This is a genomic window from Rheinheimera pacifica, assembly GCF_024809855.1.
Lineage (GTDB): Bacteria > Pseudomonadota > Gammaproteobacteria > Enterobacterales > Alteromonadaceae > Alishewanella > Alishewanella pacifica_A.
The window spans coordinates 115,344-173,014 of record NZ_JANUEM010000004.1 but is presented as its reverse complement, the minus strand read 5'-3'; the positions used below and the strand labels follow the sequence as shown (position 1 = coordinate 173,014).

At 48.6% G+C, this 57,671-nt stretch carries 47 protein-coding genes, 3 tRNA genes and 1 pseudogene (2 of these 51 cut by a window edge); 37 read left to right on the top strand and 14 right to left on the bottom strand.

Annotation, left to right across the window (positions count from 1 at the left end; all coding sequences use genetic code 11):
* The 4 genes from M2404_RS07975 to M2404_RS07960 all read right to left on the bottom strand — a co-directional run.
* Positions 1-89, bottom strand: the 5' portion of a protein-coding gene (locus tag M2404_RS07975) for an EAL domain-containing protein (protein ID WP_259239194.1). It extends 1,837 nt beyond the left edge of the window; 89 of the gene's 1,926 nt are visible here — the first part of the coding sequence; its start codon is at positions 87-89; its stop codon lies off the left edge, out of view.
* A 143-nt stretch (positions 90-232) separates the two neighbouring features.
* Positions 233-309, bottom strand: a tRNA-Asn gene (locus tag M2404_RS07970).
* Between the two features lie 22 nt (positions 310-331).
* Positions 332-408, bottom strand: a tRNA-Asn gene (locus M2404_RS07965).
* A 29-nt stretch (positions 409-437) separates the two neighbouring features.
* Positions 438-514, bottom strand: a tRNA-Asn gene (locus tag M2404_RS07960).
* 536 nt (positions 515-1,050) lie between these two features.
* On the opposite strand from M2404_RS07960, the gene M2404_RS07955 reads away from it, so the two are divergent.
* The 8 genes from M2404_RS07955 (at position 1,051) to M2404_RS07920 (ending at position 13,992) form a co-directional block, all read left to right on the top strand.
* On the top strand, positions 1,051-2,412 hold the full coding sequence (locus M2404_RS07955) for an MATE family efflux transporter (RefSeq protein WP_259239193.1): 1,362 nt from the start codon (positions 1,051-1,053) through the stop codon (positions 2,410-2,412).
* The gene (gene uvrB, locus M2404_RS07950; protein ID WP_259239192.1) at positions 2,409-4,406 is read left to right on the top strand and encodes an excinuclease ABC subunit UvrB; all 1,998 of its coding nucleotides are present in this window, start codon (positions 2,409-2,411) and stop codon (positions 4,404-4,406) included. The genes M2404_RS07955 and uvrB overlap by 4 nt, the downstream gene beginning before the upstream one ends.
* A 156-nt stretch (positions 4,407-4,562) precedes the next feature.
* Positions 4,563-5,348: a putative porin gene (locus M2404_RS07945; RefSeq protein ID WP_259239191.1), complete on the top strand. Its 786-nt coding sequence runs from the start codon at positions 4,563-4,565 to the stop codon at positions 5,346-5,348.
* A 169-nt stretch (positions 5,349-5,517) separates the two neighbouring features.
* Positions 5,518-6,609: an efflux RND transporter periplasmic adaptor subunit gene (locus tag M2404_RS07940; protein WP_259239190.1), complete on the top strand. Its 1,092-nt coding sequence runs from the start codon at positions 5,518-5,520 to the stop codon at positions 6,607-6,609.
* A 2-nt stretch (positions 6,610-6,611) separates the two neighbouring features.
* On the top strand, positions 6,612-9,668 hold the full coding sequence (locus M2404_RS07935) for an efflux RND transporter permease subunit (protein ID WP_259239189.1): 3,057 nt from the start codon (positions 6,612-6,614) through the stop codon (positions 9,666-9,668).
* A gap of 1 nt (position 9,669) precedes the next feature.
* Positions 9,670-11,460, top strand: a complete 1,791-nt coding sequence (locus M2404_RS07930) for a M14 family metallopeptidase (protein ID WP_259239188.1) — start codon at positions 9,670-9,672, stop codon at positions 11,458-11,460.
* A gap of 30 nt (positions 11,461-11,490) precedes the next feature.
* Positions 11,491-13,413, top strand: coding sequence for a methyl-accepting chemotaxis protein (locus M2404_RS07925; RefSeq protein ID WP_259239187.1), 1,923 nt, complete (start codon positions 11,491-11,493; stop codon positions 13,411-13,413).
* Positions 13,414-13,557: 144 nt separating this feature from the next.
* Positions 13,558-13,992 carry a CopD family protein gene (locus tag M2404_RS07920; protein ID WP_259239186.1) on the top strand — a complete coding sequence of 145 codons (435 nt, stop codon included), beginning with the start codon at positions 13,558-13,560 and terminating at the stop codon, positions 13,990-13,992.
* A 17-nt stretch (positions 13,993-14,009) separates the two neighbouring features.
* On the opposite strand, the gene M2404_RS07915 is transcribed toward M2404_RS07920, so the two are convergent.
* On the bottom strand, positions 14,010-14,489 hold the full coding sequence (locus M2404_RS07915; RefSeq protein WP_259239185.1) for a DUF2231 domain-containing protein: 480 nt from the start codon (positions 14,487-14,489) through the stop codon (positions 14,010-14,012).
* A gap of 12 nt (positions 14,490-14,501) precedes the next feature.
* On the opposite strand from M2404_RS07915, the gene coxB reads away from it, so the two are divergent.
* The 4 genes from coxB to M2404_RS07895 are packed head-to-tail and all read left to right on the top strand — an operon-like array spanning position 14,502 to position 18,910.
* Positions 14,502-15,218, top strand: a complete 717-nt coding sequence (coxB, locus tag M2404_RS07910; protein WP_259239184.1) for a cytochrome c oxidase subunit II — start codon at positions 14,502-14,504, stop codon at positions 15,216-15,218.
* Positions 15,211-17,733: a cytochrome c oxidase subunit I gene (ctaD, locus tag M2404_RS07905; RefSeq protein ID WP_259239183.1), complete on the top strand. Its 2,523-nt coding sequence runs from the start codon at positions 15,211-15,213 to the stop codon at positions 17,731-17,733. The genes coxB and ctaD overlap by 8 nt, the downstream gene beginning before the upstream one ends.
* On the top strand, positions 17,730-18,092 hold the full coding sequence (locus M2404_RS07900) for a hypothetical protein (protein WP_259239182.1): 363 nt from the start codon (positions 17,730-17,732) through the stop codon (positions 18,090-18,092). Before ctaD ends, M2404_RS07900 begins: the two co-directional genes overlap by 4 nt.
* Entirely contained in the window at positions 18,083-18,910 is an 828-nt protein-coding gene (locus tag M2404_RS07895) for a cytochrome c oxidase assembly protein (RefSeq protein ID WP_259239181.1), read from the top strand. The genes M2404_RS07900 and M2404_RS07895 overlap by 10 nt, the downstream gene beginning before the upstream one ends.
* Positions 18,911-18,912: 2 nt before the next feature.
* Here M2404_RS07895 and M2404_RS07890 read toward each other — a convergent pair whose 3' ends face one another.
* From M2404_RS07890 to M2404_RS07865, 6 genes are all read right to left on the bottom strand, one after another.
* Complete coding sequence (locus M2404_RS07890; RefSeq protein ID WP_259239180.1) at positions 18,913-19,794, bottom strand: transglutaminase family protein; 882 nt, start codon at positions 19,792-19,794, stop codon at positions 18,913-18,915.
* Complete coding sequence (locus M2404_RS07885; RefSeq protein WP_259239320.1) at positions 19,794-22,253, bottom strand: circularly permuted type 2 ATP-grasp protein; 2,460 nt, start codon at positions 22,251-22,253, stop codon at positions 19,794-19,796. Before M2404_RS07885 ends, M2404_RS07890 begins: the two co-directional genes overlap by 1 nt.
* A 35-nt stretch (positions 22,254-22,288) precedes the next feature.
* Positions 22,289-23,257 carry an alpha-E domain-containing protein gene (locus M2404_RS07880; RefSeq protein ID WP_259239179.1) on the bottom strand — a complete coding sequence of 323 codons (969 nt, stop codon included), beginning with the start codon at positions 23,255-23,257 and terminating at the stop codon, positions 22,289-22,291.
* Between the two features lie 3 nt (positions 23,258-23,260).
* On the bottom strand, positions 23,261-24,718 hold the full coding sequence (locus M2404_RS07875; RefSeq protein ID WP_259239178.1) for a circularly permuted type 2 ATP-grasp protein: 1,458 nt from the start codon (positions 24,716-24,718) through the stop codon (positions 23,261-23,263).
* Positions 24,719-24,896: 178 nt separating this feature from the next.
* Positions 24,897-25,793 carry a sugar phosphate isomerase/epimerase family protein gene (locus tag M2404_RS07870; RefSeq protein ID WP_259239177.1) on the bottom strand — a complete coding sequence of 299 codons (897 nt, stop codon included), beginning with the start codon at positions 25,791-25,793 and terminating at the stop codon, positions 24,897-24,899.
* Between the two features lie 24 nt (positions 25,794-25,817).
* Entirely contained in the window at positions 25,818-26,831 is a 1,014-nt protein-coding gene (locus M2404_RS07865; protein ID WP_259239176.1) for a LacI family DNA-binding transcriptional regulator, read from the bottom strand.
* Between the two features lie 375 nt (positions 26,832-27,206).
* Here M2404_RS07865 and M2404_RS07860 point away from each other — a divergent pair, with 375 nt between their 5' ends.
* The 4 genes from M2404_RS07860 (at position 27,207) to M2404_RS07845 (ending at position 31,263) form a co-directional block, all read left to right on the top strand.
* On the top strand, positions 27,207-28,106 hold the full coding sequence (locus M2404_RS07860) for a hydroxypyruvate isomerase family protein (protein ID WP_259239175.1): 900 nt from the start codon (positions 27,207-27,209) through the stop codon (positions 28,104-28,106).
* 100 nt (positions 28,107-28,206) lie between these two features.
* The gene (locus M2404_RS07855) at positions 28,207-29,898 is read left to right on the top strand and encodes a GMC oxidoreductase (protein WP_259239174.1); all 1,692 of its coding nucleotides are present in this window, start codon (positions 28,207-28,209) and stop codon (positions 29,896-29,898) included.
* A gap of 1 nt (position 29,899) precedes the next feature.
* Positions 29,900-30,451: a gluconate 2-dehydrogenase subunit 3 family protein gene (locus M2404_RS07850; protein WP_259239173.1), complete on the top strand. Its 552-nt coding sequence runs from the start codon at positions 29,900-29,902 to the stop codon at positions 30,449-30,451.
* 53 nt (positions 30,452-30,504) lie between these two features.
* Positions 30,505-31,263: a 3-keto-disaccharide hydrolase gene (locus tag M2404_RS07845; RefSeq protein WP_259239172.1), complete on the top strand. Its 759-nt coding sequence runs from the start codon at positions 30,505-30,507 to the stop codon at positions 31,261-31,263.
* Positions 31,264-31,357: 94 nt separating this feature from the next.
* Here M2404_RS07845 and fusA read toward each other — a convergent pair whose 3' ends face one another.
* A complete protein-coding gene (gene fusA, locus M2404_RS07840; protein WP_405047778.1) occupies positions 31,358-33,463 on the bottom strand; it encodes an elongation factor G in 2,106 nt (701 codons plus the stop codon).
* 286 nt (positions 33,464-33,749) lie between these two features.
* Between fusA and M2404_RS07835 the strand changes: the two genes are divergently transcribed.
* The 13 genes and pseudogenes from M2404_RS07835 to M2404_RS07770 all read left to right on the top strand — a co-directional run bounded on the left by M2404_RS07835 (position 33,750) and on the right by M2404_RS07770 (position 47,902).
* The gene (locus M2404_RS07835; protein ID WP_259239170.1) at positions 33,750-34,208 is read left to right on the top strand and encodes a GNAT family N-acetyltransferase; all 459 of its coding nucleotides are present in this window, start codon (positions 33,750-33,752) and stop codon (positions 34,206-34,208) included.
* A gap of 88 nt (positions 34,209-34,296) precedes the next feature.
* Entirely contained in the window at positions 34,297-34,509 is a 213-nt protein-coding gene (locus M2404_RS07830) for a type II toxin-antitoxin system VapB family antitoxin (protein WP_215397426.1), read from the top strand.
* Positions 34,502-34,843: a nuclear transport factor 2 family protein gene (locus M2404_RS07825; RefSeq protein ID WP_259239169.1), complete on the top strand. Its 342-nt coding sequence runs from the start codon at positions 34,502-34,504 to the stop codon at positions 34,841-34,843. Before M2404_RS07830 ends, M2404_RS07825 begins: the two co-directional genes overlap by 8 nt.
* Positions 34,844-35,237: 394 nt before the next feature.
* Positions 35,238-36,068 (top strand): hypothetical protein, encoded by an 831-nt coding sequence (locus M2404_RS07820; RefSeq protein ID WP_259239168.1) that lies wholly within the window; start codon positions 35,238-35,240, stop codon positions 36,066-36,068.
* A 39-nt stretch (positions 36,069-36,107) separates the two neighbouring features.
* Positions 36,108-37,493 carry a hypothetical protein gene (locus tag M2404_RS07815; protein WP_259239167.1) on the top strand — a complete coding sequence of 462 codons (1,386 nt, stop codon included), beginning with the start codon at positions 36,108-36,110 and terminating at the stop codon, positions 37,491-37,493.
* 91 nt (positions 37,494-37,584) lie between these two features.
* Positions 37,585-39,149, top strand: a pseudogene (locus M2404_RS07810) (transposase).
* 142 nt (positions 39,150-39,291) lie between these two features.
* A complete protein-coding gene (locus tag M2404_RS07800; RefSeq protein WP_259239164.1) occupies positions 39,292-39,780 on the top strand; it encodes a hypothetical protein in 489 nt (162 codons plus the stop codon).
* A 185-nt stretch (positions 39,781-39,965) separates the two neighbouring features.
* Complete coding sequence (locus M2404_RS07795) at positions 39,966-40,370, top strand: VOC family protein (RefSeq protein WP_259239163.1); 405 nt, start codon at positions 39,966-39,968, stop codon at positions 40,368-40,370.
* Positions 40,371-40,592: 222 nt separating this feature from the next.
* Complete coding sequence (cls, locus tag M2404_RS07790) at positions 40,593-42,098, top strand: cardiolipin synthase (protein ID WP_259239162.1); 1,506 nt, start codon at positions 40,593-40,595, stop codon at positions 42,096-42,098.
* Between the two features lie 197 nt (positions 42,099-42,295).
* Entirely contained in the window at positions 42,296-43,177 is an 882-nt protein-coding gene (locus M2404_RS07785; protein WP_405047777.1) for an aldo/keto reductase, read from the top strand.
* A 15-nt stretch (positions 43,178-43,192) separates the two neighbouring features.
* On the top strand, positions 43,193-43,912 hold the full coding sequence (locus M2404_RS07780) for an MFS transporter permease (RefSeq protein ID WP_259239160.1): 720 nt from the start codon (positions 43,193-43,195) through the stop codon (positions 43,910-43,912).
* A 43-nt stretch (positions 43,913-43,955) separates the two neighbouring features.
* Entirely contained in the window at positions 43,956-44,789 is an 834-nt protein-coding gene (murI, locus tag M2404_RS07775) for a glutamate racemase (RefSeq protein WP_259239159.1), read from the top strand.
* A gap of 185 nt (positions 44,790-44,974) precedes the next feature.
* On the top strand, positions 44,975-47,902 hold the full coding sequence (locus tag M2404_RS07770; RefSeq protein WP_259239158.1) for a TonB-dependent receptor: 2,928 nt from the start codon (positions 44,975-44,977) through the stop codon (positions 47,900-47,902).
* 77 nt (positions 47,903-47,979) lie between these two features.
* Here M2404_RS07770 and rimO read toward each other — a convergent pair whose 3' ends face one another.
* Both rimO and M2404_RS07760 read right to left on the bottom strand, forming a co-directional pair.
* Positions 47,980-49,383 carry a 30S ribosomal protein S12 methylthiotransferase RimO gene (gene rimO / locus M2404_RS07765; protein WP_259239157.1) on the bottom strand — a complete coding sequence of 468 codons (1,404 nt, stop codon included), beginning with the start codon at positions 49,381-49,383 and terminating at the stop codon, positions 47,980-47,982.
* 123 nt (positions 49,384-49,506) lie between these two features.
* Positions 49,507-49,893 (bottom strand): helix-turn-helix domain-containing protein, encoded by a 387-nt coding sequence (locus M2404_RS07760; RefSeq protein WP_259239156.1) that lies wholly within the window; start codon positions 49,891-49,893, stop codon positions 49,507-49,509.
* Positions 49,894-50,146: 253 nt separating this feature from the next.
* Here M2404_RS07760 and M2404_RS07755 point away from each other — a divergent pair, with 253 nt between their 5' ends.
* The 8 genes from M2404_RS07755 to M2404_RS07720 all read left to right on the top strand — a co-directional run.
* A complete protein-coding gene (locus tag M2404_RS07755) occupies positions 50,147-51,301 on the top strand; it encodes an ATP-binding response regulator (RefSeq protein WP_259239155.1) in 1,155 nt (384 codons plus the stop codon).
* Positions 51,298-51,951, top strand: coding sequence for a response regulator transcription factor (locus tag M2404_RS07750; RefSeq protein WP_259239154.1), 654 nt, complete (start codon positions 51,298-51,300; stop codon positions 51,949-51,951). Before M2404_RS07755 ends, M2404_RS07750 begins: the two co-directional genes overlap by 4 nt.
* A gap of 143 nt (positions 51,952-52,094) precedes the next feature.
* Positions 52,095-52,469, top strand: a complete 375-nt coding sequence (locus M2404_RS07745; RefSeq protein WP_259239319.1) for a response regulator — start codon at positions 52,095-52,097, stop codon at positions 52,467-52,469.
* A gap of 154 nt (positions 52,470-52,623) precedes the next feature.
* Positions 52,624-53,685, top strand: coding sequence for a methyl-accepting chemotaxis protein (locus M2404_RS07740; protein WP_259239153.1), 1,062 nt, complete (start codon positions 52,624-52,626; stop codon positions 53,683-53,685).
* A gap of 15 nt (positions 53,686-53,700) precedes the next feature.
* Positions 53,701-54,069 carry a response regulator gene (locus tag M2404_RS07735; protein WP_259239152.1) on the top strand — a complete coding sequence of 123 codons (369 nt, stop codon included), beginning with the start codon at positions 53,701-53,703 and terminating at the stop codon, positions 54,067-54,069.
* Between the two features lie 13 nt (positions 54,070-54,082).
* Entirely contained in the window at positions 54,083-54,418 is a 336-nt protein-coding gene (locus tag M2404_RS07730; RefSeq protein WP_259239151.1) for an STAS domain-containing protein, read from the top strand.
* On the top strand, positions 54,415-56,625 hold the full coding sequence (locus tag M2404_RS07725; protein ID WP_259239150.1) for a chemotaxis protein CheA: 2,211 nt from the start codon (positions 54,415-54,417) through the stop codon (positions 56,623-56,625). Before M2404_RS07730 ends, M2404_RS07725 begins: the two co-directional genes overlap by 4 nt.
* Positions 56,626-56,675: 50 nt before the next feature.
* Positions 56,676-57,671: the 5' portion of a methyl-accepting chemotaxis protein gene (locus M2404_RS07720; protein ID WP_259239149.1), read on the top strand. It continues 672 nt past the right edge of the window; 996 of the gene's 1,668 nt are visible here — the first part of the coding sequence; its start codon is at positions 56,676-56,678; its stop codon lies off the right edge, out of view.

Genomic DNA, 57,671 nt, shown 5'->3' with positions numbered 1-57,671 from the left:
GTATGCAGCACCAGAGCGGTTAGCGCAATAGCGGCTAATAAAAACGCAGACAGCAACTGGCTGATAAGCAAAGTACGGAATATTCTCATAAGCAATGACCACCAGATAAACTGTTTCCTTGTCCTAACGCTTAATATAGGTATAGGCAGGGGCAATAGAAAGCCAATTAAATCAAAAAAATAGTGGGAAATAAACAAATAGCGACAGACGCAGGGAAAACAGCAACTAGGTTTGGCTCCCCAGACTGGACTCGAACCAGTGACCTACGGATTAACAGTCCGCCGCTCTAACCAACTGAGCTACTAGGGAATAGAAGAATACACACTGAAATTGGCTCCCCAGACTGGACTCGAACCAGTGACCTACGGATTAACAGTCCGCCGCTCTAACCAACTGAGCTACTAGGGAAGGGTATAACCTGGTATGTTGTGTGCTGTTGGCTCCCCAGACTGGACTCGAACCAGTGACCTACGGATTAACAGTCCGCCGCTCTAACCAACTGAGCTACTAGGGAACAGCATTCAACGGGGCGCAATACTAATGCCAGCTATACCCTCTGTCAACACTTTGCCACAGGGATTTTCGCCAACTTGTATCACTTGCATAATGTTTAAACAAAGCGCTGCTTTTAACTGCAGTAATAGCGTAATACTTTAGCCATTAAACGCAGAAGACTGTTTACTGCCACACCAGTGTTGTCGGGTGCTGGCTGCACTTACCCACAGAAGCTGTGGATAAGTCTGTGAGTTGTATGCGGGTTTCGGTAGCTAAGGCTTGAATCTGTTGAGATGCAAGCAGGTCAAGTAAGTTGCGATGAATTTTTTAGTTCAATAAAAACAATGATATAGGTATTGTCGCAGTAAATTAAAGATCTGCAGCTAAATAAATAACTGGCACGAAATAAGCACGGCGGAATTGTGAACTATTTTGCTGTTTAGCAGATAATTTCAGCAAAATAAGCCTGCGCAAGCAGCAAAATCAGGGAAATTAACATGGCTGTAGCGGCTGCTTTTCTCTACAATAGCAGCATGCCGGTTAAAAGCAGTAATTATGACTACCTCTTCCCGTGTTAAACCTTCATTAATTCATGATGATATTAAAGCCACGCTGGTATCAATGACATTGCCCATGTTGGTGGGGATGATCACCTTAATGACGTTCAGCCTGGTCGATACCTTTTTTATCAGTATGCTTGGCACTGAACAACTGGCAGCGATCAGTTTTACTTTTCCTATCTCGTTTGCCCTTATCAGCCTGGTAATTGGCCTTAGTATCGGTACTTCTGCGGTAATTGCCAAAGCGCTGGGCGCCGGGCGTTTAACCGAAGCCCGCACCGATGGACAGGTAGCGTTGTGGTTGTCCGCTATTTTGGTAGCGTTGCTGGCAATACCGGGATATCTGTTTACCGATACCTTATTTGGGTTGCTTGGCGCCAGCGATACAATTTTAGTGTATATCCGCCAGTATATGGATGTCTGGTTTGCCGGTGCTGTGCTGCTGGCGTTACCTATGGTAGGTAATGCGGTGTTACGTGCCGCCGGTGATACCAAAACGCCCAGCATTATTATGGCATGCTCCGGGCTGGTAAATGCAGTGCTGGATCCTGTGCTGATTTTTGGCCTGGGGCCAGTACCGGCGCTGGGTATGCAGGGCGCAGCAATAGCAACTTTGGTTTCCTGGGTGTTTGGCTCGGTGCTGATTATTCATTTATTGGTTAAACGCGATCTAATCAGTACCAGTTGGATCAGTGCCACAGTGTTAAATCAGGCATGCCGTAAAATTTTGCGTATCGGCTTACCGGCTGCCGGTGCCAATATGTTAACGCCACTGGCGATGGCCGTGTTAACAGCAATATTAGCCAATTATGGCGCCTCGGCCGTGGCAGCTTTTGGTGTTGGCGCCCGGATTGAAAGCATAGCCTGTTTAGTGGTATTGGCGCTGTCGATGACATTACCGCCTTTTGTCAGCCAGAATTATGGCGCGGGTTTGTTGGGGCGGGTGCAGCAGGCTTACCGCTTATGCGGCCGCTTTGTGCTGTTATGGCAGTTTGGGATTTATCTGCTGCTGGCGGTGTTGGCCGTGCCGCTTGCCAGGCTATTTAGCAGTGAGCCGGAAGTGGTAAGTATTATCTGCCAGTTTATCTGGATAGTGCCGCTGGCATACGGCCTGCAGGGTATTACCATTTTAACCAATTCGTCTTTTAATGCTCTGCATCAGCCGGGCAGTGCGCTGTTGTTAAGTTTGATACGGTTATTTGTGTTTTATGTGCCACTGGCCTGGCTTGGCGGTAAACTCTATGGCGTTACCGGCTTGTTTATTGGCTGTGTAGTCGCAAATATATGTACTGCCGCACTGGCCTGGTGTTGGTTTAACCGGGCAATACAGCGTTCACAGCAGGAGATCACCACATGACACGTGCCTTTGAGCTGGTATCACAATACCAACCCGCCGGCGATCAGCCAGAAGCGATTAATAAACTGGTTGAGGGTTTGGAAGCCGGTCTGGCTCACCAGACATTACTCGGCGTTACCGGCTCAGGTAAAACCTTTACCATGGCTAATGTTATTGCACGGGTAGATCGGCCAACACTGATTATGGCGCACAATAAAACGCTGGCGGCGCAGCTTTACGGTGAGATGAAAGAGTTCTTCCCGCATAATGCGGTAGAGTACTTTGTGTCATATTACGACTACTACCAGCCCGAAGCCTACGTGCCTTCTACCGATACGTTTATTGAAAAAGATGCTTCGATCAATGAACACATCGAGCAAATGCGCTTATCGGCAACCAAAGCGCTGATGGAGCGGCGCGATGTGGTGATTATTGCTTCCGTTTCTGCTATTTACGGCCTTGGCGATCCGGAATCCTATATGAAAATGCTGCTGCATTTAAAAGTAGGCGACATTGTTGATCAGCGCTTTATTTTACGCCGCCTGGCCGAGTTGCAGTACAGCCGTAATGACATTGAGTTTCAGCGTGCTACGTACCGGGTAAGGGGCGATGTGATTGATATTTTTCCGGCCGAATCGGACGATATCGCCGTAAGAGTAGAGCTGTTTGACGAAGAAATAGAGCGCATCAGTATTTTTGACCCGTTAACCGGCTCGGTAGAAAAAGTGGTTACCCGCTATACCGTTTACCCGAAAACGCACTACGTTACGCCGCGGGAAAAAATACTGGCAGCGGTAGATGAAATTAAAGTTGAGCTAAAGCAGCGGCGCGATGAGCTGCTGACCAATAACAAGCTGGTAGAAGAGCAGCGTTTAAGCCAGCGCACCCTGTTTGATATTGAAATGATGGTAGAGCTGGGTTACTGCTCGGGCATTGAAAACTACTCGCGCTATTTATCCGGCCGCGCCAACGGCGAGCCACCGCCAACGCTGCTGGACTATTTCCCGGCCGACGGCCTGATGTTTATTGATGAGTCGCACGTTACGGTGTCGCAAATTGGCGCTATGTATAAAGGTGACCGTTCACGCAAAGAAAACCTGGTTAACTATGGCTTTCGTTTACCGTCGGCGCTGGATAACCGGCCGCTGAAATTTGATGAATTTGAAGCCATAGCGCCACAGCGTATTTATGTATCAGCAACGCCAGCTGCGTATGAGCTGGAGCAATCTGCCGGTGAAGTGGTCGAGCAGGTAGTAAGGCCTACCGGCCTGGTCGATCCGTTGATTGAGATCCGCCCGGTAGCAACACAGGTGGATGATTTACTGTCGGAAGCTTTTATCCGCGCTGAGCGTAAAGAGCGGGTGCTGGTTACTACGCTCACGAAAAAAATGGCCGAGGATTTAACCGATTACCTGAACGAGCATGGCGTTAAAGTACGTTACCTGCACTCGGATATTGATACCGTAGAGCGCATGGAGATTATCCGCGATTTACGCCTGGGCGTATTCGATGTACTGGTGGGTATTAACCTGCTGCGTGAAGGGCTGGATATTCCGGAAGTGTCGCTGGTGGCAATACTGGATGCCGATAAAGAAGGCTTTTTGCGTTCAGATCGCTCGCTTATTCAAACTATAGGCCGGGCGGCACGTAACCTTGACGGCCGGGCCATTCTGTACGCTGATCGTATTACCGGCTCAATGCAGCGGGCGATAAGTGAAACCGAGCGGCGTCGTACCAAACAGCAGCAATTTAACCTCGAGCATGGTATTTTACCTACTGCTATTAAAAAGAAAATTGCTGATGTTATGGACTTAGGCCAGGATGCCAGCCCGGCGCTGCCGATGGTGGCAGAAAAAGTGCGTCTGGTTAAAGGTAAAACCCCTTATCAGGTAGAGGCAGAAATTAAGCAACTGGAGCAAAAAATGTTGCAGCATGCCCGTGATCTTGAATTTGAGCAGGCTGCCCAGCTACGCGATAAAGTGCATATGCTAAAGCAAGCATTGCTGGAAATCTAATCACGCTGCTGTTGATTTGTACAATTGCAATATTCTGTTGCAAAACAGCAGCTTCAAAGCTACTTAGGTTCATTGATTGTTCAGCCATCACTGATAGTATGCGCGCGGGTTAATGCTTTGTACCTAACCCCGTGCATTTAATCAGGAAGGACAATTATGAAACGTACATTATTAGCTTCTTTTATCGCCGCTTTTTCTGTTTCTGCGATGGCAAACACCTACCAGCACCAGTCTGATGCCCGTTTTGGCTGGGGAGATGTCGATAACGGCGAAGTACAAAACTGGTCAGTACGGCATCAATTTTATTTAACGCCGGTAAGCTACGGTACAGTACCTTATGCTGAAGCGGCGTTTATCAACCGTAATGCCAGTGTGCATGCGGGCTACAGCTACAGCAATGTAGATTACCCGGATGAGCCTGACTACAGCATCAGCGGCTGGCAAGTGGGTGGTGTGTATCAGGATATGGCGCATAACTTTTATGCAGCGCTTAATGTGAACGAATTTAACAGCTCTGATGATCGCATAATTGAAGCCAGCCTGGGTTATTTTGTCAGCGGCGACTGGCTGGTAAAACTGGATACACGCCAAACCCGGCCGGACGGTGAGGGTAGCTATACCGAATACGGCGTGAGCACGAAAAAATTACTGGCATTGGAAAACGGCAATTTTATTAATATCGAAGCCCGTTATATGGATCTGAAAAAACAGGATGGAGCAGAATATGGTGTGGCTGCCGATTACTATTTTGGCCGCAATATTTCGTTAGGTCTGGCTTATAACTGGTTGTCAGATGACGTAGTCAATGCCGATAAAGACAGTGTTACGGTGCGCGGCAGTTGGTATTTACAGCCGAATCTGGCTTTGCATGCGGCAGTAACGTTTGATGATTTCCTGACCGATGACGATGTATACATGCTCGGTGCCAGCTACCGTTTCTGATTAATATCAGCCAGGCTGATGCTAACCCGCCCCAGGGGCGGGTTTTTTCATGGTACAAGCGCAAAATATGCTGTGAGCCGGCTGATTTTAATGTTAAATACAACGTTCCGGCCAGACTTGGCTACGCTTTAACAGCACCTTTATTTATTACTGTTTCAGGATGATACCTATGCTGCACTTACGGCCGCTTGTTTTTCTGTCAATATCCGCTGTATTTTTGCTTGGCGCTTGTTCAAAAGCTGAACCTGAATCCAGCCCGCCACAGGCAAGGCCAGTAAAGTTGCATCAGGTAACGGCTGATGCCAGCGGCGCTGTAAGGCAGTTTCCGGCGGTGGTTGCACCAACAGAACGTGCCAGTTTAACCTTTCGTGTTAGTGGTAAACTGGTACAACTGGCAGCCAGGCCGGGCCAGGCTGTTGAAAAAGGCCAGTTGCTGGCCAGGCTGGACGATACCGATTTTAAACTAAAACTGGATCAGGCCCGTGCCCGTTTTGAGCTGTCGCAAACCCAGTTTACCCGCTCTGAGCAGCTAATAAGCCAAAAGCTGGTGTCTCAGGCGGTATTTGATGAAGCCAAAGCCCAGTTACAGGTAGCGCAGGCCGATTTATCCACGGCAGAAACTGCCCTCAGCTACACCCGGCTGGAGGCACCTTTTGCCGGTAATATTTCCCGCCTACTGGTTGAAAACCACGAGAATGTTGCGGCGCAGCAGGCCATTATGGAACTGCAGGTACGTGATCAGGTAGATGTGGTGATCCAGGTGCCGGAAGATGTGATATCCAACGTGCGTAAAGATTTTGACTACCAGCCCGAAGTGGTATTCGACTCGCACCCGTTGTACCGCTACCGTGCCCGTATCCGTGAGTGGGATACCCAGGCCGATCCTGCCACCAATAGTTTTAAAGTGGTGTTTAGTATGCCCACGCCAACCGATTTTAATGTGCTGTCGGGTATGACTGCCAATGTTATTGCCGAAGTTAGTAAAATCAGCAATGTGTATATTGATGCCTTGTTTATTCCGGCTACCGCTATTTTTATGCCCGGCAGTGAGCCGCTGGCTTCACAGCAAAGCTATGTCTGGGTTTATAACAACGACAGTGGCACGGTGAGCAAACGTGCGGTTACCGTTAGCAGCTTAACCAGTGCCGGTGCGGCGATAACATCTGGTCTGGCAGCAGGCGAGCAGGTGGTTATTGCCGGGGTACAGCAGTTAACTGAAGGCCAGCAGGTCAGGCCCTGGGTGCGTGAGCGGGGGCTGTAAGTATGGATCTGGCGCGCTATTTTATTCAGTACCGCACATCATCCTGGCTGTTTGCCGCTATTTTATTGTTTGGTGGCATAGTGTCATATCTGGGGTTAGGGCGGCTGGAAGATCCACAATTTACGTTAAAACAGGCGTTAATTATTACCCAGTATCCCGGTGCTTCACCACTGCAGGTTGAAGAAGAGGTAACTTACCCGCTGGAGAATGCCATTCAGCAATTACCTTATGTCAATCATGTTACGTCAGTTTCTACTGCGGGCTTGTCGCAGCTGATGGTAGAAATGAAAGACACCTACCGCGCTAGAGAATTAAAACAAATCTGGGATGAGTTACGCCACAAAGTTAATGATTTGCAGCCACAATTACCGCCCGGTGTGCAAACACCACAGGTAAAAGATGACTTTGGTGATGTATATGGCATTTTATATGCTGTTACCGGTGAGGGGTACGGCGATGATGAATTGCGCGACTACGTGGACTTTTTACGCCGGGAGTTGGTGCTGGTACCCAGCGTAGGCAAAGTCGCGGTAGGTGGTGTACAGCAGGAGCAGGTTATTGTTGAAATTTCCCGCCCGCGTTTAACAGCGTTAGGGATAGCGCCGCAAACCTTATCGGCCTTGCTGCAAAGCCAGAATATGGTGGCCAATGCCGGTTCAATTAAAGTCGGGCCGGACCGGCTGCGTATTTATCCTACCGGTGAATTTCAGTCGGTGGCTGAGCTGGAAAACCTGATTATCAGCAGCCCGGATTCAAAGGAGCTGATTTATTTAGGTGACGTTGCCCGGGTGTACCGTGAAAATGCCGAAGTACCCAGCCAGTTGATCCGCTTTGCCGGCCAGAATGCACTAACACTGGGGGTATCGTTCTCGGGTGGGGTTAACGTAGTGGATGCCGGAGAACAAATTCAGCAACGCCTGGCCGAGCTTGAGTACAACAGGCCGGTAGGCATAGAGTTGCATACCATTTATAACCAGCCAGACGAAGTGGCCGGTTCGGTTAGCAGTTTTATTATTAATCTGGCAGAAGCGGTAGCCATTGTTATTGTGGTATTGCTGATTTTTATGGGGCTGCGCAGCGGCATTTTAATTGGCCTGATTTTGCTGCTTACGGTACTTGGCACCTTTATTTTTATGCGCCAGATGAATATTGAACTGCAACGTGTTTCGCTGGGCGCGCTGGTTATTGCGTTGGGTATGCTGGTTGATAACGCTATTGTTATTACCGAAGGCATTTTAATTGGTATGCAGCGGCGCTTAAAACTGGCTGATGCCGCCAGTTTAATTGTTAAGCAAACACAATGGCCGCTGCTGGGCGCCACCGTTATAGCTATTGCCGCCTTTGCGCCTATCGGATTGTCCAGCGATGCCACCGGCGAATTTGCCGGTAGTTTATTTTGGGTGTTACTGGTGTCGTTGTTATTAAGCTGGGTAACAGCAATTACGCTGACACCATTTTTTGCCAGTATGCTGTTTAAAGACAAACTGCAACAAAGCAGTGAACCTGAAGCGCTATATCAGGGGTTTATTTTTACGCTATACCGTAAGGTATTACATATAGCTTTGCGTTACCGGCTGGCAACCTATGGGTTAACCGTCAGCTTACTGGTGGTTGCTGTTATTGGTTTTGGTAAGGTAAAACAGGTGTTTTTTCCGCCGTCAAATACACCTATTTTTCTGGTAGATTTATGGCAACCCGAAGGCACAGATATTCGCCATTCGGCAGAAGACGCCGTGGCGCTGATGAATTATATCCGCAGCCTTGAAGGTGTCAGCCATGTTACCAGTACCAGTGGCCGCGGGGCCGATCGCTTTATGTTAACCTATCAGCCGGAAAAAAGCTTCGCTGCCTATAGCCAGCTTATTGTCAGAGCTGAAGAACGTGATCAGTTACCGGCCCTGATGCAACAAACCCGCAGTTATCTCACCGAGCAGTTACCCCGGTTGCAGTACAAGTTACTGCGGCTTGAAGTGGGGCCGTCAACACCGGCGAAAATAGAAGCCCGTTTTAGCGGTGCCGACCCGGACGTGCTGCGCCAGTTGGCAGAGCAGGCACAAAGTATTTTGCTGGCCGATGGCCGCGCAGTCAGTGTACGTGACAACTGGCGTGAGCGTACCAAGGTGATCCGGCCGCGCTTTAATGAAGCCATGGCACGCCGTGCCGGGATCAGTAAGCAGGATATTGATGATGTGTTGCTAAGCAGCATGTCGGGCCGCACGGTAGGTATATATCGTGACGGTACCCATTTGCTGCCGATAGTGGCCCGTTCGCCGTTGGCTGAACGGGATAACCTCGATGCCTTGTATGACTTACAGGTATACAGCAATAAACTGCAGCGTTATGTGCCGATAACCCAGGTTGTTACCGGTTTTGATCTGGTGTGGGAAGAAGCGCAGATCCAGCGGCGTGACCGTAAACGCACGATCACGGTAATGGCCGATCATGACAACTTATCTGATGATACTGCGGCAGCATTGCTGGGGCGGGTAAAAGCCAGCATTGAAGCGATTGAGCTGCCAACCGGTTACTTTCTTAACTGGGGTGGTGAGTATGAAGCCCAGCAAAAAGCGCAAAAGGCACTGTTCAGCTCACTGCCGCTGGGTTATCTGATGATGTTTGTCATTACCGTGCTGCTGTTTAACTCACTGCGCAGTGCTCTGGTGATATGGGCTTGTGTGCCACTGGCGATTATCGGTGTCAGTTTCGGTTTGTTATTACTGGGAGCGCCTTTTGGCTTTATTGCCCTGCTGGGCTTTTTAAGCTTATCGGGCATGCTGATTAAAAACTGTATTGTGCTGGTAGAGCAAATAAAGCTGGAACTGGAAGAGGGCAAGGCAGCGTTTAATGCGGTATTTGACAGTGCTGTTAGCCGGGTACGGCCGGTATCTATGGCGGCGATTACCACCATTTTAGGCATGTTACCGCTATTGGGTGATGATTTTTTTGCCAGCCTGGCTGTAGTCATTATGTTTGGTCTGGGTTTTGCAACGATACTGACATTGCTGTTTTTGCCAGTGCTGTACTGCAGCGTATTTAAAATAAAAACGATACAGGAATAATATGAACAGGTTTTTAGCTGTAGTGCTTGCCGGTAGCGTAGTGCTGCCATTTCAGTTACCGGCAGCAGACTGGTTGCCGCCCCTGCAGGCCTGGAGTGGCAAAAGCGAGGCGTTAGTAAAAACCCGCAATGCCCCCTGGGTTACCCCCGCCGAACTGACAGAGCTGACTGACAGCCCTGATTACAACGCTACTCTGGCTTATTTGCGTAAACTGGTAGACAGCTCAGAGTTACTTGAGCTGGAACAATTTGGCCTGAGTGCACAGGGCCGCCCCTTGTATCTGGTTAAAGCCAGTAAAGCATTACATAAAATTGCACAAAACCCGGAGCGGCCTTTGCTGTTGGTACAAGCCGGTATTCACAGCGGTGAGATTGATGGTAAAGATGCCGGCTTAATGCTACTGCGCGATATTACTCAGGGCGATAAAGCCCATTTACTGGCCGGTGCTGACTTATTATTTATTCCGGTATTGTCAGCAGACGGCCATGAACGGCGCTCGTTATATAACCGGATGAACCAGCGTGGCCCGTTACAGCAAGGCTGGCGCGCTACCGCACAAAACCTGAATTTAAACCGTGATTATGCCAAAGCTGATGCGCCCGAAATGCAGGCACTGCTGGGAGTTATAAACCGCTACCAGCCAGATTTGTATATTGATATTCATGTTACAGACGGCGAAGACTACCAGTACGACATTACCTATGGTTTTAACGAGCCTTTTGCTGCTTTAAGCCCTAATGGTGCCAGCTGGTTAGCCCGGGTATACCGCCCGGCAGTAAACGATGCGCTGGAGCAAGCCGGGCATATTCCAGGCCCGCTGGTGTTTGGCATTGACAGTAAAGACTTCAGCAAAGGGATCAGCGGCTGGACCGCCAGCCCGCGTTATTCTAACGGTTATGGCGATGCACGCCATTTACCGACAGTACTGGTAGAAAACCACAGCTTAAAACCTTACCGCCAGCGGGTGTTGGGCACCTATGTGCTGCTGGAACATAGCCTGCAATTGTTAAATGAGCAGGGTAAGGCGCTTATTCTGGCCCGCCAGGCTGACATACAGGCCAGGCCACGACGCATGGCGCTTAGCTATACGGCCAGTGAGCAGCCAGACTACATTGACTTTAAAGGTATCAGCTATCAGTTAAAGCAATCCGCTATCAGCGGTGATAGCTATGTTGCCTGGACAGGACAACCAACACTGTATGAAAAACTGCCGGTGTACTGGGATAAGGTTGCAGAAAACGAAATTATCATACCCAAAGCCTACTGGCTGCCACCTGAGCAGCATGCAGTGATAGAACGGCTGAAACTGCACGGTATTGCCGTAACGGTGCTGGATAAAGCACAAAAAGTTACCCTGCAGCAGCTTAGTGTTACGGCACACCAATTTGCAGCAAAGCCGTTTGAGGGCCGCTTTATGTTGCAGGACGCCAGTTTCAGCCGCAGCAACATCAGCCGTACGCTAGGGGCGGGCTGGGTAAAAGTAGATACCGATCAGCCGTTAGGCCGCCTGGCTGTTGCCTTGCTGGAGCCGGCCGCACCGGATTCATTCTTTAGCTGGGGCTTTTTCCCCGGTATCTTCGAGCGCACTGAATATTTTGAACCTTATGCCATAGAGCCATTGATTGAGCGCATGCTGGCACAGCAACCTGAACTGCAGCAACAGTTCGAGCAGGCTCTGGCTAAAAATGAAGAGCTTAAAAATAACCCGCGCGAGCGCTACAACTGGTTTTACCGGCAAATGCCGTTTTACGACAATCAGTACCTGAAATATCCGGTGCTGATACAACCCTGATAACAGCTTACATCACGTAAAGAGATAAATATGACATTACAAAAAACCTTTATAGTCTGGCTGACTGGCTTGGTTGTTGTTATCGCCGCTATTGTTATAGCACTTATCTCTGGCCGTGAAGCCGGTAAGCTAACAGAGCAACTTGAGCGCGAACGTCAGCAACTTGGCCGCGAGATTGTTGCGTTGCTAACGCTGACCGACAACCTGATGCAGGCACAGGTAAAAAGTAGCATGCGCTTGTTAAATCAACGTATTGCCGAAAGTGGGCCGGTAGATGTTGGTGCGCCGGTTGATGTCGCGGGGCGCAGCGTAAACGATTTGGTATTTAATGGCACAGGCCAGGCTAACCGTTTTGAACTGGTCGATGCCGTTACCGCTATTATGGGTGGCACGGCCACTTTATTCAGCCGCGACAATAACGACTTTGTGCGCATTTCCACTAATGTAATCACCAACAATAACAGGGCTATAGGCACTGTACTGGATCCTAACGGCCTGGCTATTGCTGCTATCCGCCGTGGCACGGCGTTTTATGGTGTGGTGGATATTTTAAGCAACCCTTTTGTAACCGGCTATGAGCCATTAAAAGATGGCAACAATAACGTGATTGGTATCAGCTACGTGGGCTACCGCGCTGATTTAGAAGCGTTAAACCGCATGGTGATGCAAAGCCGGTTATTAACGCAGGGCTTTGTAGCTATTGAAGATCGCAGCGGCAAAGTACGGGTGAACTCTGACAATATTGCCACGGATGCGGTACAGCAAATTCTGGCCGGGCAAAACGATGGTTGGCAGCAACAAACGCTGGAATTTAGCCCGTGGGGTTACAAAGTACACCTGGTATATTCCGAAACCGAAAGAAATAGCCTGGTATGGCAAACCTTGCGTTCACTAATTGCTTTAGTGGTGATATTTGGCATTTTGCTGATTGCGCTGGTGTTTTTTCTGACCCGCCGTGTGGTTATTCAACCGCTGAATAAAGTAAATGCGTCTTTGGCCAATATTGTTGAAGGTGAAGGCGACCTAACCGCCCGGCTTAACTTTGATCGTAAAGATGAAATAGGTACTATGGCCAGCGGCTTTGATGCGCTGCTGGACCGGGTGCGGCGCACTATTGTTGATGTGCAGCAGGTATCGGGCGGGCTTAAGCATTCTGCAGTGACCATGGAGCAGGCTGCTAAACAGGCACTGCATAAAATTACCCAGCAAACCCATGACACCACCGCTATTGCCAATGCCATAGAAGAAATGACTACCACCTCACACGCTGTTGCGACAGGGGCGTTGGATGCAGAAACCGCGACGCAGGAAGTAGCTGCACTGGCAGAGCAGGTTATGGAGGTTATTGAAAACACGGTAGCTAACTCACAGCAGCAAATGCGAGCAGTGGCAGAGTCTGAACAGGCGATAAACTCACTGACCAAAGCCAGCCAGGACATTGCCAAAGTGCTGGAAGTGATTAACAGTATTGCTGAGCAAACTAACCTGCTGGCACTTAATGCAGCTATTGAAGCGGCCAGAGCCGGAGAACAGGGCCGTGGTTTTAGCGTGGTAGCTGACGAAGTCAGGTCGCTGGCCGGCAGAACTCAGGCCTCTACCGGTGAAATAAAACAGATGATCTCCGGCTTGGAAAGCGGTGTAGCCTCTGTTGAAGAAATTAACAGCCGCTATAAGCTGACTGTAGCTGATAACGTTAAATTTGCCGAAGGTGCGCGTAATGCACTGCATGCTGTGCAATCGGCGGTAGATCAGATAAAAAGCCAGAATGCCGGTATCGCCAGCGCTGCTGAGCAGCAAAGCACAGTAGCAGAAAATATTAACCAGAAAACCCGGCAAATTAGGCAGTTGGCACAAGACAGTGCGCAGCAGTCTGAAATAGCGCAGCAAACCAGCACGGCATTAATGCAGCAATGCGAAACGCTGGTGGCTATTTTGTCTGAGTACCGGGTATAAATTTTATCTGGGCAGACAAAGTCTGCTAATAAGCGGCAGATTTGAAATAATCTGCTAGGGTTAACTTTGTTGCTTTAAAAACTACTTAGTTAACAATTCGCTTATGATTTTTTTTATTAAACCTGATGCCGGTGGTACCTGCTGATGGTTTGGTTGTTGTTTATACATATTTGCGCCCTGGTGATCTGGGCTGCTGCATTATTGATCTTACCGTTGCTGATCCACCATTCACAAACGCAATTGGCTGAAGCTGCCGGTACTGGCGATACGATAGACCGTTTATGGTTTACCCGTCTGGCCAGCCCGGTAGCGCTGCTGGCTATCGTGTCAGGAACGGCTATTTTTGCCGTTAGCCGTAATATTGACAGCTGGTTGTTAGTAAAGCTTACGCTGGTTAGCACTCTGGTGGTTTGCCATGTGCTGGCGGGCTTACTTATTTTATACCGTAAGCGGGAGCATGCGACGGCCATAGGTGTAAAATGCACCATCCTGTTTAGCGCTATTTTGCTGTTGTTGCTGGGTATTATTATTATAGTGCTGGTTAAACCCAGCCAGGAGAGCCTGTTATGGTTTCTCTGACATATCAAGGCGCAGGATCAGGGCTTAGCGTCTTGTTGCAACATGTCGTCGATGTTGACACCAACGGCGTATTCATACACCAGTCTGCCACCAAGATAGCCGGTTACAGTGATCAGCAAGCCACTGAGTACCGACAAATACAGCCCCTGAGGCAGAATAACACTGGCCGGGTCCGGCAGACGCAACAGCCAGTTCAGCGTAGCCAGCGACAGCAGCATTACTGCCAGGATGGCATGACACCAGGCCGTGATCAGCCGTCTGATCTGGCTTACCAGCAGCAAATCCATCAAACCTGCCAAACCTGCTATCCAGCCTCCGATTGCACCAACCCCGGCCAGCCACAGGCCAGCCCGGGCCCAGAACATATCGCTGCTGTACACAAAGGCCAGATCGGTGGCAATCAACCCAATCAGGGCGGCCACCGGGAAGTGAATAAGACCAGGGTGCAAAGGATGGCCAAAAATCATAATTTGGCTGGTGATGGGCTGCATCGACATAATACATCTCGGTTGAAGTTAAAAATTGATAAACAAAAACGGCATCAACCCAGTCTAGCAGCTGTTGGTGCAACTGGCCTGTTATTAAGCCTGACTGGTTGCTCAGGCCCCTTTTCCAGCCTGGACCCTAAAGGCCCGGCGGCTGCCGAAGTGGCGCTGTTATGGTGGGGCATGTTCGGTTTTGCCACGCTGATATTGCTGCTGGTAGCGCTACTGTGGTTTTACGCGATAAAACGCCGGGGTGATAACAGCCCGTCTGTGCGGCCAAATGCCTGGCTGTGCTGGGGCGGGCTGGCGTTGCCGCTGCTAAGCATTATGGCACTGTTGCTTATTGGCATTCCGGTTGGCCAGCGTATGTTACCGCTGGCTGACGACAACGCGCTAAAAATCGAAGTAACCGGCCATCAGTGGTACTGGCAGGTTTATTATCCCGGGCATGCCATTGAACTGACTGATGAGCTGCATATTCCGGTTAATACCCCGGTGTACCTGCAACTAACCAGCGCCGATGTGATCCACTCCTTTTGGGTGCCAAGGCTGGGAGTAAAGCTGGATATGCTGCCGGGGCGTACTAATGTACTGCGGCTTGAAGCGTCGGAAGCGGGTACTTACCGCGGCCAGTGCACTGAATATTGTGGGCTGGGCCATGCGCATATGCAGTTTAGTGTTATAGCACATGAGCAAGCGGCATTTGCCACCTGGCTAAAGGAGCACAGCACTGATGACTGACGCGAACAAAGCTACACCAATGGCGGCTGACATTAAGAAACTGGCGCAGATCTGGGCTAATTTGCCCGGCTGGGGCAGCCTAGCGGCAGTAAATCACAGCACCATTGGCCTGCGTTTTATGGTTACCGGCATGGTGTTTTTTCTGATCGGCGGTGTACTGGCAATGTTGCTCCGCACGCAGTTAGCCTTACCGGAACAAAGTATCCTTAGTGCTGATACTTACGGCCAGCTGTTTAGCATGCATGGCAGCGTAATGATGTTCTTATTTGCTATACCGGTACTGGAAGGGTTAGCTATATATCTGATCCCGAAAATGACCGGCAGCAGGGATTTATTGTTCCCGCGTATCAGTGCGCTGGGTTACTACTGCTACTTGTTTGGCGGCATTATTATTATGTTTAGCCTGCTATTGGGTATTGCGCCGGCGTCTGGCTGGTTTATGTATACGCCGCTTAGCAGCAGCGAATTTTCACCGGGGCCGGGCTCAGATTTCTGGTTGTTGGGTATTACTTTTGTCGAAATTTCTGCCATGGCGGCCGGTATTGAACTGACAGTGTCTATTTTGTGCAGCCGGGCCAAAGGCATGACACTAAGCCGGATGCCGCTGTTTTGCTGGTATATTCTGGTGATGGCGCTGATGATTGTGTTTGGTTTTCCGCCACTTATTCTTGCCAGTATTCTGCTGGAGCTGGAACGAGCTGCCGGTATGCCGTTTTTTACCGTGGCTGCGGGCGGCGATCCGCTGTTGTGGCAGCACTTGTTCTGGCTGTTCGGCCACCCTGAGGTGTATATCATTTTCCTGCCAGCGGCCGGTATTGTCTCAACTTTGATCCCGGTGTTCAGTGGCAGGCCAATTGTCGGTTATCGCTGGGTGGTAATCGGCATCATTCTCACCGGCTTTATCAGTTTTGGCCTTTGGGTACACCATATGTTTACGGTAGGTATTCCGCAGCTGGCGCAGGCCTTTTTTTCTGTTGCCAGTATGCTGGTAGCGGTGCCTACCGCTATTCAGGTATTTGCCTGGCTGGCAACGCTGTGGTACGGCAAGGTGGTGTTCCGGCTGCCGATGCTGTGGATCTGTGGCTTTCTGTTGATTTTTGTTTGTGGTGGTCTGACCGGTGTAATGCTGGCGCTGGTACCCTTTAACTGGCAGGTACACGACACCCATTTTGTGGTGGCACATATGCACTATGTACTGGTGGGAGGTATGTTTTTCCCGCTGATTGCCGGTTTGTATTACTGGTTACCTTTAGTGTCTGGCCGGATGCCGTCTGAGAAGATTGGCCGCTGGGGCTTTTGGCTGACATTCGGCGGTTTTAACCTGACATTTTTGCTGATGCATCTGACCGGCTTGCTGGGTATGCCGCGGCGGGTTTATACCTATGAAGCCGGGTTGGGCTGGGACTGGCTTAATCTGCTGTCGTCTGTTGGCAGCTTTATTATGGCAATTGGTGTGGCCATGGTGTTGCTGGATTTACTGCTGCATTTTTGGTTTGGCAAGCGCGCCAGCGCTAACCCCTGGCAGGCCGATACGCTGGAATGGGCACTGGATATGCCACCGGCGCAGTATAACTTTGCGTCGTTGCCGATCGTTACCAGCCGCCAGCCATTGTGGCACGACCCGGCGTTACCACAACGTATTGCTGCCGGGGAAGGCGGTATGATCGGCACCACCAGCGGCCGTCGCGAAAACTGGGGCACGTCGGCGGTAAGTGCCCGTGTACAGCAAACACTGCATTTGCCCGGTAACTCGTGGTGGCCGTTGTACAGTGCGCTGGCGCTGGCGTTTGTTTGTATCAGCTTGCTATGCCGCTGGTATCCGCTGGCATTGCTTGCCGCTATCGTTGCGCTGGTATTGCTGCTGTGCTGGAGCTGGCACAACGGTGCTAACCTGCAACCCGTCGCATCGCCTAGCGATGCTGAGCTGGCTTTGCCATTAGAGTATCAGAGCACCGACGGCCCCGGCCGCTGGGGTATGGTAGTAACCTTACTGGCAAATGGCGCGCTGTTTATGGCATTACTGTTTGGCTGGTTTTACCTGTGGACAGCAGCGCCGCAGTGGTCAGCACCCGCAGAAGGGCCACTGCCGGTAACACTGTTGCTGCTGTGCGGCGCTCTGGCAACTATTGCACTATGGCAATTTAACCGGTTGAGCACGAAATTGGCAGATGGCCAGGACAGCCAGTTGCAGCGGCAGTTATGGTGGTGTGTTTTAACCGGCAGCGCGCATTTTATACTGTTGCTGAGCTTATTTATCATGGCGCCCCTGGCCTATACCAGTAGCGCGCATGATGCGGTGATCATGGTTATTCTATTGTATCTACTTGGCCATGCCGGCCTGGCGGTGCTACTCACCTTGCTGCAGGCGCTCAGGGTAGGGCGGGGTTATGTCAGCAAGCACAGGCCGTACGAGCCGCAGGTAGTTAAGCCGCTGTGGTTTTATTACCTTGGTGTTTACTGGCTGAGTATTGTCTCGTTTTTTATTTTACCGCTTGGCTGGGGGCAGGTGTTATGAGCTGGCGGCGCTGGTGTAAACCTGGCCACCCGGCCCAACTGGTACTGGGGTTTAGTATCTGGAGTATCTGGTTTATTGCTATGTACGCCGGGTTATCTGTGGTGTGTCAGTTTGCCGCACCTGCGCCACAAGATGGTGCTGCCAACTGGCTGAATTATATGCTTTGGGGGTTAACATCAGCTGTTATAACACTGTTATTGCTAATGGCCTGGCGCGGCTGGCGTTATTGCCGCAGTGTGCCGCACGGCAACCGTACACTACGCTTTGTCGGTTATGTCAGCACGGTGTTGTATGTAATGGCAGCGCTGGCAACGCTGCTTGGCGGTTTACCTGTGCTGGTATTAGCGCCATGTATATGAAATTGCGCTTATATTGCCGCCGTTGGGTGTGGCTGTTAGCAGGCTGCAGCCTGAGCTTGCCGGTACAGGCGCACAGTATACTGCAGCATGACGGTGAATCATTTTGGGCTGCGCTGATTGCAATACTGTTACTAGCGGTATTCTGGCTGTTGTATCTGCTTGGTAGTGTAAAACGCCAGCCATCATTGTGGCAGGGTATGCTGTTTCATTCTGGCTGTATTTTGTGTGCTGTTGCTGTAACGGGCCCGCTGGACGACTGGGCAGAAATCAGCGCCAGCGCCCATATGGTGCAGCATATGCTGTTTATGGTGGTAATTGCACCACTGTGGGCGCTAAGCCAGCCGTTGGCCCAGTTTGCAGCTATTACCGGCCGTTGGGGCCGGATAGCCTGGCAGCCTTTGCTAAAGCTAAGCCATTATCCGCTTGGTCTGGCTTATTTACATGCTGCCGTTGTCTGGTTTTGGCATACACCGCACTTTTATGTGCTGGCGCTGGAGCATCCGTGGTGGCATCTGGTTGAGCATATTTGCTTTATGTTTACTGCTGCGATGTTGTGGTGGGCGGTGTTGCAATGCAGCGAGCGTAACCGTTTCTGGGCGTTGCTGGCGCTGTTGTTTACGCTGATGCATACCGGCTTTCTTGGTGCAATCCTGACCTTTGCTGACAGCTTATTGTATTACCCGACACATGAACTCAGTGATCAGCAACTGGCCGGGTTGCTAATGTGGGTGCCCGGTGCATTGCCTTATATACTGGCTGCGGCCTGGCTGGGTTACCGCTGGTTGCGCAGTGTGGCGGCCAATAATGATGCTGGCTGAGCTTATTCAGCCAGCGGTACTACATCTACCGCTACGCTAAGCTGATGCCCGCCATTGCCGTGCAGTATACCTTTTAGCGGTACTACATCGGCGTAATCGCGGCCCCAGGCCAGTGTCAGGTGTTGCTCGTCGGCCAGAATATTATTGGTTGGATCAAAGTCTATCCAGCCCAGCGTGGGCTCAAATACGGCAAACCAGGCATGTGAGGCATCGGCACCGACTAAGCGCGGTTGCCCCTCCGGCGGCCGGGTTTGCAGATAGCCACTAACGTAACGTGCCGGTATACCCACACTGCGCAGGCAACTGATTGCCAGTTGGGCAAAATCCTGACAGACGCCTCTTTTATGCGCTAACACTTCAGATAAGGGCGTCACTACCGTGCTGAATTCCGGATCGTACTTAAACTCGGTAAATATCAGTTGGTTCAGGGCCTGTGCCAGTTGCAGTATATTCTGGCCCGGTTGCATTAATGGCATGATTACCGACTTAGCAGCGGGCAGCAGTGGGATCATCCGGCTGGCATGCTGACACAACAAAGCGTCCAGGGTTATTGCATCGGTATGCTGGCGCAAGTGGGCAAAAAGCCCGCTGCTGTCGGTGGCATCGCGTATTTTTAAAACATTGTGCCGCGGCATAACCTGCAGTGTGCTGCGGGAGGTTACGCTGAGTTGTTTGTGTGGTGGCTGTACATGAATAAAGTGTTGGGTATTGCCAAAGCTGTCGCTGCGTTGCTGTATCAATGACGGTGCCGGGTTTACGCTTACACTGCTGTATTCTACCTGTTGGTACGGCAACTGACGGGGGGTTAACCAGGCCAGGTTGTAGCTGTTAGCCACTGGCTGGGCGTAACGGTATTCGGTTTGGTGGATCAGCTGATATTTCATTAAAAACTCTGCCACTGGCTGCTTAAATCAGCATGATTAAAGTAAGACAAGGTTACACTGTCTGACAGCTGGCGCAGCGTTTGTTGCAGTTGGTGCAACTGTAAACTCAGGCCGGGCAGGGCATGCTGCTGTGCGTCAAACAGCTGTTGCAGGTCAATTTGTTGTAGTAGTGTCACCAGTTCCATCGCCAGGCGCTGCTCACGACTCAGCTTGTTGTCATTATGCAGCGCCGGTAGCTTTTCAGTCTGGCGCAGTAAACGGGCACACTGATAGCTGACTGAACGCGGCGTGCTGTCGTCCAGTAGCAGCAAGTCCATAATGGCTAACGGGTGTAGCTCTGTATGGTAACGCCGCCGGTAGGTCATTAATGTATCGGCCAGGCGCAGCAGGGCTTCCATCAACTCATCGGTTGGTGGTGTGTTGGCAAACACCGCCTGCAGCAGGCTACAGCTTTGCTGGGCCCGTTCTAAATGTTGCCCGAGATCCATAAAGCGCAGTGTTTGGGTACGGCTCATGGTTTCGTTGTTCAGGCCGTAGATAGCGGTTTGTAGCAGGACTATTTCGTCCAGCGTACGCAGCAAGGTTGCCGGTTGTTGCCACTGCGGCTGTGTCGGCCACCGGTAGATAGCATTTTGCAGTTTATCCAGTACATACCAGGTATCTTCACCAAAGTATTCGCGAACCGACTGGGCGTTGTACAGCAGGTTTTTCATTATTCCCACTACGCCGGTGGGGTTGTCTGCGCTGAACAGTTGATCCAGTGCCGGTTGCAGGCCCGGTAAAGCGTATCCGGCGCTGTCGTCCGAGCTGCTGTTGGCGTGTAAACAAAAACTCAGCAGGCAGCGCGCATCCTGCCGGGTGTTATCGCCGGTATTATTGTTATTTAGTAGTGTCAGTGCGGCACGCAGGGCACGGCAAATCAGGTTAAGTCGCTCATTATAACGGCCCAGCCAGAACAAATGGTCGGCCACCCGGCTGGGTAATAAACCGGATTGACGCGACAACGTAACCTGGTGTTTGGCACTTTTTAGCAAGCTGACTGCCTGAGCTTTATTGGCCAGCACCCACACGTCTTTGGCGGTAAAGCCTGCGCTGAAACCGGCTCTGTCAGCATGTTGCAGCTTATGGCTGTCTGTACTTACCCGGCCAAGCGCGCCTGGCATCACTGTAACTTCAGCCTGGCCGACGTCGCGATCAGTCAGCAGGCTGAAAACACGCAGTGCGCCTGAGCGTGGCTGTAATTCGCCGTTTTTATCGCAACAGGGCAACTGGCTTAACGGCAGCAACTGGCGGGCAATATAGGCGGCGGGTTGCCGGGCTACCTGTTGCCATAAGGCTGTCTGCTCAGTTGCTGTCAGCCCGGCCAACTGCCATTGTTGTGCGCTTAGCAGGTGCTGCAGGCAATAGTTGTGGCTGTCGCTTTGTATCTGGGCCAACTGGCTGGCGTTACCGCACCACAGTGCCGGTACGGTTGGTAGCAATAAGGGTTGCTGCAGCAAAAATTCACAGCACTGCGCTAAAAACGGCAGTAACGCGCCGGAGTCGAGCAGGGCACTGCCGGGTGGGTTAACACATAATAACTGCTTTTGCCGGATACTCTGCAATAAGCCGGCGCTGCCACTGCTGCCGGGCTCTAACTCCAGCGGATCACAGCTGTTGTCCGGTAAGTAGCGCAGCAGGCTTTGCAGTGGCTGCAGGCCACTGAGGGTTTTTAGCCATAGCCTGCTGTCTTTAAACATCAGATCTGCACCCTGTACCAGCGCAATATCAAGATAGTTGGCTAAAAAGGCATGCTCAAAATAAGCTGCGTCACGCTGGTTGTGGGTGAGTAAGCCAGCCAGTTTATGCTCGCTGCCATTGCCGTGGCCATGTTGCAGCAACTGTTGCATCTGACGGAAAAAACCTGCCAGCTGGCTTTTTTTAACCTCTGAGTTGAGCTCAGTGGTGGTGTTGTTAAATGCCAGCCGGTGTTCCAGCACATAACCTAAACCGGCCGGTAGCTGGGTATTGTCGCTGTAGGCACAGAACTGGCCGTTGCTGTTACGGCCTATATCGGTGGCCAGCATTGGCAGCCAGGTGGCTGTATCAAGTAAACCGGAGCAGGGCAGCAGGTAGTCTTTATTTAAAAAAATCACATCAGGCGGAATGATCTGTTGCTGTAACAACTGCTGCGGGCCGTATAAATCGTGCAGAATGGCATTTAACAACTGATGGCGCTGGGCAATACCAGCTTCAAGTTGCTGCCACTGGGTTTCACTAATCAGCCAGGGCATTAAATCCAGCTGGCGCTGTTGCTGGTGCCAGGGATCGAAGGTTGCACCGTTTTCCCGCAACTGGTGCTGTAATTCGTTATACAGCTGTTGCAGGCGTTGTGCCGGTTGGCGCTGCCACCAAAACAGTAACTGGCGCCATTGCGGCAAGTCATGCCAGTGTTGTTGCTCGTGGATTGGCTGTGGCATAACGCTCACTTATATACTGCTCCTGTGCGGGTTAATCAGGCCGAAAGCTGGGCTCTGCCAGGATTTTCTGCCGGGGTAGCAATGACTTTATGCAGGTTAATAATACCGGCCTGAATATGATCAATCAGCTGATGCAACTGCTCTGTCGATAACTCGGTTAGTGGCTCTGTTTTAAGCAGGGCCTGCAGCTGATGCACCTGTTGCAAAATGCTGATGCTGTGCGGCAAGCCTTTGGCCGATGCAGCAACACGGTTTAAACAATAGGCGATAGAACGTGGAAAATCGGTGTAGGTCAGCAGATAATCAATGGCATCGACATCACCGCTTTGGTGCGCCAGATAATAATGGTACGACTCTATACCGCCAAGGGCATTCAGAATAGAGGTCCAGCGAAACTTAGGCCGTTTAATTTGCGTAGGTTGCAGCTGTTGTAGCACCATTACATCCATAATACGGGTTGTCATATCGGCGCGCTCTAAATGGCGGCCAATATTAAACAGGTCAAAGGCGTCGCTGCGCAGCATTACGCCATCCAGTACTCCTACCACCATCTGGCAGCGGCGGCTGACTTCAGTCATCAGGTTATAACGCTGCTGCCGCCCGCCTGGTTGCTGGCAGTGCTGCTGCAGAAATATATCGAGTTTATTCAGTTCTTCCCACATATCGCGCGGAATAAGCTGGCGGATAGTACGTGCATTGTACTTAAGCTGGCTGCAGGTGTGTCGTATTGATACCGTGCTGGCACTGTTGCTGATCAAGTGCGCCATAACAGCATATTCTATGCTGGCTTGCTCGGGTGTGGCGCCTGGTGGCAACTGATAGTTTGCCAGTGCGGTTTTGCTATCCAGCCCCATGACATCCAGTAAGACCGGCCAGCTGAACTGGGTGTCTTTATGGCTGTCAATCAACAGATGGCTGGTGGCGTTAACCAGCCGGGCGGTGTCGTCCAGCCGCTCCAGATAGCGGCCAAGCCAGAACATATTATCTACAGATTTCAGTAGCATGGTTTATACCTCATCATTGATAATCCAGGTGTCTTTACTGCCGCCACCCTGTGACGAATTTACCACCAGCGAGCCGCGTTTCAAGGCTACCCGGCTTAAACCGCCGGTAGTGCAGTACAGCTCTTTACCCTGCAGAATAAACGGCCGTAAATCCAGATGGCGTGGCTCCAGCGCACCATCGCACAGCGTAGGCGCGGTAGACAGGTTAAGCGTGGGCTGGGCAATAAAGTTACGCGGGTTGGCTTTAATGGCTTCGGCCATGTGCTGTTGCTCTGCCAGAGTAGAGCGCGGGCCAATTAAAATACCGTAACCACCTGATTCATTAGCCGGTTTTACTACCAGCTTGTCCAGGTTTGCCAGCACATAGCTTTTTTGCTTCGGGTCCAGACATAAAAAGGTTTCAACATTATCAATCAGCGGTGCTTCGCCCAGATAATACTGAATAATCTGTGGTACATAGGCGTAAATTACTTTGTCATCTGCCACACCAGAGCCGGGGGCGTTGGCAATAGATACATTACCTTTGGCCCAGGCTTTAATCAGGCCGGCAATGCCCAGCACTGAGTCGGGCCGAAATGCCAGAGGGTCAATAAAAACATCATCGACGCGGCGGTAAATTACATCAACCCGCTGTTTGCCGTGCAGTTTCTTTAAATAGACAATGTCATCTTCTACAAATAAATCGGTGTTCTCTACCAGCTCAATGCCGGTTTGCTGTGCCAGAAAGCTGTGTTCAAAATAGGCTGAGTTATAGATGCCCGGCGTTAGCAGCACTATGCAGGGGACATCGCTGTGGCGCGGCGACAGAGAGGCCAGCATACGCCACAGCTGGTGTGGGTAATCGTCTACCGGATAAATGGTTGATTCAGCAAACAGCTCCGGAAACACCCGTTTCATTACGGTACGGTTTTCCAGCATGTAAGACACACCGGACGGCACCCGCAGGTTATCTTCCAGCACCAGAAAGCGGCCATGGTCATCACGAACTAAATCGGTGCCGCAAATATTAGCCCACACGCCAAAACGGGGCGAAATGCCCTGACATGGTGCAAGGTAATTACGCGATTGCAGTACTAAATCGGCCGGTATTACACCGTCTTTCAGGATGCTTTGTTTGTTGTATAAGTCGTCAATAAACAGGTTTAGTGCGGTTAAACGCTGTTTTAACCCCGTGCTGGTGTTCTGCCATTCGGTGCTGGGTATGGTGCGCGGCATAACATCCAGCGGCCAGGCCCGGTCAATATTATCGCCGTCGCTGTATAGCGTAAAGCATACGCCCATATCGCTAATGGTTTGATTTAACTGATCTTGTCGTTGGCACAGTTCAGTGGCACCATGTTTATCAATAAAGCGGGCAATGGCGGCAGCCACCGGCCTGATGCTGCCATCGCTGCTAACCAGCTCATCAAAACAGTTTTCGGTTAACGGGTAACCACCGCGGGTAAAGCTTTTTACACTCATCAGCCACTCCTTGCACCGCACAGCAGACAGAATGCTGCTTATAACAGATACAGAGCAAAGGTTATGCCACTGCATGATCCGGTTAAAAAGTGCAGAAAAAAGCCCCGCTGGTTTGTACCGGCGGGGCTTGTGGCTTTTTAAATTGTACTACCTTGGGTTAACGGCTCAAAACAAAGGTTCAGGCCAGTAACGAACTTAAACTGCTAAAACCCTGGCGTATGGTTTCAATTTTGTTGTCTGTATGATCGCGTTCAACATAGGCATGCTTTAAACCGGCCTGGCTGGCTTTGGCAAAAATAGGTTTAAAATCAATAACGCCTTTGCCTACGTCAGCGAAGTCGCCGTTGCTGTCCATATCTTTAACATGCCACAGCGGAAAACGGCCCGGGTGCTTAGCAATATAATCCAGCGGGTTTAGCCCGGCTTTAATCACCCAGTATAAATCCAGCTCCATTTGCACCAGCTTGCTGTCGGTTTCATTCAGCAGCACATCGTAAGGCATAGCACCGGATAACTGAATAAATTCAAACTCATGATTATGATAAGCCAGTTGCAGCCCGGCGGCTTTTATACGCTCGCCTGCCTGGTTCAGAAACTCTGCCAGGGCTTTGTATTGATCTAATGTTTGCCGCTGTTCTTCATGCAGATAAGGCAATACCAGATACTGGTGGCCCATTACCAAGGCTTGCTCTATCACGCCATCCAGGTTTTGTTGCAGTGCTTCTAACGGCTGATGACATGACGGTGCGCTCAGGCCCTCACTGTCAATAATATTTTTTAGCTGCTTTGCCGTCTGGTCAAAATAACCGGCAAATTCAACCTCGGTATAACCGACACCGGCCACCAGCTTTAACGTATCGGCAACACTTTGTGCCATCAGATCGCGTAGCGTATACAGCTGCAAACCTGGTACAACTTTAGTGGCTGGGGTTGTGGCTGCTAACGGCAACGACGTTAAACCTGTCATACCTAAACCGGCAACACCTAAACCCAGGGCGCCGAGTTGCAAAAATTGTCGTCTTTGCTTATCCGGCAGTTCCGGTTGTTGCCTAACGGTCGAATTGTCGTATGACATCAGATACTCCTGCTCTGGTTAACGTCAGCCTGAACCTGCCGGAGCAGGGCCTGTGCTGTCGCGCTGAATAAGATCAAAAGGTAAAATAACTTTAGGCGCTTTACCCAAACGGCCGTCAAGTAAATCAATTAACAGGCTTACAGCCGTGCTGCCAAACTCTTCTGCAGGCTGGGCTATCGTCGTTAGCGGAGGGTCGCTGAAAGCTGCAAAAGAAATATCATCAAAACCTGCTACCGAAACATCGCCGGGCACACTCAGCCCTGCCTGTTTGATGCCCTGTATTGCGCCTATCGCCATTTCATCGTTTTCACAAAATATCGCGGTAGGGGGCTTGGCTAAAGCCAATAATTCGCTAGCGGCTTTATGGCCTGATTGCAAAGTAAAATCGCCCGGATATAACAGGCTTTCATCAAACTCGACGCCGGCGGCGTCTAATGCATCACGGTATCCGGCTACCCGGTCGCGGGTAAGCGGGCTGCGCGCCGGGCCTTTAATCATCGCAATACGTTTGTGGCCCAGTTGCAGTAAATGTTCCGTCATCGCGCAGGCGGCTGAGCGGTTATCTAACAGCACGGTAGGGCAGGCTATACGGTCCAGCACTTCACAGGCATTTACCATAGGCAGTACGCTGCCGGTTTTCATTTCCAGCTGGGCAAAAGGGTTGTGCGCCCGTAACTGAATTAAACCATCGGCCTGTGAGGTATGTACCATACGGGCATAGCTTTGCTCCATGGCTTCATCTGCCAGAGTGTTGCATAACAATAATGAATAACCTTTGTCATGTGCAGCTTGCTGCATGCCGCTGATCACCCGGGCAAAAAATACGTTGGCAACAGTGGGCACCAGCACCACCAGATTACGGGTTTTACCAGAGCGAAAGCGTACTGCCATCAGGTTAGGTTTGTAACCCAGCTGCTTTACGGCAGACAGCACTTTAGTGCGGGTTTTTAATGACACTAAATCAGGTTGCTGCAAAGCACGGGACACTGTGGCCACCGACACTCCAGCCAATTGTGCTACATCACGAATATTGGACATGGATAATTTTTCATCTTATTAATGTATCCCGGATCTTATCTGGATATTCAACGGTGTGCACCTACCCCTTTAGGGGCGCTTGTCAGCTTATATTAATGTAACCGATATCATTTATAAGGTAATTTGTTACAAAAGTGAAGCTGATACCGGTAAAAAAATGGCCAACTGTTTTAGTGCTTTTGCTCTTTTTTGGTAGGGGCTTTTGCGGTGTTGCGCAATTAAAGTGCAGTTTTTGCGGTGAATAACAGATTTTATATTGACGCAGTAAAATGTAATCCGTTACATTTTGCTGGTGCTTTAGTTTTGCACTAAGGTCAGTTTCTGATCAGCGCCTTTAAAAATCAGCCAAGCCGCGTTAAGCAGAGGATCAGCGCCATGAAACAGCAATTAGCCCGCCGCGAACTGTTAAAACAACTGGCCACCGGTGCACTCGGCGCTTCGGTATTGGCTTCAGGTGTGTTGTTAAGCAGTGCGGTGCAGGCTGCGCCGGTTAGCGGCACACTTAAAGGCAATATCCGCCATTCGGTCAGCCGCTGGACATACGGTGATTTATCAATAGAAGAGCTGTGTCTGCTGGTTAAATCGTTAGGCTTTACTGCAATAGATTTAGTCGGGCCGCAAGATTGGCCGGTATTAAAAAAGCATGGCGTTGACAGCTCTATGTGTAACGGGGCAGAGCTGAATCTGGAAGATGGCTGGTCAGATCCAAAATTTCATCCTCAGCTAACAGAGCGTTACTTAAAGCATATAGATTTAGTGGCAGAGGCAGGTTACAAAAACTTGATCTGTTTTAGCGGCAATGCCCGCGGCATGGACAGAGAAACCGCATTACAACATGCGGTGCAGGGGTTAAAACAAATACTGCCACAGGCAGAAAAACGCGGCGTGGTGCTGCAAATGGAGCTGTTTAACAGCAAGGTGGATCATCCGGATTATCTGGCAGACAGCTCAGCCTGGGCTATTGAACTGTGTAAACGGCTAAACTCAGATAATTTTAAGCTGTTGTACGACATCTATCATATGCAAATCATGGAAGGTGACATTATCCGTACCATTAACAATAACCATCAGTATTTTGGCCACTATCACACTGCGGGCGTACCGGGGCGCCATGAAATTGATGATACGCAGGAACTGAACTATGCCGCCATAGCTAAAGCAATCCGTGACACCGGCTTTACCGGCTACCTGGCGCAGGAATTTATACCCACAGCAAAAACCAAAGCCGGCAGAGTACAGTCGCTGGCCCAGGCTATTGCTATTTGTGATGTTTAAACCGGGACAAAACGGCCAGACCGTTTTACTAATTATAATGAAAATAGTACTTTGTCTCTGACGTAAATCAGGGGATGAGGTTTCAACAGGGGGCAACAGCATGACAGTTGCGCAAAATTATTACGACGCCATAGTGGTTGGCTCCGGTATCAGCGGCGGCTGGGCCGCCAAAGAGCTGACCGAAAAAGGCCTGAAAGTATTATTATTGGAACGCGGCCGCGATATTGAGCATATTAAAGGTTACACCAACGCCCATAAAGAAGCGTGGGACTTTCCGCACCGCGACAGACCAACAGAGAAAATGAAAGCCCTGCACCCGGTGCTGAAGCGGGATTATCCGTTAAATGAAAGCACCTACGGCATGTGGGCCAGCGATCAGGATTCGCCCTATGTCGAAATAAAACGTTTTGACTGGTTTCGTGGCTACCATATGGGCGGGCGCTCGTTGTTGTGGGGGCGCCAGAGCTACCGTTTAAACGAAGTGGATTTTGAAGCTAATTTACGCGAAGGCATATCGGTAGACTGGCCAATCCGCTATGCCGACATCGCCCCCTGGTACGACTACGTTGAACGTTTTGCCGGTATCTCCGGTAACCGCGATGGCCTGGATGTATTGCCAGACGGCCAGTATCTGCCGGCTTTTCCGCTTAATATAGTAGAGCAATCGGTAGCAGAACGGCTGAAAAAAGCTTTTGATGGCAACCGGCATTTGATCTGTGGCCGTACCGCTAATATTTCACAGCCCAAACCGGAACAAAACCGGGTTAATTGCCAGTACCGCAATAAATGCTGGCTGGGTTGCCCGTTTGGCGCTTACTTCAGTACTCAGTCATCTACATTGCCTGTAGCGCTGAAAACCGGCAATTTAACCGTGCGGCCGTTCTCTATTGTTACCCGGGTGCTATACGACAAAGATAAAAAACGCGCCCGTGGTGTTGAGGTGCTGGACAGCGAAACCAATCAAACCTATGAATTTACCAGTAAAATTGTATTTTTAAATGCATCTGCGTTTAACTCTACCTGGGTGCTGATGAATTCTGCCACCGATATCTGGCAAGATGGCCTGGGCAGCAGCAGCGGTGAGCTGGGGCACAATGTGATGGACCACCACTTAAACGCCGGGGCTTATGGCGAAATAGAAGGCTTTGACGACAAATACTATTTTGGCCGTCGTCCTACCGGTTTTTATATTCCACGTTTTCGTAACTGGGGCGGCGATAAACGTGATTATTTGCGCGGTTTTGGTTATCAGGGCGCGGCCAGCCGCCAGGGTTGGCAACGAAACGTTGCTGAGGTAGGCATTGGTGCCGATTTAAAAAACGCATTGGCAGAGCCGGGCCCCTGGACTATTGGCATGAGTGGTTTTGGTGAAATTTTACCGGATCACAGCAATAAAATTTCATTAGACCGCTCCGTTAAAGATAAATGGGGTTTACCGGTACTGGCGATGGACGCAGAGCTTAAAGCCAACGAAATTAACATGCGTAAAGATATGATGCAGGACGCTATTGATATTCTTGAAGCGGGCGGAGCTAAAAACGTCAGAGGCTTTAACGGAGAATGCCATCCGGGTAAGGGGATCCATGAAATGGGCACCGCCCGTATGGGGCGCGACCCAAAAACCTCTGTGCTGAATGGCTTTAATCAGGTATGGGATGCGCCTAACGTATTTATCACTGATGGTGCCTGTATGACGTCAGCCTCCTGTGTCAATCCGTCGTTAACCTATATGGCACTAACGGCCCGTGCAGCGGCTTATGCCGTAGACGCGCTGAAAAAAGGAGAGCTGTAATATGGACAGGCGTGATCTGTTAAAAATGATTGCAGCCGCTACCGGCATGGCGATGGTAGGTGGTAATTTATGGGCGGCCGGGGCAAAATCAGCCGATGCTGGTGCAGCACTGTTTACAGCGGCTGATATTGCTTTTATGGATGAAATTGCCGAAACCATTTTGCCCAAAACCACTACGCCCGGCGCTAAAGATGCAACTTGTGGTGCCATGATGGCAGTGATGGTAGCAGATTGCTACGAGCTGAAATACCAGACGGTATTTTTTGATGGCTTAAAAACAATAAAAAATTTGGCAAAACAGCAGTTTGGCAAAGACTTTATGCAGCTGAGCGCTGCGCAAAAACATCAGTTACTGTCAGCGCTGGATCAGCAGGCAAAGCAAAGTATAAATAACCCGTTACCGCACTATTTTACCCTGATAAAACAGCTGACGTTAATGGTGTTTTTCACCTCGAAAGTAGGGGCTACAGAAGTACTGCGCTATGTTGCCATTCCGGGCCGTTACGATGGTAATTTGCCGTATAAAAAAGGCGATCGTGCCTGGGCAACCTGAGCTATTCCTTTGTATGTTTACAGGCGGCTGTGGCCGCCTTTTTTAAGGTGTTAATGATGAATTATTTACTGTTCGGTGCAGCGTTAGCTTTAACCACAACTGCTATTGCAGACACAGATCTCAGCAAGCTCACTGATGCGCAGCGCCATGCACTGGCGGCTAAAACCGAAGTTTGGGCACCGGTACCGCCCGTTGTTACCGCAGCCGAAGGCCAGGCACCGTCTGATGCAATACAGTTGTTGGATCAAGACTTATCGCAGTGGCAATCGGTTAATACCGGTGCTAAAGCACAGTGGGCTATGGCAGACGGTGTATTAACGGTTAAACCGGGTACCGGCGACATCCGCACTAAAGCCGCGTTCTGTGATATTCAGTTACACCTGGAATGGCGGGTTGGCAATGACCGGATGGATAAAGAAGGCCAGCTGCGTAACAACAGCGGCATTTTTTTGCAGGAAATGTATGAAATTCAGATTTTAGACTCCTACCAGAATAACACCTACCCGAATGGCCAGGCCGGTGCCGTATATAAACAAACTATACCGCTGGTTAATGCCACACGGCCAACAGGTGAGTGGCAGCATTACGATATTATTTACACCGCGCCACGCTTTGATGGTGAACAACGTGTATCGCCGGGCTATGTTACCGTGCTGCACAATGGCGTGTTAGTGCAAAACCATACCGAAATTAGCGGTACCACAGAATGGATAGGCCAGCCGCAGGTAAAAGCTCATGATTGCCTGCCACTGAAATTACAGGATCACGGTGATAACGTAAGTTTTCGTAATATCTGGCTGAGAAAGCTCTGACAAATTACCAACTTAGCTTTTAATTAAGCTGATAGCGCCAATAAAAAAGCCCCGCTGGTTTGCACCGCGGGGCTTTTTACAACCTGCTTACTGCTTAGTTTTTAGAAGCAGCAGCTTTCTTTTCTTTTTCTTTGGCGATAACAGCATCTGCTACGTTAGTCGGGCACGGTGAATAGTGCGAGAACTCCATAGAGAACTGACCACGGCCAGAAGTCATAGTACGCAGTGTAGAGATATAACCAAACATCTCAGACAGTGGTACATCACCTTTAATACGAACGCCTGTTACACCGGCTTCCTGGCCAGAGATCATGCCGCGACGACGGTTTAAGTCACCGATAACATCACCTACGTGATCTTCTGGTGTAAACACGTCAACTTTCATGATTGGCTCAAGCAGCTGTGCGCCAGCTTTTGGCATAGTTTGACGGAACGCGCCTTTAGCAGCGATTTCGAACGCGATAGCTGATGAGTCAACAGCGTGGAAACCACCGTCGAATACTTCAACTTCTACGTCTAATACCGGGAAGCCAGCCAGAGTACCGGTTGACATCATAGACTCGAAGCCTTTCTCGATAGCAGGCATAAACTCTTTTGGTACGCTACCACCAACAACGGTAGAGGTGAACTTGAAGCCTGAGTTTTGCTCGCCCGGACGAATGCGGTAGTCGATTTTACCGTACTGACCAGAACCACCAGATTGCTTCTTGTGGGTGTAGCTGTCTTCAACTTCACGGGTAATAGTTTCGCGGTAAGCAACCTGTGGCTGGCCTACAACTAATTCAACACCGTAAGTACGTTTTAAGATGTCTACTTTGATATCCAGGTGCAATTCACCCATACCTTTCAGGATGGTTTCACCTGAGTCCGGATCGGTTTCAACACGGAAAGTTGGATCTTCAGCAACCATTTTACCGATAGCGATACTCATTTTCTCTACTGAGCCTTTATCTTTAGGCGTAACAGAGATAGAGATTACCGGCTCCGGGAATACCATTGGTTCTAATGTACATGGGTTTTTCGGATCACACAGAGTGTGACCAGTCTGGGTGTTGTTTTTCAAGCCAACCAGCGCGATGATGTCACCAGCCTGAGCGGTAGTCAGGTCGGTACGGTCATTCGCGTGCATTTCAACCATACGGCCGATACGCTCGGTTTTGCCGGTGAACGAGTTCAGGATGGTGTCACCCTTGTTCAGTACACCAGAATAGATACGGATAAAGGTCAGGGCGCCGAAACGGTCATCCATGATTTTGAATGCTAACGCGCGGAATGGCTCATCAGCAGAAACGATAGCGCTCTGGCCGGTTTCGTTACCTTCTTCGTCAGTCAGTGGCTGAGGAATAACTTCAGTCGGGCTTGGCAGATAATCAACAACCGCATCCAGAACTAACTGCATACCTTTGTTTTTAAAGGCAGAACCACAGAATGTTGGGAAGAATGCCAGGTCACGGGTACCTTTGCGGATACAACGCTTGATATCTTCGATTGAAGGCTCTTCACCTTCCATGTACGCCATCAGCAGGTCGTCGTCTTGTTCAACTGCAGTTTCGATCAGTTGCTGACGGTACATTTCAACGTCATCGGCCATATCGGCAGGGATATCGGTAACAGTGTAGTTTTCTGGTAAGCCAGAATCATCCCACACATAGGCTTTTTGCGTTAACAGGTCTACCACACCTTTGAACGTGTCTTCACGGCCGATTGGTAACACCATGATCAGCGGGTTAGCACCCAGTACTTTTTTAACCTGTTCAGTAACGCGGATAAAGTCAGCACCGATACGGTCCAGCTTGTTAACGAAGATCAGACGTGATACTTCAGCGTCGTTAGCATAGCGCCAGTTGGTTTCTGATTGCGGCTCAACACCACCAGAACCACAGAATACACCGATACCGCCGTCTAATACTTTCAGTGAACGGTAAACTTCAACGGTGAAGTCAACGTGGCCAGGTGTATCGATAACGTTAAAGCGGTGACCTTTCCAGAAACAGCTTACCGCTGCTGACTGGATAGTAATACCACGCTCGGCTTCCTGTTCCATAAAGTCGGTAGTAGATTCACCTTCGTGAACTTCACCTAACTTATGGATCTTACCGGTCAGTTTCAGGATACGCTCGGTAGTAGTGGTTTTGCCGGCATCAACGTGGGCGAAGATACCAATGTTTCTATATAAGGATAAATCTGCTGACATAGTAATCTCAATAAGCTAGGGTTTGAAAATAGTGCGGTAATATACAGGATTTCAAAACGTTTTGCAGGAAAAAAAATGTGCACGGTGGCTAATTTTTTATCCACGCTGTCAAAGCAGCCATACAGCCGCTGCAAGCCAGTTTATTTATACCAGTTAGCTGCCAGTTAATGTTGCAGTGCGCACTAACGTTTGCTTAGTATCAGTTGTTTAGTATCAACTGCCAGCTATTAGCCGCTAAAAGGGCTTGCAGCGGCGCTAAAGCTTTATATCGCTATTCTCAGGTAGATTAACAATGAAAATTATTCCGGGCAGGCTGGATTCACCGGCAGTTATACAGTTATTACAGGGCCATTTAGACGATATGTACGCCACCTCGCCGCCAGAGAGTGTGCATGCGCTGGATATCAGCAAACTAAAAGCACCCGGCATCCGTTTTTGGGGCGCCTGGCAAGGCGAGGTGTTACTGGGTTGTGTCGCTCTTAAACAACACAGCAGCGATATGGCTGAAATAAAATCTATGCGCACCGCACCCGAAGCGCGGGGGCAGGGCATAGGCCGCGCTTTACTGCAGTTTTTGCTAACAGAGGCCAGCCAAAGCGGTATTAAACAGCTTTATCTGGAAACCGGCTCAATGGACTTTTTCCTGCCAGCCCGCACCTTGTACCAAAGCGCTGGCTTTACCTACTGCGGCCGCTTCGCCGATTACCCCGACGACCCGAATAGTATGTTTATGTGCAAAACGCTGGAATAAGGCTGCTACGCGGCTAAATAACACAGTGTAGTTGGTGAAGATACTAATTTTGATGCAAGCTTATGTTTTATCTGATGCTGGAGGCAATATGCGTACCACAGTAACCATTGACGATGAGTTATATCAGCAAGCGCTGGCTTTGGCTGAGCCGGGTACAGACAAAGCCGGGCTATTTCGTGAAGCGATTAAAACCTATATTCGCGTGCAGGCAGGCCGCAGACTAGCGGCACTCGGCGGTACAACACCAGATATGCCGATACCCAAGCGCCGTTTTAGCATAGAGTTTAAACAACATGATTGACAACACAGCCCCGGTACAACGCCAGTTGGACGCCTACAACGCTAAAGATCTCGCTGCTTTTGTCGCTTGTTATCACCCGGACATTGCCATTTACCGTATGCCAGCCACCGCACCTTCCTTAAAAGGCCGCGCTGCGCTGGAAGCATTTTACAAAGCCGAACGCTTTACCATAGCCGCGCTGCGCGCCGAGGTGCTGCAGCGCATGGTGGTGGGTAATAAGGTTATCGACCATGAAAAAGTATACGGCATAGCGGAACAGCCGTATGAGGTAGTAGTGGTGTACGACGTGCAAGATGGCTTGATAATAAATGCCTGGTTTTATCCGGTTGGGTGAATAGCGGCTAAAGCGGCAGGGGTGTTTCAAAAGCGGACTATAGGCTCTGCTTTCAGTGCTATTAAATAGCTTAAGTGAAAGTGATGTTTTGTGTTGTTATATACAGTGCTATTTGAAATATCAGGCATTTCAGGTCAGATATCCCGTTAACATTGCGCATAAGCTAATTGCCGTCTTTATTTACATGCTATAGATTAGGTACTTATGGCAGTGAGGCTTAGAAATATAACGCACGGCCTCCGAAATATAATACATGCTCGTTTTCCTGGAAGGTGAAAATACAAGTTTAATATTTGTAGTTGTTTTTCAGTGAATTATCAATTTATGTTTTCACTATAGGAATTGAGGGGACGAGCATGCTCAAGAATAAAATGTTAGCCATTAGGAAGAAAGTATGACTTGGACAGATACTTTTCAAATAATTACCGCAGCCTTGGGAGCGGTTGGTGGGGCTGCCCTAATTATTTTTGGTTTAAGCTCGTGGCTGGGTAAAGTTTGGGCAAATAGAATTTTAGAGCAAGATAAATTCAAATACTCGCAAGAGCTAGACGCATTAAGAGCTGCTACCCAGAACTTTCAAAGTTCACTTTCATTAACTAATGCAACATACTTTGAAACTAAAAAAGCTTTCGCTGAAAAGCGAGTTCAGGCTATAGCTGATGTATGGAAGACGTTTGTTGAATTTAGAGAGAAGTCACCTCCTGAAATAATTTGGTTAGATATTCTTGTTCAAAAAGAGTACGGCGAATTCTGTAGCAACCCAAAGTTTAAAGGTTTCGAGAATGGTACAGATCTCGGTGCTATTAGTGAGCTCATGCCCAAACAGCTAGATAACTTAAGACCCTTTATGGATGACATAACTTACCAGTTGTTTGGTATTTATACCGCTACAGTAGCTCGCCTCTGCTTTTACTTGAACAAGTGTTGCACTGGGAATGTTCCAGATCACGACTGGAGAAGTGATGAAGGCTTAGTCAGGATACTAAGTACAGGTTTGCCTGATGACGAATATCAGCGCTTTCAAAATGAGAAATGGTCTGTCCAAATTCTCCTAAATTTCCTTCAGTTTCGAATATCAAATCATTTGAAAAGTATTGCAACAGGTGCTGATTTGGCAAAGGAAGCAATGAATCATGCGATAGAGTTTAGTAAAAAAATAACAGCGATTCGTGACGATGAGATGCTAAAAAAGGCTAACAAAGCATTGCACCGGACAAGCGGGTGAATGCTGCGTTAGCCTATAAGCCAATCAGGCGTCTGAAAAATGAATTCTTATTCGTATTTACTAGATTTTTTTAGGTCTTTGAAAGAAGAAGAAAATAATTCCCTCAAAAAAACATTCGGGGGAGATTTCTCCAAATCAGGAAGCTTCCCCATCCTGACAGAGAAATACTTAGAAAATAATGAAGATTTATTCAATGAAATAATCCCTAAATTCGTAGTCGATCTAAGAGCAGGAAATGGAATTAATGACGCGATTCTAGAGGCTCAGAAAGAAGCAATAAAAAGTGATATAGATTTTCTGTACAAGAAATTAGAAGAATTCCCTGTGGCTTTTTATGAAACACAGATAAGCCACAATGAAAATAAACTATCAAAATTATCCATGGCATCGCTAGAAATGGAAGCAAACTCCATATTTGACGAAGTGGTGTCAAGAACTCTGCCGGCCAATCAAAATGCCACCTATCAAACAAAAGAAAATTACTTTTATGTTTTCTGTCTAAAAATTCTTTTTGATAGATTTAAGTTTGAAATTTCAAATTCAGAAAAATACAGCGTACCAACAAAAACAGAAAGCAAGATATATAAATACTACAAATCATTTGATGTTGATTTAAAAGAATCAGATAGGCAGTTTTTAAAGTATGACTTGCTTTCCATAGATGAGTCGGAACAGATAATTTCAGGTTTGCCGAGCCGCATATTTGACAAGAAAAATAATTCTCAATTTCTAATTGATATCTCGCAGATCATTCTTGGAGTTTTCGCCCATCTTATGAGCAGTAAGGCAATAAAGAGCATATCTTTTCTTGTGGAGTGCGAAGTCGTCTTCCAGACCGCAGAGAAATATTTCATTCTTTTGGGAAATGAACAGTCAAAATCGCCTTTGTGTTTAGCTGACTTTCTTTGCGATACGAGAGATCATCAGGCAACAAAAGAGGTCTTCAAAGAGGATGACGCCAAGAATATATTTCCACCTCACCAGTCAGCAGGTCGTTTCTTCGACAGAAACAACGACAGTGCATGGTATTTTATAGATCAGAATGAGATATATTTCGAAGAAGTTCTAGATAGCCCTGAGGTACTTGATGACTGCGCTGTGACCCAGTTAATTCATATTGAGTATTTTATGCGGGATGGTGAAGTATTTTTGTCTCACATGGATCATGAATATATTTTTTATTCATATGATGAGTTCGATAAAAGACAAAGGGATTTCACACAAAAGGGCAGCGCCAGAAAAAGAATTAAGACGTTCAAAATTGACAACTCAGAAATACCCTTAATAGCTGAAGGAAATGTTTTAGTTCTAAATACAATTTTGGAGCATACATTTAAAAAACCATATCTATTTAATGGTTTTTTCCGAGAAATAGTAGGAATGGCTAACAAGTCGTTCAAGCCGACGCCTAAAGGCGCGGCTTAACGCCAACGTTGAGGCTGTAGAAAAACCTCTTTTCAGTTGATCAAGTTTGTGATCAAATAGCGTTGTCTGATTAAAAAGTGGACAACGCCGAATGCCTAAATACATCCCTTACGATTACAACCAAAGTGCCATGGTGGTGATTAATTATCTCGACCAACTGCAGCCAGGCACCTTTGAACACGCCATTCATTACCTGATTGATAACAAGCTAGACCTGTCGATATTTCACTGTAAATATCAGAATGAGGATAACGGCCGCCCGGCCTATGATCCGGCTGTGCTGTTAAAAATCATTTTGTTTGCCTACTCCAAAGACATTACCTCCAGTCGTGAAATTCAGTGGTGCTGCGAAACCAATATCATTTTTAAAGCGCTGTCGTGTGACACCGTGCCGCACTTTACGACGATAGCGGCCTTTGTCAGTAGCTCGTCGGTACAAATCGCGCAGCTGTTTGAGCAGGTGTTGCTGGTGTGCTATCAGCAGGGCCTGTTAGGTAATGAACTGTTCGCGATAGACGGCTGCAAAATGTCTTCTAACGCCGCTAAGGAATGGTCAGGTACTTTTAAAGAGCTGGCGGCAAAGCGGGACAAATTAAAGCGGCAAATTCGTTACCACCTCGAGCAACATAAAAAGTTGGATGAACGTGAGTCAGCCGATGAGGTACGTAAAGCAAGGCACCAGCAATCTATCGACACGTTGAATAAAGCGCATGACAAGGTTAGTGATTTTTTAAAGACCGCCAGTCCACGGATGAGCCAAGGCAAAAAGCGCACGGAAGTGAAAAGTAATATCACTGATAATGAATCCGCTAAAATGACCACCAGCAAAGGCACGATCCAAGGCTGTAACGGTGTGGCGGCGGTAGATAAAAAACATCAAATCATCGTGGATGCACAAGCCTTTGGTGAAGGGCAAGAACATCATACGTTGGTACCGATGCTGGAAAAGATAAAGCAGCGTTATAAAAGTATGGGCATCAGCGAGAATATCTTCGCCGGTAAAACCATCGTGACAGCTGATACCGGTTTTGCTAATGAAGCGAACAATAGCTACTTGTATCAACAGCAAATCAATGGCTACATCCCTGATAACCAGTTTAGAAAACGGGATCCGAAATTCAGTGACCAGAAGAAAAAGTATGGCAAGCGGCACCAGGATAAGGCGGTTGGACAAAAGGTTGTGATCCCAGCCAGCGCTTTTGAATTTGACCCAATAGCAATGAGCTGTATTTGCCCCTCGGGTTTGTTGCTGTCGAGCCGGGGAGCAGGCCGGAACCTGACGGCCAACAACGAGCGTTGTTTACAGGCAAGTTATTGCAGTGCCGCAGTTGTGATTTAAAAGAGCAATGCATGGTAAACCCAGAATCAGCCAATCATAGAAAAGGCAGCGGCCGACAGGTGTCGTTTTTACTCAAAGCCAATGCACCACCTAATTACACCGATTGGATGAAACAGCGGGTTGATAGCGAGGCTGGTAAGCAGATATACAGCCATAGGATGTCGGTAGTAGAGCCGGTGTTTGGCAATATCGGCACCAATAAAGGGTTAAACCGGTTTAGTTTGCGCGGCAAAACCAAGGTGCAGGGCCAGTGGCAGCTGTATTGCATGGTGCATAATCTGGAGAAGGTAAACCGATACGGTAAGTTAGCGGAATAATGGAGCTAACTAAGCCTCAAACGGCCTGCTAAACCACTGGTTTTACATGAGTAGCGTCAACTGAATCTAGTCTTGATATTCCCGCCAAAAGCATGCAAAGTTGCTAACAAATAATAAACAGAAAGGCCGGAGTAGAAACACTGTGCGCTTAATAGGTTTCTCTACAGGCTTGTTATATACCAAGGAAAGTATGGTAGAGCATTCAAAAGCAACAAGAGTATTGGCTTATATTTGCGCAGTCATATTGTTACCAGTGTATGTTTCTGGGCCAATTGCATTTATTTTAATTTCAGGTAAGCGACTTTCAAATGCTGATGCATCGACAGTTTTTATTCTTGCTGCGCTTGTTATTGGTATCACTTACCTATGCGGTAAGTATTTCTTCTTAATGGTTCGTTTTCTTAGAAGTCTTAAGACGAAAATGACTTACGACGATCAAGGGATAGCTCTATACAAAGGTTCTGAGACAAAACGTTATTCTTGGAATGATTTAAAAGCATCACGTGAATATGCCAGTTGCCAAATTTTCTGCCTAATGGATTCGAGTAAAACGCATTTGTTTAGTATTTGGGAATATGCGAGTGGATATCGTGAGTTTCGCCAAAAAATGTATGAAGAAGTTGGCATATAACAATCGCCATCAAAAACGCGTCTTTCGGGCGCTCGACTCACAACAATTCGCTCGCGTCTGTGGCGTGCGTTGGGCGATCCTGGCTCTCTAATGTTATGCTCGATAAACATCTGCTAATTGATGGCGCCCTTTAGGTTGGTGCTGGTTATGCGTCAAACCAAGCGAACTGGAGTAAAGGAGAAATTATGAAAATTAAGACCACAGTACTATGCCTTCCTGTTACTGACTTACAAAAGTCACTTGTGTTCTACAAAGAGGTTTTTGAATTTCCTGATGCAAGAATAGAAGAGGGAATTCTTGCTCTTGAGTTTCCGAACTTGAGCCTTTTTATTATGGAAAAGGGAAGTTACGAGTCATATAGCACCAAAGCAAATCGCCTGGCGCTTTTACCTGGGGCTTCAGCGCCCGCTATTATTAGTTGTGCGGTAGAAACGAAACAGGAAGTAGATCAGGCGCTTGAACGCGCCAAAGAATTCGGTGGGGTGGTACCTGCAGCACCAGAAGTCGATCCATCATTTGGGGGATATATCGGCTACGTGAGCGATCCAGAAGGACATCTTTGGGAGCTTGTATGTCCGGCCCCAAAATAAGCGTTTGCGCTGCAATGGTTTCTTCTAATCTCGAATCTCAGAAGGCGAACCCGGCTACAGACCGCAGTACGCAGAGGGATTCTACGCAGCCTATGTTCGTGACCCGGATGGAAATAAACTGGCATTCGTTGTATACCCTAAAGAGTAAGAAGTGCACAACAGTCGATAGAGTTGGTTCGTGCATGCTAAAATTGCCCATAAATACAGCCTGATAGGCAGACAATGTTTAGAATTAGCTCGGCATTAAAACAAGCTTTTGCTTCGCAGACGGCAGCTGCCGGGCATACACCGAAAAAAACCAGTAAACGGCGCCGGGTGTTTTTTCTGCTGTTAGCGTTATTTCATACGCTGGGGGCTTTATCTTCGCTTGATGCGTTAATGTCATCGCGCACGTCGCAGGGCAGTATTGCCTGGATAGTGTCTTTAAATACCTTCCCTTATGCTGCGGTGCCTGCTTATTGGGTGTTTGGCCGCAGCCGGTTTCAGGGGTATGTGATCTCGCGTAAAGAAACCGACCATGAGTTGTTTGCCAAGCATCAGTTAAAAACTGCTGGTGTTGAGCCTTATGTTATGGCGTCTGATCGGATCCGTGGCAGCATTGAAGCGGTTGAAACACTGGCAAAAATGCCATTTTTAACCGGTAATAACGGCCAACTGCTGATAGATGGCCAGCAAACCTTTGACAGTATTTTTGACGGCATTCGTCAGGCAGAGCAGTATGTGCTGGTGCAGTTTTATATAGTGCGCGACGACCAGATTGGCCGCCAGTTACAGCAATTGCTGATTGAAAAAGCCCGCAGCGGTGTGGCAGTTTACTTTTTGTTTGATGAAATAGGCAGTTACCGTTTACCTAAACGCTATACGCAGCAACTTGCCGATGCCGGTGTATTTGTACGGCCTTTTCACTCAACCAAAGGGCCGGGCAACCGCTTTCAGCTGAATTTTCGTAATCATCGTAAAATTGTGGTCACAGATGGCCATCATGGCTGGTTGGGCGGCCTTAATGTTGGTGATGAATATCTGGGCGCTGATCCGCGTTTTGGCCAGTGGCGCGATACCCATTTAAAGCTAAGTGGCCCGGCCGTATTAGGTTTGCAACTGTCATTTGTCGAAGACTGGTACTGGAGTAGCGAACAACTGCCAAATTTAAACTGGCAGGCCAAACCGGCAAATGGCAGCGATGTGCCGGTATTAATTATACCTTCTGGCCCGGCAGATCGTTTTGAAACAGCCAGCCTGATGATGCAACATGCGTTAAATAGCGCCACTAAACAGATTTGGATCGCCAGCCCCTATTTCGTGCCTGACGAAGGCACTATGGCGGCACTAAAGCTGGCTGCTTTACGTGGCGTTGATGTGCGGATCCTGATCCCCGAGCGAACAGATAACCTGTTGGTTAGTTTAGCCGCCTATGCTTTTGTCGGGCCGCTGCTGGATGCAGGTATTAAGATTTACCGTTATCAGCAAGGTTTTCTGCACGCTAAAAGTTTTGTGCTGGATGATCAGATTATTGCAGTGGGCACGGTAAATCTGGATAACCGCTCTTTCCGGCTGAATTTTGAAATTACCGCACTGTTGGCAGATGCTGAACTTAATCAGCAGTTACAACAACAGTTTTTGCTTGATTTTGCTGTATCGCGGCAAATGACATCAGATGATGTGCTTAGCCGCTCCTGGTATAAGCGCGCAGCCTCACAAGCCGCTAATTTAATGGCCCCAGTGTTGTAACGTATATTTTTTAGCAGAATATTGCAGTGCTGTAGCTAATTTGGCAACGAAGGGCCAGGCTGGTATGCTTTATTTTGCTGCCGGGTGCTACAAGCGCCAGGCCAGAATGAGCTGAAGGGGCGCTTAGCATGAACAATAGCTTTATTTGTAGCAACCGCTTAACCCGCAGACACTGTCTTAAATTACTCGCTGCCGCTATGGCTGCCAGCTTACTGCCGGTATTCCCCGGTTTTGCCGCTGGCGGCGCACGCCTGCAAAAGACCATTCCCAATAGCAATAAAGTGCTGCCGGTAATTGGCATGGGTACCTGGCGTACTTTTAATGTTGGCAGCGATGCTAAGCTGCTTGCGGCACGCACTGAACTGGTAAAAACCTTTTTTGAGCTGGGTGGCGGCATGATTGACTCATCTCCGATGTATGGCTCGGCCGCCGATGTTATGGGTCATGCCTTATCGCAGCTTGGTATAGCTGACAGCCTGTTTGCAGCCGAAAAAGTCTGGAGCCCGGCCGGAGGCTCGGCGCATGAGCAGGTGGCTGATTTGCAGCGCCGCTGGAATATCCCGCAATTTAATTTACTGCAGGTACATAACCTGAGCGACTGGCGCGAACACCTAGCGGTGCTGCGTGAGCTAAAAGTGGCAGGCAAGGTTAGCTATATTGGAATTACTACCTCACATGGCCGCCGCCACCGCGAGGTTGAGCAGATTATGGCCGCTGAAAACATCGACTTTGTGCAACTGACTTACAACATCGTTGAGCGCGAAGCCGAAAACCGTTTACTGCCATTAGCAGCAGAGAAGGGTATAGCGGTCATTGCCAACCGGCCATACAACGGCGGTAGCCTGATTAAAAACCTGAAACGCCGTGGCGAGCGTTTGCCAGGTTGGGCAGCAGAGCATGGCTGCACTACATGGGCAGAGTTTTTGCTTAAGTTTATTGTTAGTCACACGGCTGTTAGCTGTGCTATTCCGGCTACCACGCAGCTTGAGCATTTGCAGGAAAATATGCGCGCAGGCGTTAACCCGATGCCCTCTGCTGAAAACCGCAAACAGATGGTGCGCTTTTTTGACGCGTTATAACTACACAGGCATGTTATGACTAGCTGGGCCAGTTATCAGCTGCAGGATTTTATTCCCTTTAGCGCCGATGTGTACTTTCGCCTGCTGGAACGGTTAAGCGAAAGCTGGTGGCCGCTGCATATACTTAGCCTGCTGCTGGGCGTTGCAATGCTGGTACTGGCATTAAAAAAACGTGCCAGACTGGTTTGGCTGCTTATGGCACCGGTTTGGGTTTTTGTCGGTTGGGTGTTTTTTATGCAGCACTATGCCCAGCTTAACTGGGCCGGTCACTATGTTGGTTACGCTTTTTGGGTTCAGGCCATATTGCTGTTATGGCTGGCATTAGCCGGTTTGGGCCGCCGTGAGGTGCCAGCCGCTAAAATGTGTATTGTCGCTGGCAGCCGCCCGGCAATTATTGTGGTTCGGCTTGGCATTGCGATTGGGCTTGGCATTGCGGTTACCGGTTTGCTTGCTCTGCCTCTTATGGCACCGCTTAGCCGCGACGGTTGGTGGCAGGCACAGGTGTTTGGCATACATGCCGATCCCACCACTATTACCATGCTTGGCCTGGCGCTTATATTACTGCGGGGCTGGCGTTTGTGGCTGGTCGCTTTTATTCCCTTGCTCTGGCTGCTACTGTCAGGTCTTACCCTGTGGGTGCTGCAGGCCGCAGAAGCCTGGCTGTTGTTCGCTGTATTAGTCGTTTCTCTGGTTGGTATTGCAGTTTTATGCCGATGCTCCGGCAAAAAAGCCTGAAAATATGCTAATTTTGCTGGCTTAAATTACAGGCGGGCATGTGATGGCTAATTCTGCAGCAATAGGTATTTTCGATTCCGGCATCGGCGGGCTCTCTGTCGCCCGTGCAATACGTGAACTACTGCCCAACGAAAGCCTGATTTATGTCGCCGATAGCGGCCATGCGCCCTATGGCGAAAAAGCCGACGATTATATTTACCAGCGTATGCTGCACATTACCCGGCATTTAACCGCTGCTGGTGTTAAAGCTATAGTAGTGGCGTGTAATACTGCAACCACAGCTGCTATTGCCAAACTGAGGGCGCAATATCCGCTGCCTATTATCGGTGTAGAGCCGGGCGTAAAACCGGCAGTACTAGCCAGCAAAAGCGGCGTAGTAGGGGTACTGGCCACGCCACGCACCTTGTTAACGCCAGCCTTTGCTACGTTAGCGCAGCGTTATGCCAACCAGGCAAAAGTGATACTACAGCCTTGCCCGCAACTGGTGCCGTTAATAGAAGCATTAGATTTTAGCGGCAATAAAATGCAGGCATTGCTGCAAAGTTATATTCAGCCCTTGCTGGCACAAGGCGCCGACACCCTGGTGCTGGGCTGCACGCATTATAATTTTGTTGCAGATTTAATTGCCGGAATTGCCGGGCCTGACGTCAGTATTATCCGCACCGAAATGGCAGTAGCCAGAGAGTTGCAACGCCGCCTGGCAGAGGCGGGCTTAATAAACACCGATTTAATAACCCCTGATTTAATAAATAAGGGTACAGCCAAAGCGGCAGCTATATTTTACACCAGCGGCAATACCGATATTTTTAACACTCAGCTGCAGTGTTTATGGGGGAGTGCAGATTTACGCGTGACCGACTGTAAAACTCTTTTGTAATACTAATTACTTCTATTGCCTTTAGAACTTCCTCTTTGCCTGCTATATATTAATACAAATATATTTTCATTATTTTCGCTTTAAATTAACCTGTTAGACATTTTAAAAGCGTGGCGATGTCTTAGATTGCCATCACAGGAGATTAAACCAACAGGCGAAAATAAGTTAACAACAGGAACACTGCAATGAAAAGTACCCCCTCCTATTTGCGGCGCAACGTGATGTCTTTTGCTATTGCCAGTACGTTATTCGGCGGCGTGGTGCCCGCCGCTTTCGGGCAAATAGAGGGCGCAACTATTGCGGGTAAAGTGATCCAACAACAAACCGACCGTAAAGCGGCTGGTGTGACAGTTACAGCGACAGATAAAGACAGAGGTTATAGCAAAACCACTAAAACACGCGATGATGGTTCTTATGTTTTCGTCGGCCTCAGGCCTGGTGTTTACCTGATTAAAGCCGCTGACAATACTTCCGCGCCGGTAGCGCTGCGTATCGGCCAAAGAGCAACGGTTAATATTACTTTACAGGCACCAGGTGATGACGATATTGAGCGTATTACTGTTAGCGGTGTACGGGTGGAAAGCTTTTCCGGTGGCGAAGTTGGCACCAACATTACGCCTGAAATGATTGCCCGGCTGCCACAAAATAACAGAAACTTCTTATCCTTTGCCGATCTTGCGCCCGGTGTGCAGCTTAATACTGACAGTCAGGGCAACGTCAGCATTCGTGGTGGTGCGCAGCATCAGCGCAACGTGAATGTCTTTCTGGACGGTGTCAGCCAAAAAGACTATGTACTCAAAGGTGGTGTTACCGGTCAGGATACCAGCCGGGGTAATCCTTTCCCACAAAACGCTATTGGCGAGTACAAAGTGATTACCCAGAACTATAAAGCCGAATTTGATCAGGTAGGTAGTGTCGCTATCACTGCAGTAACCCGCTCGGGTACTAACGAATTTGAAGGCGATGTTTTTGTTGATTATACCGACGAGGGCTTGCGTCAGGCCGAGCCTAATGAGCAAGATGGCAAAACGGAATCATTGACCCGTCATACCGGCGTACTGCTCTCTGGCCCGCTGTTAAAAGATACGCTGCATTTTTTAATGTCGTACGAGCGCAAAGAGATTAAAGAGCCGGTGGATATTCCAGGTGGTGCAGGCGTTAACCTGGTAACGTTACCGGCAGATCTTGAAGCGTTGCTGGGTAGCGAGACGTCTGGTTTTGAAGAGGATTTATTCTTCGGTAAGCTGGATTGGGTTATCAGTGACAATCACGAGCTGGAGATTTCTGCAAAGTTAAGAGATGAAAGCGATGTCGCCGATTTCGGCGGAGCTAATACCTTAAGTTATGGCGTAAATCGTGAGGTGAAAGACCATCGATACCATCTCAAGCATACCTATCACTTGGACCATGGGCACAATGAATTTCGTCTGACTTATGAAGATGCCAGCTGGAACCCCAAGCCTTACACCGATGATGTGGGTGTAGTGCTGCAAACCGCCTCGCGTCAATCGATACTCAACATGGGCGGGGGCCGCAACTTTCAGGATAAAGGTCAAAAAGGTTGGGCAGTACAGAATGACTTTACATGGCTCGACATAGCATGGCGGGGCAATCATGTTATTAAAGCCGGTATTAAGTACAAGAAAATTGTGCTTAATACATTGCAGCAGCAGCCATACAATCCACAGTATTTTTACAATGTAGAAATTAACGGTGCCGGCAGTTTCGCCATTGACCAGCCCTATATGGTGGAATGGGGGGTACCTGCAACAAACTCAGTGGGTGGCAATGTCGAATCTGAAAATACTCAGCTTGGCTTGTTTATTCAGGATGACTGGGAAGCGACCGACCGGCTGACATTAAACATGGGGGTACGCTGGGATTATGAACAAACACCTGGCTACAAAAACTACCAGACCCCGGCAGAGCTGGTGACGGCATTACGCAATTGGCCGAATCTGGATAATGCTAATTACAACATTGAAGACTATATCAGTACAGGCACAGAGCGCAGTTATTTTAAAGGCGCCTGGCAACCCAGATTTGGCTTCAGTTATCTTATGGACGACAGCCGCAGCCATACGTTATTTGGTGGCTATGGCCGCTCGTATGACCGCCAGCAGTTTGATTTTATCCAGCTAGAACAAAGTAGTGGCTCCTTTGCCCAGGTTAGTTATTTGTTCAGCGGAGACCCGGATAACCCCTGCGATTCGGCTGCGACCAACTGTACCAACTGGGACCCGGTTTACTTAACTCAGCCCGGTCTGGATGGGCTGTTGTCGAGTATTGATGTGAAGGGCGAACGTTTTCTGCTGCACAATGACCTGAAAACGCCTTACTCAGATCAATTTAGTATTGGCATCAGGAGTAACTGGGCTGAATGGAATACCGAGGTCAGTGTTGCGCATACCGAATCCAAAAATGGCTTTAACTGGCTGCTGGGGAACAGGCGGCCTGATGGTCAGTTTCTGGCCGACGGTACTACCTGGGGCCAGCCATGGGCTTTTGGTGTACCAGGCTGGGGTAATTTGATGTTGTCATCCAATGACGGGCAAACCCGCGTCAATAACGTCTTTGTTAAAATTGACCGGCCCCACAGAGATAACTGGGGAGTAAACCTGGCTTACACCTTCAGCGATGCTGAGGAAAACAGGGTATTCAGTGAGGTTTTTGCGCTGGATTATGAAAGTGTGGCCGACTATGGCTGGAAAAAATCTGTCGGCGTACCACAACACCGTGTTGTGGTATCGGGTAGTTACGATTTGCCGTGGGAAATGTTTGTCGCTTTTAAATACACCTGGGCATCAAAAACCACTTATGAATATTTGGACTGCAGACAAGGCAGTACCGCTTGCTTGTTTGACCGCACGGCTCCGGCACAAAGCAAGTACCAGCGTTTTGATCTGTCATTAACTAAAGAGTTTGGCAGCAGTTATCTGGTGAATGGCTCAAAGTTTCGTATTCGTTTTGACGTGCAAAATCTGTTTAACCAAAACAATTACGACAACTTCAATTTAAATCCTGATTCAGCAGAATTTGCTATGCCAAATGCCTTTACCTCTACTAATGGCGGTAAGCGGCAGTTAAAACTCTCTGCTGGCTGGAGCTTCTAGGTATTGCGCAGGGTGTATATATAAGAGGACGACACCGTTAAAAAGCTGCTGTGATGTCGTATCACAGCAGCTTGCGGTTATTCTGCTTGTGAAGCCCATAAATCATATTCATCGGCTTCTTCAACCACAGCGTCAATCAGATCACCAGGCTTAACGCCGGTTAAACCGTTCAGGTATACCGCACCGTCAATTTCCGGCGCATCGGCAAAGCTGCGGCCTATGGCGCCTTCTTCGTCTACTTCGTCGATTAGCACTTTAATAGTTTTGCCAATCTTAGCTTGTAAACGGGCGTTGCTAATGGCTTGCTGGGTTTGCATAAAGCGGTGGTAACGCTCTTCCATGACATCCTCAGGCACCGGATCGGCCAGTTCATTGGCTTTAGCACCTTCTACCGGGCTGTATTTAAAGCAGCCAACCCGGTCCAGTTGCGCTTCTTGCAGCCAGTCCAGCAACATCTGGAAGTCTTCTTCTGTTTCACCGGGGAAGCCGACGATAAAGGTAGAGCGAATGGTTAGCTCAGGGCAGATCTCGCGCCATTTTTTAATCCGCTCTAATACGCGATCGGCCTGGCCGGGGCGTTTCATCAGCTTTAATATGCGCGGGCTGGCATGCTGAAACGGGATATCTAAATACGGTAATACTTTGCCCTGTGCCATCAGTGGGATAATGTCATCTACGTGCGGGTAGGGGTAAACATAGTGCAAACGTACCCAAATACCCATCTCGCCTAAGGCTTCACACAATGACTGCATAGAGGTTTTAACCGGTGAGCCGCTCCAGAAGCCGGTGCGGTGTTTTACATCCACGCCATAGGCGCTGGTGTCTTGCGAAATAATCAGCAGCTCTTTTACACCGGCATTTTTCAGGCGCTGTGCTTCGTCCAGTACTTCGCCCACCGGGCGGCTGACTAAATCACCACGCATTGACGGAATAATGCAAAAGGTACAGCGGTGGTTACAGCCTTCAGAGATTTTTAAATAGGCATAATGCTTAGGTGTTAATTTAACGCCATGATCCGGTACCAGCATGGTAAAGGGGTCGTACTTGGGCTTAGGTACAAACTCATGCACCTGCTTTAATACGTTTTCATACGAATGCGGGCCGGTAATACCCAGTACATTCGGATGTACCTGGCGGATTTCGTCTTCACGCGCACCTAAACAGCCGGTAACAATCACTTTGCCATTTTCAGCCAGCGCTTCACCGATGGTTTCCAGCGATTCTTGTACTGCCGAGTCAATAAAACCACAGGTGTTAACAATAACTAATTCAGCATCGTCATAGGTAGGGACGATATTATAACCTTCGCTTTTTAGCTGGGTAAGAATACGCTCGGAATCAACCAGATTTTTCGGGCAGCCCAGAGACACAAAACCTATAGTATTACCTTTGCCGGCTCCGGCGTTAGCTTGCCCGGCTAAGGCTTTGGTTGCGGTATCCAAAGTGGTGGTTTGCGTCGGATCAAAGGTTTGTACTGTCATAGTGTCTCTTAAAATTGGCTAAGCCGGAAAAAAGTCGGCGGATTATACCTGAATCCGGCTAAAGATACAGAGCCTGCTGTGCAAAAAACAAACAGCTATAGCGGGTGTCTGCGGCAGTTGGCGTTACTCTTTACCTTGCCAGCGGTGTAATGCTTTTAGTTGTTCAAGTAATAGCGTTTTATTGTCGCTATTAAGTTCATGGAACAGTTTAAGCAGAACCTGTGCTTCGGATGTCAGCAATAATTGGCTGGTTTGCTCTGTTAGCCCGGCTTTATTTATTTCGCTACCCTGGCCGTCTGGTAAAGCGGGTTGTTCGCAGGCGGCATATAGCTGCGATGGCGTAGTATTTAACGCTGCTGCCAGCTTTACCAGTAACTTTTGTGAAGGTTGGCGTTGGCCTTTTTCTATGCGAGACACATTGCTGGTAGCAATATCTGCTTCCAGAGCCAGTTGTTCTTGTGTCAATTTGCGCTGAAGACGCAAAATTCGTATGGCGTGCCCAATATGCATATTGAGGATTATCTGGTTGGTTTTGCCTTATTGGCAAAACCTCTGGGGCAATTTGCTTGACACAATGTTCCTATTAGGCAATATTCATTTTGTGATTTGTCTTACGGGCAAATCATATTTAAACTTACGAAAATGTTACAAATGTTTGGTCAAAATATGAATGTTGGCGATGTAACTTTAAGCACACGAATGATGTAGCTGTGTAGCTCTTTCTTTGGGTATTGCTATAAGGAAATAAAACAGATGTTATATAATGCCAAGTACTAATAAAGCTTATTGCCTTGATATTCTGATAATTGAGGATATTCCTGCTCCTTTAGCGTCGTTAGCGGACCTTATGGCTGACAATGGCTACCATGTGCGCCAGTGCCGGGACGATAAGGAAGCATGGCGTTTATTGCAAACAGATATTCCGGCATTAATTTTACTTGATGTACAAAGCACTGAAATCACCGGATATGATATTTGTCGGCAGCTAAAAGCAAAACTTAACACCGCTATACCGGTAATTTTTATTTCTGCATCACATGATATCCAGAGTATTAAGCTGGCTTTTGAGCAGCATGTTGTGGATTACATTGTAAAACCCTATGACGCCACTGAGCTGCTGTCCAGAGTGAAAATGCACCTTAAAATCCGCGCTTTGCAATTACATCAGGATGTAAATGGTGCCGACCAGGCACAGTTGCTGCAAATAGAAATTGCCCAGCGCAGGCAGGCTGAAGCAGGGCTGCTTGCTTCTAGGCAGCAATTACGCCAGCTTACCGGCCACTTGCAAACCATACGTGAAGAAGAGCGGGCCCGTATCGCGCGTGAAATTCATGACGAGCTGGGGCAATCGCTCACGGTAGCCAGTATCGATCTGGTAAAGCTTAAAAGCCATGTTGCACATCAATCCGGCGGCATTGAACAACAGATTGACGATATTATTGAAGTGCTGGAGCACGCAGCAAATACGGCTCGGGCAATCTCTGAAAACCTGCGGCCAGGTATGCTGGATATTCTTGGGCTGGGGCCGGCAATAGAACATCACGTACAGCGTTTTAGCGCCAGAACCGGCATTTGTTGCAAGCTGAGTATGACCAATGAAGGTGATTTTGCCGTTACTGAGCAAATCAGCATTGCGGTATTTCGTATTGTGCAGGAGGCACTGACCAATGTTGCGCGCCATGCTCAGGCGAATCATATCAATATTCAACTGGCAGATTTAGGCCGGGAATTGATGCTGATAGTGCAGGATGATGGCCGTGGCATGTCCTCTGAACCCAGTGCGCAAAGACACTTTGGCCTGTTAGGTATGAGAGAGCGTATTGCTCTGCTTGGTGGGCAAATAGCGATTGGCAGCAAAGAGGGGAAAGGCACCCGGATAGAGGCCTGTATACCTGTTCGCTGTGAGGTAACAGCATGATTCGTGTGCTAATGGCTGACGATCACCCACTGGTAAGAGCCGGGCTGAAATATTTGCTTGCGGGCTGTAGTGATATTCAGTTGATGGCAGAGGTTGATAATGGCAATGATCTGGTTAAACAGCTAAGCCATACTCAGGTTGACGTTATCCTGGTAGATTTACTGATGCCGGGGCGTAGCGGTGTTGAGCTGATCAAACAGATAAAAGCCGACTATCCACGTTTGCCTGTGGTGGTGCTTAGCTCATACAAAGAAGATATGTTTGCCCTGCGTACTATTAAAGCCGGTGCTTCCGGTTATATCTGTAAAGATCATGCTGCCGAACGGCTTATTGATGCTATTCGCAAAGTAGCCGCTGGTGGTGTGTTTATCAGTGATGAGGTACTGCGGCTAATTGCAAGTGATATGCATACACCTGTTCAGTCAATGGCACCGCACACCTTATTATCTGACCGCGAATATCAGATATTTTTACTTATTGTTGCCGGCTTTAGCCCCTGTGAAATTGCTGACCGGTTAAATATTAGTGTTAAAACAATCAGTACACATAAAACCCGCATTAAAGAAAAAACCAGGCTGGCGAATACTTCAGACTTTGTTCGCTACGCGTTAAATCATAAATTGTCGCTGGAGAGCGTTGCCGGTTTATAAGCTTGCTTTATTTGGGAAAAATAGGGGTAGGAATTTTCCTACACTAGCTTCGGTACAATTCCTACAGTTTAAATCAGCACTCTGCCGATAGTGATCTTTCAATAAAAAATTCATCATATTGCGAATAATTCAGGAGCAATGTGATGAATGTCTTTCTGGTTGAGGATTCACCCAATATCAGAAGTCTTATTCGCCTCTGTATCGAGAGTATTGGCGGGCGCATTGCCGGAGAAGCTGATAGCCAGCAACAGGCAATCACTGAGGTATGTCTGCTGAAGCCAGATATTGTCATCATTGATTTGTGGTTGCGTGAGGGGAGTGGCTTTACGGTTATTCAGGCACTAAAAGCACAATTGCCGGACATTACACAGATTGTTCTTAGCGGGCAAAAAAGCGGCCAGATGGAAGCTGTTTGTTTAAAACATGGTGCAGATTACTACTTTGAAAAATCTGCATCCGGCTATGTGCAGTTAGAGCAATTATTAAAAGGCTTTGCAGAGCGTTATGTTAAAAGTTAATACAGTAAAAAATAACCGCGATAGTGTCGGCCTGGCTGTCTGGCTTTGGCCATTATATTTATCGTTAGTCAGCATTGTTATGCTTTTTGTTGTTGCAGGTTGGGGGCTTTTATTTTTTTTAGCTGCATGTTTTCTGTTATGTGCCGGCGGCGTTGTGGCCTGGGTGCAGCAAAACAGTATCAATAAACTGATTAGTGTTACTACCAGCCAGGCCAGACTGCAGGCGCAGCAGCAGTTTGAACAGGATGCCCGGCAATTTCTGGCCAGTTTAAATAGTGTTGAAAATGATGTGGCGGCGGTATGGGCGCGGCAAATTGAAACCGGCCGTGCGCATAGCGAGCAATCTGTTGTTGAGCTGGTAGGGCGTTTTCACGCTATTGTACAAAACCTTGACGACACGGTGCGGTTGTCTGACTCAAACCAGGAAAATGGCGAAAACCCCAATGCTATTCAGGTGCTTAATACCAGCGCTGAAAAGCTGCACTCTATGGTTCACTCATTAAAAGAAGCGATGAGTAACCGTGATGCCCTGCTGCAGCAAGTGGGGCAGTTGGTAAGCTACATTGATGATTTAAAAAGCATGGCAACAGCCGTTGCCAATATAGCTGACCAAACTAACCTGCTGGCATTAAATGCGGCCATTGAAGCCGCCAGAGCAGGGGACAGTGGCCGCGGCTTTTCTGTTGTAGCTGCGGAGGTGCGGGCTTTATCTAACCGCTCCGGCGAAACCGGGCGGCGGATCAGCGACACAGTCAATACTATTAGCAGCGCTATATCTGAGGCGTTTTCATCTGCTGAAAGCTTTGCCAGCCAGGATGTGTCGCGGGTGCAACATGCCGAACAGGACATTAACACAGTACTTAATGACTTCAGGTTAGTTACCGACCATTTAAATGCATCAGCCGACGAGTTACGTAGCTCCAGCATCGGAATTAAAGCTGAAATAGCGCAATCGTTGGTGCATCTGCAGTTTCAGGATCGTGTCAGCCAAATTCTCAGCCATGTGCGCGACAATATTTTGTTATTCCCGGATGCGTTTGCACAAAGCGACGCGCTATTTCAGCAACAAGGAAAACTGGTACCGGTTGACTGGACAAGTTTGCTTGATGAACTGATGAAATCTTATGCAACAGAAGAAGAGCTGGCAAATCATGGCCAGTCATCTGCCACTAAGGCAAACCATACCGGCAGTTCAGACGATCTGGTATTTTTTTAAGGAGCAAACTCAGTTATGGCAAAGACTATTATGATAGTAGACGATTCTGCCTCTTTGCGTCAGGTAGTGTCTATCGCCCTGATAGGTGCCGGTTATGACGTGATTGAAGGTTGTGATGGCAAGGATGCACTTAGCAAACTTAAAGGCCAGAAGATCAGCCTGATTGTCAGTGATGTGAATATGCCGAATATGGACGGCATTACCATGGTGCAGGAAATTAAAAAGCTGCCTGCCTATAAATTCACCCCCATTATTATGCTGACGACAGAATCTGCCGACGACAAAAAAGCCGCAGGCCAGGCTGCAGGAGCTAAAGCCTGGATGGTAAAACCCTTTAAGCCGGAGCAGCTGTTAATGGCCGTTTCAAAGCTGGTGCAACCATAAGAGGGCGCACAGAATGAACCGCAGCCAAGACAGCGCAGGCCAGGTATTTTCCCCGCAAGGGGATTTAACCATTTATACCGCGCAGCAGCACAAAGAGCAGTTATTGCTGGCAATTAATAATCAAACCACATTGCAGATTAATTTAGCTGAAGTAACCGACATCGATACCGCCGGGTTACAGCTTCTGATATTAGCTAAACGGGAATCAATGCGGCGTAATATTGCTATGAGCATCTCCGGCCATACCCGTGTTGTGCTCGACGTTATTGAGCTGTGCAATTTGTCGGGCTTTTTTGGTGATCCGGTGTTTATTCCTTCGGATCCTTCAGACAAAGGAACACTCGCATGAATATGGAACAGGCATTTCAGACCTTTCTGGCTGAAAGCAGCGAGCTGCTGCAAGACATGGAAGATAAATTGCTGGGGTTTGACAGCTGCGACGACTGTGCTGAATCAGTGAACTCTATTTTCCGGGCGGTACATACCATTAAAGGCTCTGCCGGTTTGTTTGGCCTGGATGAAATAGTGGCTTTTACACATGTGGTTGAAAGTGTACTGGATGACGTACGCTCGGGCAGTTTTGTGCTGGATGAGCAACTGATTAACCTGTTGCTGCAATGCAAAGATTATATCGGCAAGATGGTTGATTCCATTGATGGCGAAGCGGTGTTAATGGCGCCGGAGGATCTCACGGTGCAAGCGGTGTTGGAGCAGGCGCTGGGTGTTTATTTGAATACGGAACACAGTACAGCTGCTACTGCCTTGGTTGGCATTGACGATGCCGACACCTACCAGAGTGTCTCTGTCATTGAATCTGACAGCGCTATGGCCAATGAAAACTGGCATATTTCAGTGTATTTCGGCACTGACGTATTACGTAACGGCATGGACCCATTATCGTTTATACGCTATCTCGCTACCCTTGGCAGCATTGTGCATATTGAAACGGTAACCGATGCCTTGCCCGGCATTGAGGATATGGATGCCGAGAGTTGTTACCTCGGGTATGAAATAAACTTTCATAGCAGTGCCAGCAAAAGCCAGATAGAAGAGGTATTTGAGTTTGTGCGCGAAGACTGCCAGCTGAAAATTTTACCTCCCTACGCCAAAGTTAGCGAATTTATTGACGTTATTGACACTATTCAGAATGACGAGCTCAGGCTGGGCGAAATTCTGGTGCGCTGCGGCACCTTAACCCAACGTGAGCTGGATAACCTGCTTGAGATGCAACATGCAGTAAAAGAAGGCGGAACGCATCGCCTTATCGGGGAAATCGTTGTAGAGGATGGCCTGGCCAGCTCTGAGGTTGTAACGGCGGCTTTGCATAAGCAAGCCCAGGGGAAAAAAGCTAAAGAAAAACAAGCGCAAACCGTGCGGGTAGATGCCGAAAAGCTTGATCATCTTATTAACCTGATTGGCGAGCTGGTTATTGCCGGTGCTGGTGTTGAATCGGAAGCGCATTTAACCGGCATCGGTAATTTAATGGAATCGGCGCAAACCATGACGCGGTTGGTGGAAGAAGTGCGGGAAAGCGCACTTAACCTGCGCATGGTACAAATTGGCGAAACTTTTAACCGCTTTTTTCGGGTAGTGCGCGACGTATCCAAAGAGCTTGGCAAGGATATTGATTTACATATTGACGGAGCTGATACCGAACTGGATAAAACCGTAATTGAAAAAATCAGTGATCCGTTAATGCATCTGGTGCGCAATTCTATTGATCATGGCATTGAATCTCCGGCGTTAAGGGCGCAGCGCAACAAACCGGCTACCGGCAATGTAAAACTTAATGCCTACCATGAATCCGGCACTATCGTGATTGAAGTTTCCGACGATGGTGGCGGCCTGAACCGGGAAAAAATTCTGCAAAAGGCCATAGCAAATGGCCTGGTTAGTGCCGAAGCTGAATTATCTGTACAGGATATTAACAAACTGATTTTTGAAGCCGGTTTTTCTACTGCCGAGGCCATCAGCAATATTTCCGGCCGCGGCGTGGGTATGGATGTAGTGCGGCGCAATATTGAAGCGCTGCGCGGCACTGTTGAAATAGACAGCGAATACACCGTCGGTACCACTATACGTATACGCCTGCCACTGACATTAGCCATTATTGACGGTTTTATGATGAAAGTAGGCGATGCGTTCTACGTTGTACCTCTGGATATCGTTGAAGAATGTATCGAGCTTAATACCAACCACAACGTGGGACATGATGGCAGAAGTTACATCAACCTGCGTGGAGAGGTGCTGCCGTTTATCCGGCTGGGAGACTACTTCTCTAAGACAGGCGGCAGCGCAAAGCGGGAAAATATCGTCGTTATCAAGTACGGCAGTTTAAAGGCCGGTTTTGTTGTCGATGAGCTGATGGGAGAGTTCCAGACGGTGATCAAACCGCTTGGGCCTCTGTTTGAACGTGTACCCGGGATCAGCGGCTCCACTATTTTAGGCAGTGGTGAAGTAGCATTAATTCTGGATGCATCGTCGTTAATTCATTTAGTTATGCAACGTGATGGTAAGGCCATATCGGCTGCTGCTAAGCAGTCTGCGCTGCATTAAATCACGCACCACTTTAGCTAGTACAAACAGGTATACATGGAGTTTTATCAATGAAAAATTTAAGTGTAAAGGCCAAGCTGACCTTGCTGATGGCAATAGCGGTACTGGCATTATTAATTACCAGCGGCGTTGGTATTATGGGGCTGCAAGCGACTACCGACTCTATTAAAACTATTGGCGAATATCGCATGCCAGCTGTGTTGGGGTTAAGCCAGATGAAAGATGGCCGTACAGCCACACAGTCGATTATGCGCCGCGTGGCTTTTTTTGAAAATAACTACAAGGCACATGCTGAATTCCGCGACATTATGGAGCGGGTAGAGCAGCGCCGGGCGTTATATTTACAAGGTTATAACGCTTATACAAAATTTCCGCGTACTGCCCAGGGTGAGGAGTTGTTCCGGCAGTTCTCAGTAAGCCAGGATGCTTACACCGTTGCTGCCGACCGGGTATACAATATTCTTGAACGCCTTAGCCGCAATAGTTCGGAAACTGAACAAGCTGCATTATTTGCAGAGTTTTATGACGCTATGCGTATCGCGCTGCCTGTGTTTCAACAATCAGATAGTCTGCTAAATCAACTGATTGAGCTCAACAGTAATTATGCCATCGAAGCGGTAGCGTCGGGTGTTGACAATGCCGGTACGGCTAATACCACCATGATTAGTGTTACCGTTACCGCTTTGGTATTAATGGTTGCGCTGGGTATTTTTATTGCCCGTAGCACTTTGCAGCAATTAGGTGGCGAGCCTAACTATGTTACCGCTATTGTTGAGCGGGTAGCTAATGGTGATATGACCGGCGAAATCGTACTGGCGCGTGGTGATAATGGCAGCATGCTATATGCCTTTAAGCAGATGGTCGATAAATTGTCGCAAATTATCAGTGAGGTACGTAGCGCCACAGATAATATTTCTTCAGCGTCTGAGCAGGTGTCCAGCACAGCGCAAAGCGTCAGCCAGGCTACCAGCGAGCAAGCCGCCAGCGTGGAAGAAACCAGCTCAGCGGTAGAGCAGATGTCAGCATCGGTTAACCAGAACGCCGAT

Bases quoted from the DNA above. Each gene is read 5' to 3' on its own strand.
- M2404_RS07955 (WP_259239193.1), top strand. From the start codon at position 1,051: ATGACTACCTCTTCCCGTGTTAAACCTTCATTAATTCATGATGATATT.
- uvrB (WP_259239192.1), top strand. From the start codon at position 2,409: ATGACACGTGCCTTTGAGCTGGTATCACAATACCAACCCGCCGGCGAT.
- M2404_RS07945 (WP_259239191.1), top strand. From the start codon at position 4,563: ATGAAACGTACATTATTAGCTTCTTTTATCGCCGCTTTTTCTGTTTCT.
- M2404_RS07940 (WP_259239190.1), top strand. From the start codon at position 5,518: ATGCTGCACTTACGGCCGCTTGTTTTTCTGTCAATATCCGCTGTATTT.
- M2404_RS07935 (WP_259239189.1), top strand. From the start codon at position 6,612: ATGGATCTGGCGCGCTATTTTATTCAGTACCGCACATCATCCTGGCTG.
- M2404_RS07930 (WP_259239188.1), top strand. From the start codon at position 9,670: ATGAACAGGTTTTTAGCTGTAGTGCTTGCCGGTAGCGTAGTGCTGCCA.
- M2404_RS07925 (WP_259239187.1), top strand. From the start codon at position 11,491: ATGACATTACAAAAAACCTTTATAGTCTGGCTGACTGGCTTGGTTGTT.
- M2404_RS07920 (WP_259239186.1), top strand. From the start codon at position 13,558: ATGGTTTGGTTGTTGTTTATACATATTTGCGCCCTGGTGATCTGGGCT.
- M2404_RS07915 (WP_259239185.1), bottom strand. From the start codon at position 14,489: ATGTCGATGCAGCCCATCACCAGCCAAATTATGATTTTTGGCCATCCT.
- ctaD (WP_259239183.1), top strand. From the start codon at position 15,211: ATGACTGACGCGAACAAAGCTACACCAATGGCGGCTGACATTAAGAAA.
- M2404_RS07900 (WP_259239182.1), top strand. From the start codon at position 17,730: ATGAGCTGGCGGCGCTGGTGTAAACCTGGCCACCCGGCCCAACTGGTA.
- M2404_RS07895 (WP_259239181.1), top strand. From the start codon at position 18,083: ATGTATATGAAATTGCGCTTATATTGCCGCCGTTGGGTGTGGCTGTTA.
- M2404_RS07890 (WP_259239180.1), bottom strand. From the start codon at position 19,794: ATGAAATATCAGCTGATCCACCAAACCGAATACCGTTACGCCCAGCCA.
- M2404_RS07885 (WP_259239320.1), bottom strand. From the start codon at position 22,253: ATGCCACAGCCAATCCACGAGCAACAACACTGGCATGACTTGCCGCAA.
- M2404_RS07880 (WP_259239179.1), bottom strand. From the start codon at position 23,257: ATGCTACTGAAATCTGTAGATAATATGTTCTGGCTTGGCCGCTATCTG.
- M2404_RS07875 (WP_259239178.1), bottom strand. From the start codon at position 24,718: ATGAGTGTAAAAAGCTTTACCCGCGGTGGTTACCCGTTAACCGAAAAC.
- M2404_RS07870 (WP_259239177.1), bottom strand. From the start codon at position 25,793: ATGTCATACGACAATTCGACCGTTAGGCAACAACCGGAACTGCCGGAT.
- M2404_RS07865 (WP_259239176.1), bottom strand. From the start codon at position 26,831: ATGTCCAATATTCGTGATGTAGCACAATTGGCTGGAGTGTCGGTGGCC.
- M2404_RS07860 (WP_259239175.1), top strand. From the start codon at position 27,207: ATGAAACAGCAATTAGCCCGCCGCGAACTGTTAAAACAACTGGCCACC.
- M2404_RS07855 (WP_259239174.1), top strand. From the start codon at position 28,207: ATGACAGTTGCGCAAAATTATTACGACGCCATAGTGGTTGGCTCCGGT.
- M2404_RS07850 (WP_259239173.1), top strand. From the start codon at position 29,900: ATGGACAGGCGTGATCTGTTAAAAATGATTGCAGCCGCTACCGGCATG.
- M2404_RS07845 (WP_259239172.1), top strand. From the start codon at position 30,505: ATGATGAATTATTTACTGTTCGGTGCAGCGTTAGCTTTAACCACAACT.
- M2404_RS07835 (WP_259239170.1), top strand. From the start codon at position 33,750: ATGAAAATTATTCCGGGCAGGCTGGATTCACCGGCAGTTATACAGTTA.
- M2404_RS07830 (WP_215397426.1), top strand. From the start codon at position 34,297: ATGCGTACCACAGTAACCATTGACGATGAGTTATATCAGCAAGCGCTG.
- M2404_RS07825 (WP_259239169.1), top strand. From the start codon at position 34,502: ATGATTGACAACACAGCCCCGGTACAACGCCAGTTGGACGCCTACAAC.
- M2404_RS07820 (WP_259239168.1), top strand. From the start codon at position 35,238: ATGACTTGGACAGATACTTTTCAAATAATTACCGCAGCCTTGGGAGCG.
- M2404_RS07815 (WP_259239167.1), top strand. From the start codon at position 36,108: ATGAATTCTTATTCGTATTTACTAGATTTTTTTAGGTCTTTGAAAGAA.
- M2404_RS07795 (WP_259239163.1), top strand. From the start codon at position 39,966: ATGAAAATTAAGACCACAGTACTATGCCTTCCTGTTACTGACTTACAA.
- cls (WP_259239162.1), top strand. From the start codon at position 40,593: ATGTTTAGAATTAGCTCGGCATTAAAACAAGCTTTTGCTTCGCAGACG.
- M2404_RS07785 (WP_405047777.1), top strand. From the start codon at position 42,296: ATGGCTGCCAGCTTACTGCCGGTATTCCCCGGTTTTGCCGCTGGCGGC.
- M2404_RS07780 (WP_259239160.1), top strand. From the start codon at position 43,193: ATGACTAGCTGGGCCAGTTATCAGCTGCAGGATTTTATTCCCTTTAGC.
- murI (WP_259239159.1), top strand. From the start codon at position 43,956: ATGGCTAATTCTGCAGCAATAGGTATTTTCGATTCCGGCATCGGCGGG.
- M2404_RS07770 (WP_259239158.1), top strand. From the start codon at position 44,975: ATGAAAAGTACCCCCTCCTATTTGCGGCGCAACGTGATGTCTTTTGCT.
- rimO (WP_259239157.1), bottom strand. From the start codon at position 49,383: ATGACAGTACAAACCTTTGATCCGACGCAAACCACCACTTTGGATACC.
- M2404_RS07760 (WP_259239156.1), bottom strand. From the start codon at position 49,893: ATGCATATTGGGCACGCCATACGAATTTTGCGTCTTCAGCGCAAATTG.
- M2404_RS07755 (WP_259239155.1), top strand. From the start codon at position 50,147: ATGCCAAGTACTAATAAAGCTTATTGCCTTGATATTCTGATAATTGAG.
- M2404_RS07750 (WP_259239154.1), top strand. From the start codon at position 51,298: ATGATTCGTGTGCTAATGGCTGACGATCACCCACTGGTAAGAGCCGGG.
- M2404_RS07745 (WP_259239319.1), top strand. From the start codon at position 52,095: ATGAATGTCTTTCTGGTTGAGGATTCACCCAATATCAGAAGTCTTATT.
- M2404_RS07735 (WP_259239152.1), top strand. From the start codon at position 53,701: ATGGCAAAGACTATTATGATAGTAGACGATTCTGCCTCTTTGCGTCAG.
- M2404_RS07730 (WP_259239151.1), top strand. From the start codon at position 54,083: ATGAACCGCAGCCAAGACAGCGCAGGCCAGGTATTTTCCCCGCAAGGG.
- M2404_RS07725 (WP_259239150.1), top strand. From the start codon at position 54,415: ATGAATATGGAACAGGCATTTCAGACCTTTCTGGCTGAAAGCAGCGAG.